Annotated in this window: 54 protein-coding genes and 2 pseudogenes (2 of these 56 only partly in view); 16 read left to right on the forward strand and 40 right to left on the reverse strand. The window is 48.8% G+C overall.

Annotated features, from left to right (window positions below; genetic code table 11):
* Positions 1 to 561, reverse strand: partial view of a hypothetical protein gene (locus KXJ80_RS00605; RefSeq protein WP_069455526.1) — the 5' portion only. 546 nt of this gene lie to the left of the window's left edge; the window shows 561 of its 1,107 coding nt (coding positions 1-561); the start codon lies at positions 559 to 561; the stop codon falls past the left edge of the window.
* A gap of 375 nt (positions 562 to 936) precedes the next feature.
* On the opposite strand from KXJ80_RS00605, the gene KXJ80_RS00610 reads away from it, so the two are divergent.
* A complete protein-coding gene (locus KXJ80_RS00610; RefSeq protein ID WP_218679014.1) occupies positions 937 to 1,167 on the forward strand; it encodes a hypothetical protein in 231 nt (76 codons plus the stop codon).
* 169 nt (positions 1,168 to 1,336) lie between these two features.
* On the opposite strand, the gene KXJ80_RS00615 is transcribed toward KXJ80_RS00610, so the two are convergent.
* Genes KXJ80_RS00615 through KXJ80_RS00630 form a run of 4 tightly spaced genes read right to left on the reverse strand, consistent with a single transcriptional unit; the run spans position 1,337 to position 6,283 of the window.
* Positions 1,337 to 3,937, reverse strand: a complete 2,601-nt coding sequence (locus KXJ80_RS00615; protein ID WP_259474335.1) for a TraC family protein — start codon at positions 3,935 to 3,937, stop codon at positions 1,337 to 1,339.
* Positions 3,934 to 4,704, reverse strand: a complete 771-nt coding sequence (locus KXJ80_RS00620) for a TraV family lipoprotein (RefSeq protein ID WP_259474336.1) — start codon at positions 4,702 to 4,704, stop codon at positions 3,934 to 3,936. Before KXJ80_RS00620 ends, KXJ80_RS00615 begins: the two co-directional genes overlap by 4 nt.
* On the reverse strand, positions 4,701 to 5,564 hold the full coding sequence (locus KXJ80_RS00625) for a hypothetical protein (protein ID WP_259474337.1): 864 nt from the start codon (positions 5,562 to 5,564) through the stop codon (positions 4,701 to 4,703). Before KXJ80_RS00625 ends, KXJ80_RS00620 begins: the two co-directional genes overlap by 4 nt.
* Positions 5,561 to 6,283: a thioredoxin fold domain-containing protein gene (locus KXJ80_RS00630; RefSeq protein WP_259474338.1), complete on the reverse strand. Its 723-nt coding sequence runs from the start codon at positions 6,281 to 6,283 to the stop codon at positions 5,561 to 5,563. The genes KXJ80_RS00625 and KXJ80_RS00630 overlap by 4 nt, the downstream gene beginning before the upstream one ends.
* Before the next feature lie 167 nt (positions 6,284 to 6,450).
* Here KXJ80_RS00630 and KXJ80_RS00635 point away from each other — a divergent pair, with 167 nt between their 5' ends.
* Positions 6,451 to 6,735: a hypothetical protein gene (locus KXJ80_RS00635; RefSeq protein ID WP_218679022.1), complete on the forward strand. Its 285-nt coding sequence runs from the start codon at positions 6,451 to 6,453 to the stop codon at positions 6,733 to 6,735.
* Between the two features lie 37 nt (positions 6,736 to 6,772).
* Here the strand turns inward: KXJ80_RS00635 and KXJ80_RS00640 are convergent, their stop codons facing one another.
* From KXJ80_RS00640 to mobI, 13 genes are all read right to left on the reverse strand, one after another.
* Positions 6,773 to 7,273 carry a hypothetical protein gene (locus KXJ80_RS00640; RefSeq protein WP_259474339.1) on the reverse strand — a complete coding sequence of 167 codons (501 nt, stop codon included), beginning with the start codon at positions 7,271 to 7,273 and terminating at the stop codon, positions 6,773 to 6,775.
* 1 nt (position 7,274) lies between these two features.
* Complete coding sequence (locus KXJ80_RS00645) at positions 7,275 to 8,603, reverse strand: TraB/VirB10 family protein (protein WP_218679025.1); 1,329 nt, start codon at positions 8,601 to 8,603, stop codon at positions 7,275 to 7,277.
* On the reverse strand, positions 8,603 to 9,703 hold the full coding sequence (locus KXJ80_RS00650; protein ID WP_218679026.1) for a type-F conjugative transfer system secretin TraK: 1,101 nt from the start codon (positions 9,701 to 9,703) through the stop codon (positions 8,603 to 8,605). The genes KXJ80_RS00645 and KXJ80_RS00650 overlap by 1 nt, the downstream gene beginning before the upstream one ends.
* The gene (locus KXJ80_RS00655; RefSeq protein WP_218679027.1) at positions 9,687 to 10,382 is read right to left on the reverse strand and encodes a TraE/TraK family type IV conjugative transfer system protein; all 696 of its coding nucleotides are present in this window, start codon (positions 10,380 to 10,382) and stop codon (positions 9,687 to 9,689) included. The genes KXJ80_RS00650 and KXJ80_RS00655 overlap by 17 nt, the downstream gene beginning before the upstream one ends.
* Complete coding sequence (traL, locus tag KXJ80_RS22450; protein ID WP_370686225.1) at positions 10,379 to 10,678, reverse strand: type IV conjugative transfer system protein TraL; 300 nt, start codon at positions 10,676 to 10,678, stop codon at positions 10,379 to 10,381. The genes KXJ80_RS00655 and traL overlap by 4 nt, the downstream gene beginning before the upstream one ends.
* 153 nt (positions 10,679 to 10,831) lie before the next feature.
* Positions 10,832 to 11,170, reverse strand: coding sequence for a hypothetical protein (locus tag KXJ80_RS00660; RefSeq protein WP_069455538.1), 339 nt, complete (start codon positions 11,168 to 11,170; stop codon positions 10,832 to 10,834).
* A gap of 141 nt (positions 11,171 to 11,311) precedes the next feature.
* Complete coding sequence (locus tag KXJ80_RS00665) at positions 11,312 to 12,301, reverse strand: S49 family peptidase (protein WP_259474340.1); 990 nt, start codon at positions 12,299 to 12,301, stop codon at positions 11,312 to 11,314.
* A gap of 13 nt (positions 12,302 to 12,314) precedes the next feature.
* A complete protein-coding gene (locus KXJ80_RS00670; protein ID WP_218679055.1) occupies positions 12,315 to 12,971 on the reverse strand; it encodes an IncC plasmid conjugative DNA transfer DtrJ family protein in 657 nt (218 codons plus the stop codon).
* A gap of 21 nt (positions 12,972 to 12,992) precedes the next feature.
* Positions 12,993 to 13,538, reverse strand: coding sequence for a hypothetical protein (locus KXJ80_RS00675; protein ID WP_218679056.1), 546 nt, complete (start codon positions 13,536 to 13,538; stop codon positions 12,993 to 12,995).
* 2 nt (positions 13,539 to 13,540) lie between these two features.
* Positions 13,541 to 15,442, reverse strand: a complete 1,902-nt coding sequence (gene traD, locus KXJ80_RS00680; RefSeq protein ID WP_218679057.1) for a conjugative transfer system coupling protein TraD — start codon at positions 15,440 to 15,442, stop codon at positions 13,541 to 13,543.
* Positions 15,435 to 17,897: a MobH family relaxase gene (mobH, locus tag KXJ80_RS00685; RefSeq protein WP_218679058.1), complete on the reverse strand. Its 2,463-nt coding sequence runs from the start codon at positions 17,895 to 17,897 to the stop codon at positions 15,435 to 15,437. The genes traD and mobH overlap by 8 nt, the downstream gene beginning before the upstream one ends.
* Positions 17,897 to 18,619, reverse strand: a complete 723-nt coding sequence (locus KXJ80_RS00690; protein WP_259474341.1) for a hypothetical protein — start codon at positions 18,617 to 18,619, stop codon at positions 17,897 to 17,899. The genes mobH and KXJ80_RS00690 overlap by 1 nt, the downstream gene beginning before the upstream one ends.
* A 10-nt stretch (positions 18,620 to 18,629) precedes the next feature.
* Positions 18,630 to 19,100 (reverse strand): conjugative transfer protein MobI(A/C), encoded by a 471-nt coding sequence (mobI, locus tag KXJ80_RS00695; RefSeq protein ID WP_259474342.1) that lies wholly within the window; start codon positions 19,098 to 19,100, stop codon positions 18,630 to 18,632.
* 1,076 nt (positions 19,101 to 20,176) lie between these two features.
* On the opposite strand from mobI, the gene KXJ80_RS00700 reads away from it, so the two are divergent.
* The 5 genes from KXJ80_RS00700 (at position 20,177) to KXJ80_RS00720 (ending at position 28,386) form a co-directional block, all read left to right on the forward strand.
* A complete protein-coding gene (locus KXJ80_RS00700; RefSeq protein ID WP_259474343.1) occupies positions 20,177 to 20,788 on the forward strand; it encodes a hypothetical protein in 612 nt (203 codons plus the stop codon).
* A gap of 23 nt (positions 20,789 to 20,811) precedes the next feature.
* Positions 20,812 to 21,519 carry a hypothetical protein gene (locus KXJ80_RS00705; RefSeq protein WP_259474344.1) on the forward strand — a complete coding sequence of 236 codons (708 nt, stop codon included), beginning with the start codon at positions 20,812 to 20,814 and terminating at the stop codon, positions 21,517 to 21,519.
* Between the two features lie 255 nt (positions 21,520 to 21,774).
* The gene (gene traF, locus KXJ80_RS00710; protein ID WP_259474345.1) at positions 21,775 to 22,764 is read left to right on the forward strand and encodes a conjugal transfer protein TraF; all 990 of its coding nucleotides are present in this window, start codon (positions 21,775 to 21,777) and stop codon (positions 22,762 to 22,764) included.
* A complete protein-coding gene (locus KXJ80_RS00715; protein WP_259474346.1) occupies positions 22,764 to 24,167 on the forward strand; it encodes a conjugal transfer protein TraH in 1,404 nt (467 codons plus the stop codon). The genes traF and KXJ80_RS00715 overlap by 1 nt, the downstream gene beginning before the upstream one ends.
* Positions 24,168 to 24,183: 16 nt before the next feature.
* Entirely contained in the window at positions 24,184 to 28,386 is a 4,203-nt protein-coding gene (locus KXJ80_RS00720; RefSeq protein WP_259474347.1) for a conjugal transfer protein TraG N-terminal domain-containing protein, read from the forward strand.
* Positions 28,387 to 28,428: 42 nt separating this feature from the next.
* Here the strand turns inward: KXJ80_RS00720 and KXJ80_RS00725 are convergent, their stop codons facing one another.
* The 6 genes from KXJ80_RS00725 to intI1 form a co-directional block, all read right to left on the reverse strand.
* Positions 28,429 to 29,016, reverse strand: coding sequence for a hypothetical protein (locus tag KXJ80_RS00725; RefSeq protein ID WP_069455550.1), 588 nt, complete (start codon positions 29,014 to 29,016; stop codon positions 28,429 to 28,431).
* 452 nt (positions 29,017 to 29,468) lie between these two features.
* Entirely contained in the window at positions 29,469 to 29,819 is a 351-nt protein-coding gene (locus KXJ80_RS00730; RefSeq protein WP_069455552.1) for a hypothetical protein, read from the reverse strand.
* A complete protein-coding gene (locus tag KXJ80_RS00735) occupies positions 29,816 to 30,754 on the reverse strand; it encodes a DNA replication terminus site-binding protein (RefSeq protein ID WP_080612321.1) in 939 nt (312 codons plus the stop codon). The genes KXJ80_RS00730 and KXJ80_RS00735 overlap by 4 nt, the downstream gene beginning before the upstream one ends.
* Before the next feature lie 236 nt (positions 30,755 to 30,990).
* A complete protein-coding gene (locus tag KXJ80_RS00740; protein WP_001138073.1) occupies positions 30,991 to 33,963 on the reverse strand; it encodes a Tn3 family transposase in 2,973 nt (990 codons plus the stop codon).
* A 2-nt stretch (positions 33,964 to 33,965) separates the two neighbouring features.
* Positions 33,966 to 34,523, reverse strand: coding sequence for a recombinase family protein (locus KXJ80_RS00745; protein WP_001162012.1), 558 nt, complete (start codon positions 34,521 to 34,523; stop codon positions 33,966 to 33,968).
* A gap of 296 nt (positions 34,524 to 34,819) precedes the next feature.
* Positions 34,820 to 35,833 (reverse strand): class 1 integron integrase IntI1, encoded by a 1,014-nt coding sequence (gene intI1, locus KXJ80_RS00750; RefSeq protein ID WP_000845048.1) that lies wholly within the window; start codon positions 35,831 to 35,833, stop codon positions 34,820 to 34,822.
* A 172-nt stretch (positions 35,834 to 36,005) separates the two neighbouring features.
* Here intI1 and KXJ80_RS00755 point away from each other — a divergent pair, with 172 nt between their 5' ends.
* The 7 genes from KXJ80_RS00755 to KXJ80_RS00790 all read left to right on the forward strand — a co-directional run bounded on the left by KXJ80_RS00755 (position 36,006) and on the right by KXJ80_RS00790 (position 41,286).
* A complete protein-coding gene (locus tag KXJ80_RS00755; protein ID WP_001749986.1) occupies positions 36,006 to 36,458 on the forward strand; it encodes an NAD(+)--rifampin ADP-ribosyltransferase Arr-3 in 453 nt (150 codons plus the stop codon).
* 132 nt (positions 36,459 to 36,590) lie between these two features.
* The gene (dfrA27, locus tag KXJ80_RS00760; RefSeq protein ID WP_001749985.1) at positions 36,591 to 37,064 is read left to right on the forward strand and encodes a trimethoprim-resistant dihydrofolate reductase DfrA27; all 474 of its coding nucleotides are present in this window, start codon (positions 36,591 to 36,593) and stop codon (positions 37,062 to 37,064) included.
* A 180-nt stretch (positions 37,065 to 37,244) separates the two neighbouring features.
* Positions 37,245 to 38,090, forward strand: a complete 846-nt coding sequence (locus KXJ80_RS00765) for an ANT(3'')-Ia family aminoglycoside nucleotidyltransferase AadA16 (protein ID WP_001749984.1) — start codon at positions 37,245 to 37,247, stop codon at positions 38,088 to 38,090.
* A 116-nt stretch (positions 38,091 to 38,206) separates the two neighbouring features.
* Positions 38,207 to 38,554, forward strand: a complete 348-nt coding sequence (locus KXJ80_RS00770) for a quaternary ammonium compound efflux SMR transporter QacE delta 1 (protein ID WP_000679427.1) — start codon at positions 38,207 to 38,209, stop codon at positions 38,552 to 38,554.
* The gene (sul1, locus tag KXJ80_RS00775) at positions 38,548 to 39,387 is read left to right on the forward strand and encodes a sulfonamide-resistant dihydropteroate synthase Sul1 (protein ID WP_000259031.1); all 840 of its coding nucleotides are present in this window, start codon (positions 38,548 to 38,550) and stop codon (positions 39,385 to 39,387) included. Before KXJ80_RS00770 ends, sul1 begins: the two co-directional genes overlap by 7 nt.
* Before the next feature lie 127 nt (positions 39,388 to 39,514).
* A complete protein-coding gene (locus KXJ80_RS00780; RefSeq protein WP_000376623.1) occupies positions 39,515 to 40,015 on the forward strand; it encodes a GNAT family N-acetyltransferase in 501 nt (166 codons plus the stop codon).
* 506 nt (positions 40,016 to 40,521) lie between these two features.
* Complete coding sequence (locus KXJ80_RS00790; RefSeq protein WP_001389365.1) at positions 40,522 to 41,286, forward strand: IS6-like element IS6100 family transposase; 765 nt, start codon at positions 40,522 to 40,524, stop codon at positions 41,284 to 41,286.
* A gap of 492 nt (positions 41,287 to 41,778) precedes the next feature.
* Here KXJ80_RS00790 and mphR(A) read toward each other — a convergent pair whose 3' ends face one another.
* The 12 genes and pseudogenes from mphR(A) to KXJ80_RS00850 all read right to left on the reverse strand — a co-directional run bounded on the left by mphR(A) (position 41,779) and on the right by KXJ80_RS00850 (position 50,878).
* A complete protein-coding gene (gene mphR(A) / locus KXJ80_RS00795; RefSeq protein WP_001137892.1) occupies positions 41,779 to 42,363 on the reverse strand; it encodes a macrolide-binding transcriptional repressor MphR(A) in 585 nt (194 codons plus the stop codon).
* Complete coding sequence (mrx(A), locus tag KXJ80_RS00800; protein ID WP_000004159.1) at positions 42,363 to 43,601, reverse strand: phosphorylated macrolide efflux MFS transporter Mrx(A); 1,239 nt, start codon at positions 43,599 to 43,601, stop codon at positions 42,363 to 42,365. Before mrx(A) ends, mphR(A) begins: the two co-directional genes overlap by 1 nt.
* Complete coding sequence (locus KXJ80_RS00805) at positions 43,598 to 44,503, reverse strand: Mph(A) family macrolide 2'-phosphotransferase (RefSeq protein ID WP_000219391.1); 906 nt, start codon at positions 44,501 to 44,503, stop codon at positions 43,598 to 43,600. The genes mrx(A) and KXJ80_RS00805 overlap by 4 nt, the downstream gene beginning before the upstream one ends.
* A 121-nt stretch (positions 44,504 to 44,624) precedes the next feature.
* Positions 44,625 to 45,329, reverse strand: coding sequence for an IS6-like element IS26 family transposase (locus tag KXJ80_RS00810; protein WP_001067855.1), 705 nt, complete (start codon positions 45,327 to 45,329; stop codon positions 44,625 to 44,627).
* A gap of 64 nt (positions 45,330 to 45,393) precedes the next feature.
* A pseudogene (locus KXJ80_RS00815) lies at positions 45,394 to 46,643 on the reverse strand (TnsB C-terminal domain-containing protein); the annotation flags it as partial.
* 134 nt (positions 46,644 to 46,777) lie between these two features.
* Positions 46,778 to 47,425, reverse strand: a pseudogene (locus tag KXJ80_RS00820) (EAL domain-containing protein); the annotation flags it as partial.
* On the reverse strand, positions 47,422 to 47,658 hold the full coding sequence (merE, locus tag KXJ80_RS00825) for a broad-spectrum mercury transporter MerE (protein WP_000993386.1): 237 nt from the start codon (positions 47,656 to 47,658) through the stop codon (positions 47,422 to 47,424). The pseudogene KXJ80_RS00820 and the gene merE, both read right to left, overlap by 4 nt.
* Entirely contained in the window at positions 47,655 to 48,017 is a 363-nt protein-coding gene (merD, locus tag KXJ80_RS00830; protein WP_001277456.1) for a mercury resistance co-regulator MerD, read from the reverse strand. The genes merE and merD overlap by 4 nt, the downstream gene beginning before the upstream one ends.
* A 17-nt stretch (positions 48,018 to 48,034) precedes the next feature.
* Positions 48,035 to 49,729 carry a mercury(II) reductase gene (merA, locus tag KXJ80_RS00835; RefSeq protein ID WP_000105636.1) on the reverse strand — a complete coding sequence of 565 codons (1,695 nt, stop codon included), beginning with the start codon at positions 49,727 to 49,729 and terminating at the stop codon, positions 48,035 to 48,037.
* A gap of 51 nt (positions 49,730 to 49,780) precedes the next feature.
* Positions 49,781 to 50,203, reverse strand: a complete 423-nt coding sequence (gene merC / locus KXJ80_RS00840; RefSeq protein ID WP_001447540.1) for an organomercurial transporter MerC — start codon at positions 50,201 to 50,203, stop codon at positions 49,781 to 49,783.
* A 35-nt stretch (positions 50,204 to 50,238) separates the two neighbouring features.
* Positions 50,239 to 50,514, reverse strand: coding sequence for a mercury resistance system periplasmic binding protein MerP (gene merP, locus KXJ80_RS00845; RefSeq protein WP_000732292.1), 276 nt, complete (start codon positions 50,512 to 50,514; stop codon positions 50,239 to 50,241).
* Between the two features lie 13 nt (positions 50,515 to 50,527).
* Positions 50,528 to 50,878, reverse strand: coding sequence for a mercuric transport protein MerT (locus KXJ80_RS00850; RefSeq protein ID WP_001294663.1), 351 nt, complete (start codon positions 50,876 to 50,878; stop codon positions 50,528 to 50,530).
* 71 nt (positions 50,879 to 50,949) lie between these two features.
* Between KXJ80_RS00850 and merR the strand changes: the two genes are divergently transcribed.
* Positions 50,950 to 51,384, forward strand: a complete 435-nt coding sequence (gene merR, locus KXJ80_RS00855; protein WP_000429836.1) for a mercury resistance transcriptional regulator MerR — start codon at positions 50,950 to 50,952, stop codon at positions 51,382 to 51,384.
* A 78-nt stretch (positions 51,385 to 51,462) separates the two neighbouring features.
* Complete coding sequence (locus tag KXJ80_RS00860; protein WP_000427623.1) at positions 51,463 to 52,467, forward strand: IS110-like element IS4321 family transposase; 1,005 nt, start codon at positions 51,463 to 51,465, stop codon at positions 52,465 to 52,467.
* Positions 52,468 to 52,992: 525 nt separating this feature from the next.
* On the opposite strand, the gene KXJ80_RS00865 is transcribed toward KXJ80_RS00860, so the two are convergent.
* The 4 genes from KXJ80_RS00865 to KXJ80_RS00880 form a co-directional block, all read right to left on the reverse strand.
* Positions 52,993 to 53,853, reverse strand: coding sequence for a broad-spectrum class A beta-lactamase TEM-1 (locus KXJ80_RS00865; RefSeq protein WP_000027057.1), 861 nt, complete (start codon positions 53,851 to 53,853; stop codon positions 52,993 to 52,995).
* A gap of 820 nt (positions 53,854 to 54,673) precedes the next feature.
* On the reverse strand, positions 54,674 to 56,044 hold the full coding sequence (locus KXJ80_RS00870) for an IS1182-like element ISCfr1 family transposase (RefSeq protein ID WP_000971921.1): 1,371 nt from the start codon (positions 56,042 to 56,044) through the stop codon (positions 54,674 to 54,676).
* A 114-nt stretch (positions 56,045 to 56,158) separates the two neighbouring features.
* Positions 56,159 to 57,295 (reverse strand): protein NO VEIN domain-containing protein, encoded by a 1,137-nt coding sequence (locus KXJ80_RS00875; protein ID WP_000080861.1) that lies wholly within the window; start codon positions 57,293 to 57,295, stop codon positions 56,159 to 56,161.
* A 50-nt stretch (positions 57,296 to 57,345) separates the two neighbouring features.
* Positions 57,346 to 57,486, reverse strand: partial view of a hypothetical protein gene (locus KXJ80_RS00880; RefSeq protein ID WP_000248278.1) — the 3' portion only. It continues 87 nt past the right edge of the window; only the last 141 of its 228 coding nucleotides appear in the window; its start codon lies off the right edge, out of view; its stop codon occupies positions 57,346 to 57,348.

Here is a 57,486-nt window from a genome sequence, read left to right on the forward strand (position 1 = left end):
TGAAATACGCAACAATCGATTACGGATTGTCACACGGTTCTTAGTTGTGGTGCTCAATCCAAGATGTCTAAGTAAATCAGGTACTTTAATATGAAAATATACGCCCCGGTTAAGCAATGGCCGGTCGAACTCAGTACTTGAGTTGAGTGTGTCGATATCCATATTCAGGAAGCCACAAACATCTCGTAGTGATATTTCGCATTGAGTCGAAGGAGATAACAATTGCGACCCGGTGGCAATAATCCCATCAAGAACATTTCGGTCATCAGTCAATGCGATAGAGCCATACAAGCTTACCCGCATCTCGTCATAATTGATTTCCGGGTTGTTTTTCCAGTATGGGTATTTGAAGGTTTGTTCAACTAGTGCTCGCTCGCCAAATAGTAACTCTTCGATTGTCCGGTCTTGATGGTTCAACAAATCTTCTTTTAACAATTTAGGTATTTGTTTACTCGGAATGAAAAAGGAACCATAAGTACGTGAACTCACATATGAGTCACCAGCTTCTTTTTCTAACGTTTCACTGGGAAAATAAAGTACCTCGCTTTCTTGGCCTTTCATGTCATGTCCTGCTGTTATGCTACTCACGATCAGTTTATGCAACTTCTGATCAAGATATGCTACTTTCAATCAAAAATATACTACTCATGATCAATAAATGGGGAGTAAATGCATAGTTCAGCCTTTCTATTCACCAATCTTGTGATATACAACTTCTGAACAATAATTGGGTAAATCAATGAATTTGCTAAAACTTAATTAGCTTACGGCAAAAATATCCTCATCTTTTTGTTGTCATTTCTTTATCGCGTCCTTCTAAATTAATACTACTCCTGATCAAACCCAAAATTTATATACTACTCCTGATCAAAAATTTTAGGAGCTATACCCATATATGCAACTTCCGATCAATTTTGGGAGTATTTGGGGGAATATATGCAACTTCTGATCAGTTTCTCTGTTCCATTGCTAGGCTATATGCAACTCCTGATCAGTTTCTCTGCTCCATTGCTAGGCTATATGCAACTCCTGATCAGTTTCTCTGCTCCATTGCTAGGCTATATGCAACTCCTGATCAGTTTCTCTGTTCCATTGCTAGGCTATATGCAACTCCTGATCAGTTTCTCTGTTCCATTGCTAGGCTATATGCAATTACTGATCAATTAGCTCATCGCAGCCGCAACTATTACATACAACTTATGATCAAAAATCTCAGAATCAGCCCCTACATATGCAACTCTCGATCAATTAATAGTGATACAACGACGATATATGCAACTTCGGATCACACCTATCTCAAACCCAGCTGATATAAACGCATTCATGTATTTCTCATTTAGACAACTCTCATTTTCTCAATAACCGATAATCTAGCGGCTTCTTTTACGCCATTGCCCTGTGCCCGGTATTTCTTCATTAACTCGCGGTCGTCGGCGTCGGTAGAGAAAATCATTAAGGTTTCAGGTTCGAGTTCTAAACGACAAATCTCACTCATCTGCTTGTGAAAGATCATGATTTCTGAATAAGCGCCTTTCTTTGTATGGACTGATTTCATTTGGTTGAACTGTGCGTCCGTCGCTGTGAATGACTTAGTATTCTTGATTTTGTCTACGGATGATGGATCTTGACCCAGGAACAATTTCCAATCCGTGTTCGCCAAAATTGCTTGTCCAACAGCATTATTTGTTGCGTCCAAAAGGTTCTGTGTAATGACCCCACCAGATGCCCTTACTTTACGGAACTTACGGAATGCTGCCTGTAAGAATTCCCCAACGAATTCAATAAGAGCTCCTTTGTCGCCGTCCTTATCGCCGGCCATCCATTGCCAAGCTTCCTCGAGCAAGAAGAGACTCTTGCGAGCAGTACCGCCTTGGAATATTTTGTGTTGGATTTGATTAATGATCCCCAAGATTACAACGAGCTGCAGATGCAAATCGCTCTGTAATTCTTCTAGCTCAACAACCACCAGCCGACCGTCAAAGTTAATAGCGGGGCGTTGGTCTGAAAACAGATGTCCATACACGCCACCTTCAGCGAAAATCTTTAACTGTTTACCTATTTGCCGCATGTAATCCTCTGGATGCTGCAAACAGCGCTCAACAAAAATAGTCACAGTGGATTTTTGACCTAGCTCATTCCACATATCCGTGAGCATTGTCATCATCTCGGCACGTTGTACTTCAGACACGCCAAGCTTCGGTGCAGCCATTGCCTTAAACATGGTTAAGATCATTGGGCCTTGCCCGTCATCACCTGTCCATTCGTGTATTGAGGGAAACGGATTAAGAGAGAATTTGAAATTGCTATCAAAAGATATAAATTGGCTATCAACGAACATTTCCGCGAGGTTCTGATATGAGCGACCGCTATCAAGAATGAACACCTGAGCACCGTCATCAAATTCCTCTATCTCATATCCCTTTTGATGCGGTAACCGGCGCAATGACCCGCCTGTTTTGACTCCAGAATTGAGATAGCAGTTTACGATGTAGTTCACCAACACTGATTTGCCAGAACCCGTTGCCGCACTCAGTAAGAAATTGTACCCACCGTCGGTTTTAAATAAATCCCAAAAGAAGATCTGCCCATTTCGGGTGGCTAACGGAACAATAGGGAGGTTTGTGTTGCCCTTCCAATTACTCATGTGGGGAGTTAGGAATACTAATGCTTCCGATGAATAAATTGAATGGCGTCTAAAGTTGGCGTATCCCTTGTCCATCATGCAAGGTATGTTTTGCAGAAACAGTGGCCCTGTCAGCACCGATTCTTTCGTAAACGTTATTCGTTTGCCATCAAAGTAGCGCTTCATTTTTGCAACGGAGCGTTCGCTTCTCTCTTCAGAGCCCGAAAATACGATGACATGAGTACCTGAGTTAACAACCTTAGCCGCGCGTTGGTCTATTTCTGTCCAAAGCTGGTCGTAATCTCTTTTCTGATCAGCAAGGCCATGGAACCATTCAAGGATTTTGCCTTTGGCTTGTCCAAGTAACCATTTTCGTCCCGTTCCTATATCACTCTTGGCTTTGCCTTGTTCTGGATAATGAATGAGGGTAGATATCATAAATGGATCACCGTGAGAAACGGAGCCTGTCTGCCAGTCACCCACTAAATCAAACATTTGCCCGTAGTAAATTTCATCTGGCAAAGAGGTTAAAGACATAATTTTTATGTGAGTTTGGTTATCTTCTTCAAAGATTATTTTCCCCTCACTATTCACATCCTTTGGCTTACCGGTCACGATCCCATTAGGCGTGAAGTGAATGATGTTGCCGTTTTCGATAATCTGCTCTGACATTGACTGGCTTGCATTAGGCTTCGCATTGATATTTCGCCAAAGCGCATTTTTGGATGAATTGAATAATGCTTGTAGACGCCATAACAAGTCTGACGGTTGTAACTTTCTAGGTCCAAAACCAACACCCTTTAAGCTTTCTTCTAAGTCAAGGATCAAAGCTCTAAAGCGTTTTTCTTCACGATCGTTTGCGAGTAATTCAGATGTAGGCACTCTAATCGTCACCCAAAACTCAAAATCTCTAAGGCGCCCACCGTTGTGCATGTCTTTGAATACTTTGTTTTCCAAATCTTGAGCCAATGACTCCGCCATCGATGTGGTCAGTTCATTGTCATTGCCCATCATTCGATTGCCGCGTGTTAGTTCATATTGGCTAATGAAATACCCTATGTCCGGCAAAGCAACCAATTGAGTTTGAATAGTAGTGTCTGTCGGGAAGTCCTTTTTATAAATGGCATCCCAAGTGTTTTTTAGCTCTTCATTGCAACCCGGAGTAGGCTGGCAGCAAAAGACCACGGCCATTCCGCCGCCTTCCATTATGAAATAATCGGTTTCATAACCTATAAAACCAAACATTTCGTCAATTTTGTCATAATTTGAAAGTTGGCGGATTTTATTGAAGTAACTAGAAAAAACACTCATCATTTAATTCCTTGTTTTTCTGTTACGCCTAAACTACTTGAGCCCTGTTTTGTGTGGGCCTGGCGTCGTTCTTCTTCTTGGGTAACCTGCTGGATTTGTAGTGGGACTATGCGGCCTGGGCGGTCATTGGCTTGCTCACCTACCAACCATTTCTTTGGTGCAACTTCGACATAAACGAAGCCCGGCATGTGAAGATCACCGTCTGAGTCTGTCCATGCAGCAACCAATATCCGCATTGTTTTAGGTTGTTGTATAACGGCTAATGGCTCTGGTGCTAATGCCATCGGGGATTGTCTTTGTACCATGAGTTGTCCATGTTCATCTTGGACGCCAGTAACCGCGCCGAACGTTCTATTAAGGGGCTCAGGGATTAATTCGGCTTCTGGCATTGTGTCATGGCGAAGATGCGATAAAGGCTCATAGACTTCGTTTGTTGCACGACCTTTATCTAATGAATCAGTTTGATTGGTTTCAGCATTTATATTTGGTTTAACAGGATTGTCAGAAAGGAAGTCATCATTTCCATCTGTCATAGCTGCGTTTGCTTCAACTTCTTTTTCTTCTACTGGTTTTTGAATTTTACCCATAGAGACATTGAGCCCCTCAAGGTTTGACCTGTCATTGGTTAGGTCATGTATTTGTCGAGCAGATGAACAAGCCGCGCCTTTTGAGTCGTTAGGACATGAAAATTCATCTTCTCCAACCTGTAATGAACAGCCAGAGCTTAGAATGCTTAACGCGAATGGAACTATGATGGCTAAATTTCTCATTGAAAGATTTCCTCAGCATTGGGTGTAGGCTGTGTTGTAGAATTGCTGGTAACTGTGGGTGGTTGTTTTTCCGTTACAGCGGGTTCTTTTGGTTTGTTTTCTAGCCATTCCTGTTGTTTTTCTGGAATACCAGCGTAACGACGCCCATCTGTACGGACGAAATAGGGTACTTTATTGATGTCCAAGTACATGGCCATGAGCATTGGGGTCATGACTTTTTTCAAGTCTTCTTCTGAACATTCTCGTTGTCCAACACCCTCAACACTCCCGGTAGTGAGCACTTGAATACTGTCCGTTGTTGAGTATCCACACCAAGCTTTCATCGCTGAATTGATAGAGGCTTTGTCGTGCGGCATGATGATTAAATCAAGATTGACTTTAAACGGGTCGAGGTTGCTTAAAAATTCTTGGGATTCTTTTGATGTCGGACTAACGAACACTCTGGCTTGTTTTGCTATGTTTGGGTTACCAAATGGGATGACCGCCATTTGATTCATAAGTGTGCCGTTAGCAAATGAATCTAACTTAAGTAGCCACGTATCATCTGCTTGTTTAGCCGTTTTTATGGGGGTCATGTTCCATAAGTCTTTAATTTCCCCATCAATAAGGAATCGACCATTGGAAGAGATAAACATTGGGGGCTTACCTTTGAGCTGTATAAGCATTACGTTTTTAATTGGCATCATTCGCACAACTTCAACATCGCCCAATTCGCTCATCATTTTTTTTACTTCGTCAGAAAAACTTGTCTCTACCGAGGTTTGAGAGTCTTTCATCTTGGCAGCTTCTTCGAGATCTAATGCCATTGTTATCGGGCTATTGATTGTCAAAGCTAAAGCTATTCCAGTGATCCATCTCATCCTGCATTCTCCAATGTTTGAAGTAATTGTTGGGGAGGTTGGTATCCGGGCAGCATTTCACCATTGGGTAAAATGATGGAAGGGGTGCCACTGATGCCTAAAGACTCCCCTAAGTGATACATCTTATCTACAGGATCAGTGCAGGCTTTGGCCACAACCTGGATGTCATTTTTGGATTTCGTCAATGCTTCTGCTTGGTTTTCTGAGCACCAGACATTTCTTAGGAGAGTGGCCATTTCTGATTTGACACCACCTCGAGGGAACGCCGCATAAGCGATGGTGATGCCCAGTTCATTGTATTGCTGTATTTCTGAATGGAACTTGCGACAATAGCCGCATGTTGGATCGGTAAAGACTGTCACACGATATTTTTCACTTTTAGCAGGGAATAAGATTAGATCACCTTGGAGTACCGCCATTTGCTCGTTAGCAAGTTCTCGCTGCCTAATCGCCGTCAAATTCATTAATCCATCTGAAAATTTGTGAAGTGAGCCCGAGAAAATGTATTTGCCATCGTTAGAAGCATAGAAAATCCCTTTTTCTGACTCAATTTGGTAAAAATCAGCAAGAGGGGAGTCTGTTACTTTGCTGACTTTAAACGGCAGCAGGTTTTCGAATTTTGCTTTTACCTCATCTTTGGCTACATTGGTCGCAAATGATGGTGCGGTTATGGCCATGCTTATCACGGTTGCCAGTATCTTAACGTTTGATATTTTCATTTCAGCCCCTCGTTAATTAAGTTGGGGCATTATCACTCATGAAAACTTCACGGTTTTTTGATTCAGGAACGATTTTCGTCGCTGAACCAAATTTTTGGGGCTTTTGTGTGTGAGAAAATCTCCTTCCATCGTAAAGACTCGATTATTATTCAGATAGAGAGGTGGTAATGAATAAAGGCGAAGAAATGGATGTAACAGTGGTAGAAGATCCGAGTCTAATATCGACCAATTCGTACCAAAAAGTGTTGCAGATTTACTTTGTTAATTTATCCGCTTTCAGACGCTTTGTTGGGGCCACGCGGACACAAAAAGAGCTTAAACATAAAATAAAGGAATACTTATCTAGATGTAATAATCTCTACGTACTAAATCGTTCTCCTATCCAGTTGCAAGTCGACAAGTTGGTTTTGCTCCAGTTGGCACTTACATTAAACGATGACTTAGCTGTGTAATAAAAAGGCCGGTGTTCATCTCGGCCTTATCTTCTGATTATTGTCCCGTTAAGCGTTCCAAAAGTTCGCGCTGTTGTTGTTCGCGCTGTTTGTACTGTTCTTCGTTAACAATTCTAGGGTTTTGGATATTCAATTGCTGAAGATGCGCCCTGAGATCGGCTATATCATTAATTTTCATATTATTACTTTGGCTTTTAAATAGAAGAGCATCTTCGTTGACTGCCACGATATTACTTTTCTCAAGTAAAATTTTGAGAATATCCATATACTCTAGCTGCGTTACAGTGTCGTATCCTGACATCGAAAAATGCCCCGCAAGATCTCTTGTGTTGATGACCTTTATCGTGGGCTGTTGCGCTATTTCACTTCTTAACTGAGCGATTTCATCATGCAGTGGTTTGATTTTGTAATCGACGATATTCAAAATAATGAAAATACCGCCAATCAACATGACGAAAAGAGCAACACTGTAAAAGTCTGATTGTTTTTCTGTTACTTTACGGCGTTCAGTGGTCGATTCTGGATCTGTGTTATTCATGCTATTTCCCAATTTTAAGTGCAATACCACGTTGAACGATAAAATCCACCTCACGACCACCCAACACTTCAACAACGGGCCATGAAGCATCAACCAGTTCTAAATAATATTTTGCTATCATATCAAATGAAGTGCTGGCACCATTTAGTGCCGCTGATTGGCCCATGCTTGCCCAGTCGGTTTTTTGGAAGATAGATTCATCCCCAGGATTGGTATTCAGCACATTGATCGATTGCGGCGCCGCGGCTTTAGATAACCCTGATAAGAATCCTGCAGCCATTGCATTACCCATTAACCCGCCAGATTTGGTCACTAACTTGCCATCTATTCCGTTCTTACCGTCTCTACCTACAGCATAAGCGGTCAACGGTACCTCAATAGCTTTGCTGTCCTCAGTGATACAAGACAATGTTTCTGCGCGTATGAAAGCTCTAGCCGTCGCAAGATCGCCAACCGCGGTCCCAATGACGAAACATTCTCGAATATCAAGCGTGTAGTTGTTGGGCATGAGAGCGTCATGCTTAACTCTGATTAAGATTGGCATAGGCATTTTGCTTTGTTGACCTCCCGATGTCGGGGCATCAACACCATTAAGCAACGTACCTGTGAGTATTGAACCCGCAGACAACCAAGAAGAAATCTCTTCCGCTTCTTTTTTACTACCTTTATCTACCACTGCTGCACTTTGGGCATTGTTGTTAACTGTCTGCGAGTTTTCTGTGACGGTGACTAACTTGACATCTTGCTCTTCGATATGACCTGTTTCCTTTACAGAGCGCACTTTTCCTTGGGTGACTGTACGTAAAATATTACCTTTGATAATTGGCTGTCTCGTTATTATTTGTGTTTGAGGCCGCTCAACTATTTGGGATACATTCCCTTTTTGATCATGACGGATTATGGTCCCATCTCCACCAGCTTGTGTACCAGCAGATTGCACATTCTTGTTGCTGGCCAATTCGTTTTTAAGTTGATCAATTAATGTTTTTTGCTGGTTAATTTCATTTCGGAACTTGAACAGCTCCAGTTCTATCTTTTTTTCACGATCTTTTAGTCTATTTTCCTGCGCGAATGCCGCCAATTCACGGTTTTGAGAGTCAGCGGCTAATTGATCGAACATCTCCTTTGTTTTTTTCTCTTCCATTTGAGAAACTTCTGCAACAGAGAATAGCTCGGTGCCGTTGTCTTTTTCATTGTTCACAACTGGCTTTTTGGTTTGGCTGAAAAACAAAGGCACTAAAAAATACAGTGCGCAAAGAACCACTGCCCATATCACTATTTGTCGCTTTTTGGGGTCTTGCCAAAACTCTTTAACAATTATCTTGGACATTATTCTCCTCCCGTTAAACCAAGTTCTTCAGCACTTATCTGCCTACGACGGTTGTTTTTCTCATTTTTTTCTATGTAAAGCTTGTCTCTTACGATATACACCTCAGTTGACTCTCCGGGCTGTAATATCGATTGGTCAATAAACGCCACGGCTAACGTATCTCGGCTTAGACATTGTTCTTCTTTGATTTGATAGGCGTAAGAAGTATGGTTATACATAACAACGACATCGATATATTCTCTTGAGCCTGCATAACGCTGTGCTGTCTTTTGCCTTATGGCCACAGAACATGGTTTTACTAATGTTGAAGGTACTTCTGTCGACTCGGTGAACCCGGATGGAATGCCGTTTTGAGCGATAGGCAACAACACCGACTTTAATCTTGTGATGTGAGAAGCTGTGTTTAGATGTTCTTCCTTAACACTGGATAATTCATCAATCTTCTTTAGGCGCTCTCTTTCACGCTCTCTTTCTGCGATTTGATTCTGCTGATCTGCGGTTAAATCAACATCCACATTGACCATGGCTGGCGGGTTATTGTCTGGCTGTAGCACCAACGATATAGCGGTTTCTGGCAAACCTTCTTCATACACCATTATCCCCACTGGAACCATTGAATTGGTTGTAATATAAATATAACCATTTGATGCCTCAATGATGGATTCTTCATCGGAAGTGCGAATTGCTACCATGGAAAAATTGGTCTTAATGCGGTTCATTAGTCCTGCTGCAACCGCCACAGCAATATTTTCTCCTGGTTTCAGATGGTAGTTTTGAACTGGCTTGTATTGCGCTTGCAATTGGTAAGCAAAACCTCCTTCTGTGCCAGATTGTATCGGACGTCCATATAAGTCTGTTTTGGCCCCTGTCTGTGACGATGGACTTTCATCTGGTACTGCCGATTTAAGAGAATCAAAAATGAATGATACAGGGCTAGAACTCTTATTTTCGACGCGTTCTGGAGGTAAGCGTTCATTAGATGTGTTGACGGGAAGAACAAACTCATTTACCGGGTCACTCTCTGGCACAGCTAAAACCGTGTGGCTAATCATTGCACAGAACAGTAAAGACAAATTTAAGCACTTATTTATTTGTTTCATTTGGAACTTCCTTAACTTGTGAACCTGATTCTATAAGCCCTTCTCGCATATCTGAGGTCAGCTCTGGGATAGTGTCTTCAGATGGTACGGTACGTTGACGGGTATTCGGTTTGCCCGGATATTGTTTGAAGTAAGAAATTTTTGGCATACCGCTTGCGACCCCAATTCTGAATTCATACGTCCATGTTTTAGTCATCGGGGCTTGCCCTGGCAGTGTTATTTCTCTTGAACCCCATATCCAAACAACATCTTGATATTCGTCGAAATAAATGTCTTCTATAACAAAGCGTTGCTTCAGTTTTCTGGCGTTAATAATCGATACTTGACGATCTATCTCTTCTTGGAATTGTTCGCGTAAATAAGGTGTCGAACTGGCAAGGAACCTCTCTTTCACAAAATTGATGTTTGTCTTGCTGATATTTCCGATCAATTCCGCAAATGCCGTTGCGTGTCCTTTTTTGAATGATGCATTGGCCCAATCCCCTTTAACTTCTATAACTTCGGTGATCGGTACATTAGGTAATACCACAGCCCCAGGCTCAAAGGTGGCGAACCTAATAGCAATAATTAGCAACGCAATGCTCAAAATCAGGTTACTAAGCAAGCTAACATTTCTTGTCGAAATTGCGTCGCCAATAGACTTTCGGATTTCTTCTGCATTACCCATCATTAATTTCATTTTATAAACTCTCTTTTAAGTGGATCAGGCACGGTGAAGCCTAGTTTCAGTGGCATGACTCCCCAATACCAAAGCACGTGTTCTACATAACCTCTCGGGTGATTTTCACTAAAGTAACTCGTGATTTTGAAATACATGATCGCGAAGATGGATGCCTCAAAAACGGCTCTGAATGTGTAACCTAGTGCGAGCGCAATCGCGATAGGTATGAATTGATCAAGAGTAAAGAACAAAACCAATAATGGTTTGTTTACTCGAAACGGAATTCGATAAGTGCTCATATCAAGTTGGCCCATGTGTTAGTAGGGGATTTGAAATGTATTTTGACATTCAATAAGAGGTAGGTTGTTTGATTCAGCGTTAATATTCGTCGCTGAAACAAAAAAGGCCGTTAGATATTGAATTATCTAACGGCCTTGCATCAGTTTGTGAACTTGATAGTGTCGATTCTAGATTGTTGCTGTCAGGAAGATGTTGATGATTGCAACGGACTGACTCAATAACATACCGCCGATAAAAGCGCCTACAGCCAAATAATAGTTCTGTTTTAAAACATTGAAAAGACTAGCGAAAAACGCTAATAGCGTAATAATTTTCCCTGGGACACCATCAGCCCAACCAGAAATTTCCGTCCAAATAGAAGTAAAGGCCGCACCACCAGAACCAGCTTGAGATTCAAATGATAGAAGCATAACAAGCGCAATGGCAATTATGAGGCCCAATAGCATCTTTTGCTTGTCGCCAGCACTTACTTTTTCAAACTTGGGTAACGCAATTGTGTTTTCCATGAATCAATCCTCAATGGTTTGTTTAAATAAATCCATAACTAATTTACTCTCTATTAAATGCAGTCATCTTCGTTTCAGATGCAATATTCGTTGTTCAAAAAAAATTTTAAGGTTTTCGATGTTTTTTTAGCTCATTAATGCTTAAAACTGGGACGAAAATGGATTTGATATGAAAGCCCCAAGGTTGAACGTGCTCTTTGAGTAGGTTTGGTATTTGCGTCCAAACAATGACTCTAAGGCCGCTTGGGTTTCAATGGGGTTACTGGTTATATCGACTAAACCAAATGCAACTGCGTCGCTGCCTGTCCATGCCAAACCTGACCACAAAATTTCAGTATCAACTTTCAGCTTATCTCCGCGTCCTAGCAGTACGTCATTCTTAAACTGTTCAAAGATTGGTTGTAGAATTTTGTCTTTGATGATCTGTTGTTGATTTGAATCGATGGCTTTCCAAGGGTTAAGCGCGTCTTTTAGCTCACCACTCGTGATAACGGTGTTTGTTATGCCTAATTTTCCCGCTAACTCAGACCAGTTAAGTGCATCCATCCTCACACCAATGGAGCCAACCAACGATGCTCGCTGTGCTATGATGACATCGGCGTTAATTACAGCCTGAATGCAGGCTGAGGCACATTGTTTAGTAATCACAGCGATAATCGGCTTTCTTTCTAGGTCACCAAATAACTTTCCGGTCTTTATCTCTTCAAACATCACTGAAGGATTTTCTATCGACTCGAGAATTGTCGCCCTAACGTCTTGCGATAACGGTGCTTTCCATTGTTTATATTTAACGATTACTTCATTAATTGTCTGTGAGTCGGTTGGCGCCCCCCCCGGGCTGTTAGCCTCGATGACGATAACCTTGGCCTTTTCATTTTTCATGGCCGCTAAAATGTGGTCTGTTATCTTTTTCCCGTTACCAGTATCTTCATCGCTACCTATTTCCCCGCTTATTTGAACAACAGCAATGTGTTCATCTTCATGCTCTATAAGGCTGATCAAATTGCTCACAATTCCTATAAAAATCACCCCGCCGAGAAGAATTAACTTCCCATAATTAGTGCGCTTATAGATGGTTAAATGTTGTTTTAACAGATTGACTAGCTCTGGCTGGGTATTTTGAGAAAGCATAATTTTCTAATTCCTATGCTACTTTCATATAGTTTTGGATAATATTCTTGAACGCTACGCCCGTCAGAATCAGCATCAACACCGGAAACCAAGGCGCTTTTTGTCCTAGAATATTGGGGATTAACATATAGCAAAATGTGAAAACGATGATGTACACAATCGAACGTGTCCATATACGTGAGCTCTTAATAGATATTTGCTTGGGCTCATACATACGGATTTTTCTGATCATATATCCGTCATAGATTAAGGCAAAAAAAAGCGGCACCATGACCCAAATCCAGTATTTCATCATCGTCATCCGATATACCATTTGGTAGCTCATAATGTGGATGTTGTTGACTACTCTCTGCAGAATAAAGTCACCCTTATACTTCTCCACTAACTCCTTAATTTTGAAGTTACCCTTCGGCAAGAGAGTATCCTCAACCATTTTTTGCAGACCACTATCGATGTACGATTGTCTGTATGACCTTTCTACTTGCAATGTGACTTCTAACCATCTGGATTCAGTCATTAATGCAGACAATGATTTTACTTCAACCTCCATTTCTCGCTGAAAAATGCTGCTTGGAACCATCGTTAAAATAATAAATAGACTCACAGTAAAAATAAGTAGCATGAGTGTGAGTAGCTTTGTTACACCATGGTCTTTAATGAGTTCTGACATCGTGTTTACCTCAATGAATCACTAAGTTAATGATTGGCTCAGTGAATAAACGGTCTGTTGATTAGGTAGGGGTAAACCAAGAAGGTTAAGATGCCTTCGATTGAATACGTGTCTTGCTAAAAGGAATGAAATCGCTTCATTTGAAATTTTTGATTGTTTTTCTATGAATTCAACTTTTAAGCAGTTGCAAGATTTAGTGCTCGTACCGTCAGAAAAACAATCACATTTCTTGGGTTTTTTAGCTTTGTTTACAGAGGTTTTGAAATCATTAAATGTCTGTGATACACAGTCCCAATACATAGATTCATCATTGCTAATATCCACCGACACTTTGTAATTGGCGACTTTATAAAGATCATGTAACACTGATTTTGCAAATTGGGTGCATTGTTCTTCATATCCATCATCTTCAGCTCGATCCCATGCTAACATTGCTTTAAGCAAAATTACGTCGATGATGGGAGTGTCATGTTTGATCAAGTATTTATTACCTCCAACCAAATCTTCTAGCCGTTTAACAATCTCGCTGATCCCTTCATTCGTTTGAGTTATCCGAGTGATATCCATTACTAACCTCTAATTATTTGCAGTTTGCATTTCAGCTTTTGGCCATTTGATAGTCGCGCTACATATTGCAACTTGGGTAAGTCACCGATTAACGATGTCGGAAACATATCCTCTCTGGTTTTGGTTATGTTCTCCTTATACCCGCCGCTGAATTCTGTTAAACCTTGCCCTGTAGCAGATTGAATTGAGTATTGAATCCCAACATCACTGATGTTTGTTTGACTAAATTGTTTAGCGACATACTCTTGCGTTATCGTATCGGTGACTTTCATGCTGAAAAAATTATTACATAACCCTAAGTAACGGTTAGCCGTTGCCTCGTCAGTCATATCGATAAGGTCAGGGATAGTTTGAGTAGATAGTACAAATTGGCATTTCGCGGCCCGGCCTTGAGCCAGGTTGTTGATCAGACTATCGTTCCCGGCAACAGCCGCATGTACTTCATCAACCAGAATAGATATTCGACGTTCTTGTCCAGAACCATAGTTATATCTGTCGCCTAAACATGACGAAATATCAGCTAGAAGTAACTTGGCTAGATGTCCTGCCGTACGTGGGTCGTTCATCGAGTTAAGTGCACAATAGATAATCCCCCCATCCATGATCACTCGTTTTATATCGATGACTTCAATATCATCCTCTCGATTTGGGGATAACAGCTTGTCCAAAGGGTTACTGCATAAAACTTTGAATAGGGGAAATACACTCGCAAGCATTTTTTGAGCATGTTCATGGTTGTGTGTCACAAACTGAATAACATCATCAACAGCAGCAACCTTTTCTTTACTCGGTATTTTTTGGTTGTAGTAGTTCAACATCCCTTGCAGTGGTGAATCGCCCATTCCCAACATCTGATCTAGTTTTTCCGCTTTCCAGTGCATCCCATACTTTTTTTCATAAAATTTGCTTAATACTTTTTCGAGTAATTCTGATTTACCCGTTCTCATGTAACGATAGATCTCAGTCAATTTTGGGCTTTCTGTGCAATAAATCATTCCATCAGTGACTTGTGAAATTGTTTGCCAGCCGAACTCGATGAATGAGTCTGTTGCGCCACTACCAGACTTTAATAAGCTTGCAATACGAGTAGGAATTTCTGAAGGTGTTGCAAAGTTTTTGAGAATGTCAATTGCACAAGATTCACTTGGTCGAGCAGGACAGAACTCATAAAATTTATGTTCAATACCTAATTTCTTTGCTTCGGCACGCAAACCTTCTTTTAGATTTTTATCGTCTTTGGGATCAATCACTACGATTGAATTTCCCATGTGCATAAAGCCAGTGCCTAGCATTCTCAATAATGTCGTTTTGCCTGAACCTACTACCCCGGATATAAAACTATGGCCAAAGAACGTTTCTTCATTAACGATTATGGGCTTATCTTCGCCTATGGCGTGTATCCAAGTTTTGCCACCCATGCTTCGAGTGTGTTTCTGGTATTTGTAAACCAAAGGCTTCAAAGCAAACGGCAACTCCAATTCCCGTAAATCTACCGACATATCGAGAATTTGATATGCGCGTTGTGCGTGTTGTGGGCCCCATTCAAAGCCGGTACCAATATACATTTCTCGTTTATCTTCATATTGGAAGTTTTCAACTTTGGAATTGAAATCCCACTTGTTGATGTAGCGCAACAACTCAATATCAATAAACTCTAATTTATTTATGAATAATTTAAGTTGTTGACGCATTTTCGGGTAAACGCTGATCAATTTATACAGACCAACACCCATTAACCCACCAGATATAATCGTTGGAATGTCTATGGCACTTGTGCTGAAATCACCTACTTTACTGACGATACCTGTCACCACGCCGGCCCCGACATACACATACGCAGCATTCAACTCATAAAGTGGTCTAAACAGGCTTTCGATGTAAGTAATATTGTTTCTGTTATTCATTGTTTTCCCTTAGTTTGCACTTCAATTCGTCAAGTTGAACCTCCGTCATTTTGGCGGTAATTACCCCTTCGTTAGAAATATTTGCTTTAACACCTTGAGCCCGGCAAAATTTGGTTAACTGGGATGTCGTCAATTCAGGGCATCCCTTTTGAAGTTCTGCGAGTAATTCGGGATATGGCATGTCCCACTCATCTTCTGCCCTTCGAACATTGTGAGGGTCTCCGTAATCATCTGCCGCGGTCGGTTCGTCTGTTTTCACCACTTCAGGAGATTTATCAGTCTTAGTGCTTTTATCTTCGATTATCTCTATTTGTGAATTGGGCTTTTCTTGGCCACTCGTAACATCTTTTTCATTGTTCAATTCCACCGAGTTAAATTGATTTCCATTTTCAATCTCTACCGTTGGAACTACAGTGCAAAAATGAATTCCAACCTCATCGCTGAGTAATATGTAAGTCACCTTTTTACCATCCTTCATTAAAACGGAAGCGTCCTTTTTCTGATCGTTTTTCTTGATTAGTTTCAGGTAATTAAGCGCGTTTAGCAGTTGGGGCAGGCTTTGATTGGTGTGTTGAATTAGAAAATCAGTGTCGACGCAAACGGATTCCCCTTCCATCCATAAATAATGTTGATTGGCCGATTGCATTAAGGCTAAAAGCGCAGCGTCTACAGGCTTTAACATGCGATTCTTTATGACCCAAGGGTATTCAGGGTTCAAAGCAGAAGGGCGGGAGTCCATATCACTAGTAGAAGTCTCGTTCTGAACTAAGGACTCTGTGGTTGTATCAGTTCCGGGACTCAATATTGCGGCATCGGGCGTTGCAGTGTCAGGTTTGGGACTTGATTTCTCCACTTCTGGAATTAGCCCCTCTGGTTTTGGGCTCGCTTTGGCCTTTGGTTTAGCCTTTGGTTTAGCCTTTTGCTTTGGTTGCACCGATTCTGGTTGCGCCGCGATAGTTGAGTTAGCCTTGTCATTTGCTTGTGGTAACTCATCATTGATATTCGTCGGATGCTGTTCTAACGGAATTTCGCTAGATGCCTTGACCAAGCCATGCGACGCGGACTGAAGCTGTTCTGAATTAGCCGTATTCGATTGCGATTCAGAAGGCATAACGAGTTTGTGACCTTCACGGTTATAAATCTGGTACACGTTAGATGATTTGGCAGTGTTATATCTAATGGCGCCAAGCACGTTACTTGGTATAGGATTATCACCAATAACAAAGTTTGGCCACTCGACCATAATCACTGAAACGGGTGAAACTTTGCTTAATGGTCCATTTTTAAATTCGGTAAACTGTTTAACATCTTCCTCAGTAAACTCGCCTAAATACAAGCTGGCATAAGTGCTTTTATCACTAACCATTGAAAGAATGCGTTTATCGAGCAAAATCGAAATCAGTGCCTTGGATGATGTCGGGAGCTTAATGCCGTAATCGATACACTTCTTGATGACTTCATTTATCGGTCTATCAGCTGCAATGAAAACTAACCCGTTGAATACAAATAAGTCGGCGCCTGGTTTGTTTACCACCCAGTTCAAGTACAATGACCTCATTGCATTGACTACGCCCATTGTGATGGATTTTTGGCGCGATGAGTCGTGAAGCCACACTCGCGCATAGTCTTCATACGTCGAGTCCGAGTCCGCCTTTCTGACAGCGTTAAACAGATAGCCTTTATATGAGTGATAATGTACTAACGTCTGTGTAATCATTGAGTACAGGTCATCATGCGAGCCTAGCAAGTAATTTTTAGCAGATTCGTTAAGTACCAGAGGAAGGAAGTGGACGGAATTAGTTTCATGATCTCTATTCAGTCGCTCTTTCTGATGAACTACAGTGTACTCAGTAATGTCGCAACGCTTTGCCCAATCAAATATTGATTCGTTAAGAGGCCTCCAGATGTCACCATTTGAACCGATTACTTGAACATTAGAAATAATTTTTCCTGAATCATGCAATAAGCCACACACCCACGCTGCAAATTCATATCGTGGTCGTCTGGCTTGGTCTTCATCAATTAATCCCATTTCGTCCAACATATAACTCATTGCATTCTGTAATGCCTTTATTGAGACATCTAAAGAGTGCTCTAGTAATCCACCGATGTACTGGTGATGATCCATTTCGGAAGCGGGGATTAAGTGACAGTACCCGATGTAAGAACGAATTGTACTTTCTACTAAATCAACAAAATTAAACTCGCAACCTTGGTGAATTAAACCAACGTCCCTTTCAATTTGCCTAATTTTTGAAATTTGTCTTTCAAGTAATAATTCAATATCTACAATAGGGATTGATGCCGCTTTTAGTGGATAATGCAAAACGGCATCTAATCTCTGTTCATCTTTGTGTGGACGTATTGATTGGTTAGCCCACAAATTATCAATACGTGATAATAACGAACTCAACATCATTTTAAATTTGTATGCACGTATTGATAATGTTGCCATCACTCTTCCTCTGTTAAACCATTATCATTAATTTCAGTAATAGGTGTTTCATTATCAATTTCCGCTTTTTTAATATGTACAACATTGTTGTTCTTTTCAATTAAATCAGGGTACAAAGTAAATACGCCTTTGTTTAATCCTTCAATGAAGAAAATAGGAGAGAATTGTCCACCGTCTCGTTTACCCGGCTTTGTTACTTTAAATATTTTTGAAGAAATATTATTAAGGATTAACAATGCTTGTGTGCGTGAGGCATGCTCAATTTCTTCATCCCACGGGCATGAGAGAGATATTGTTTCAATTTCATCCATTATAAAATCGATTTGAGAAACTAAATTGAGAATTTCTAAATGACTTTTATGAATGATATTAACAGGAATAGTCATATCAGGGGTTTTTATGTCTATAAAACTAATGCCTGGAACTATTTGCTCTTGAAGAGCTTCGAGTGAGGCCATCAGACTCTCAGTTTCCAGCTTAGCCGCAGAAATAATATCGTTTTCAAACCACTCTTTAATCATGTTGTGAGTGGTTTTATTTGCTGAACGACTTGTCATTTTGAATAGTTCGCCTAACCGATACATGGCATTATTAAGCGTGCCTCCTGATTGGCCGCGCATATAGAGGTATATTGATTCTGATTTAAGTTGCATTTCTGCAACACCTGTTTTTCTTCTTACTGATTCAACTACGTCTTCCTTGCGTTTTTGGATATTAGGCATTTTCTATTCCTCACATAAGTGTTGGGATAATTTTGTTTAGGTTGGTAATTTGATCGGCCAGCATTGCTAGTGCCTTACGAATTTTTTTAAATAATGGTTCGTATTTATCGAATAATACTTTTTCCCATGTGTTAGCGTGTTTGGACATGACAGACCAAGTAAAGCCTGTTCTGACATTGGGTTTAATTTGTATTCCAGAACGTGGATTCTGGAATTTCCTGTAAGGTGTTTGCTTCCAATCCCACCATTCGAGATATACTCGGTGCGTGTTCTTGAGCTTCTTAAGCCTCGGCGCAATTCTTCCCGTTCTCTGATAACCTTCCTGGCTAGGTTGCAATCCAGATGTCAAAATCTTTTTATTCTGCTCTTTCCACTCGTTCCAGTAACCATCTACAAGTAGCTGCGCTCTATCTACGAGTTCGTCATAAAGGCTCGAAATCTCAACCAACGTTTTTTTAACATTTTCTGACTCAATGGACATTTACATCATTTCCCCTTCAAATCTGTCGGATGAGAATGCCACAGAAAATGAAAGGTCAACTTCGTTTCAGATGCAATTTACGTCGCTGAAACAAATATCGAGGTGTTCTCATCGAACAATAGATCCGGAGGTATCTTTCTAAATAGAAGGTTCTGATTTGTTGTTTTTTCCTAGATAACTACCTGTTGGAAAAGCCTTGCATTTTCCAACTAAACATATCTTCATTATCTCATGATTGAATGCCGCCGCTGAGATTGCCGTTCTGAATTGGAGATTATTAGGCGGGACTGCCTTCTCAAATCTGCTTTCAGCGATTCCGTACACCTTCTATTAAATCGCTTCTGAACGCATCCATAACTGATTCAATAAATTACCGAAGTTGCACATCGTGTATGGAAGATGTGGGAGTAGGGAAGGATCTTTTAACCTTAATCTCGAGTGTCTTAAAGTATTCTATTGCAATATTGGAATGTTCTATGATTTTTGCTGCTTTATTTCCATGTTGGAAATGCTTTGCGTGAAAATGAGGGTTAACCCCATTTTTATCAATAGGTTGTGGGTATTGGTGTTAGCTTCAATTCGTACCTGTACCTCTTGGTGAAAAAGTCAAATACCATTCTTAATGTCAGTATTACTTCAATAAATTTGAGATGAAAAAAATATCGTTCAAATATAAATTTTCTATTTACAGATGCAAATTTAGTTGGTAGGGGTATTAAGGCGTATTTATGCTTCTGGCTAAGTATTTAATATTTGAGAAAGCTCATTTTTTCTAGTTTATCATCCTGTATGCCGTTATCTTCATTGCTATCAACGCAACGTTGATTGATAGTTGGAAAAAAAACAACTATTTATCGATTGTTTTCCAACTGTAAACAGCCTGCTTCATCATTCTATAAAAACATGCTAAATCAGAGTGTTAGGTTGTGAATCTGTTCTCGGCTCATGAGTTTTATTAACTTTTTAGTGTGATCAATTCCTATTTTTTTAACAAGTATTTCTATATGGCATTGATTACACAAGCAGGCGTGTGTAAACTTGTTGAACAGAGTAAATGACAACTACATAATTAATCTATGGCTAACAGAACAGACTTTTATAAATCATTGTTCTTTTCTCAACAGATATATTTGATTGCGCTGCATGAGTTTGCGAATCTTCATCCAAATGTCTGTTGTGACTTATTTGATATGAAAAGTTCCCACGTTTCAGTCATGGTTAGCCATAGTGATGATGACTGGGCGGATTTTGTTGCAGGTTTAAAAAGCTGGATATTGATGCCAAGAAAAGATATTACGAACACTTGTCTTTTCAATTATTGGTTGAACAATATACATGCCGAAAAATCTATAGCTAATCAAATAAACTCACGAATTGCATTGGGCAAAAGAATAACTCATAGCATTGATGGGTTAGAAGCAATATCGAGGTGTCAGTCATCGATAATGATGAATATTTGCATGTGTGCCGAGTTTGACCCTTTATTTGCCAAAGGGCTTTTGTTTTTGAATGATTCAACGATAAACACTATTCAAAATAGATTCCCTATTTCGAATAAATTGCACTTTAATGACCCTCTATTGCCATTGTTTGTTCTCAATAGAAATCTAGATTTTACAAAACTTTTGAATCTTGGTGCGATAGGGTATGCGAACGTAGAGCAATCTCTATTTTCTATGGTTTCATAAATTTTAACTTTTGAGGGATTATCATGAGGCAACCAACGGATGTGTCGCTTGTTCAAAACTATTCATTAGCAAGGCGTCTACATGAATTAGGTCTAATGCCAACCATTATATCTAAATACGTACCTGGCACAGCTTCTTTAGTTAGAACGTTTAATGATGCAAATCCGGATGTTTCATTCTCGAGAGGTTATTCGAAGACTTGGGCAAGATCTAATCGTGGTTTCAAATTGTCGAATATCCTTTTTAGAATGTATGGTTTGGTTTCAGGAGATCCAACCTTAAAAAAGGGTATCAATATTTGTTATTTAGCGTCTGCATGGGAAGTTGCTGTTTTTCAATATCCTGAATTATTGGATGATAAGATTTGCGACATTTCTAGATTTGCCTATATGCTTCAAAAGGTAGCGTCTAACGAGTATTTGGTTTACACGTGCTGCTCTAGCAATTGTAATAATAAGTTTGTTATCCACGAAAATTGTGAACGAACACATTGTTGGGCTTGTGAAGAAAACAAATTATTGAAAAGCAAAAAGGCTCGTGATTCTTTAGAACTAGCAGATTCAAATGCTTCAAGACGATTCCGTCACTTCTCTGAATCTAAACATAAAGACGTTTACTCTGATACGGAAATGGTTTCTGACTTATTTCTTTTATTGTGCAAGCCAAAGCAAGACGAATATAATTCCGCAGATAGTTTAAGTGAACCAATAAGGTTAGTTTCTTCTAGATAAACAAAACAAGCTACTTCGGTAGCTTGTTTTGTTTACATCATTTTTATACCAAAATTTTCTCTTGTTACCTTTGTTGTGTGCAAATCTCCAACCTCCTTTGGTTTTGTGCTGCCTCTGTCATCTATCCTGAGTTCTTGGTTTCGTCAGTTTCTACAAAATAGTTCAGATTTTTATTTCAGCGACGTAAATCGCGCCTGAAACGAAGCTGCTCTCTGCTTTCGATTGGTACTATGGTCACAATTGAGGGGGGGATGTATGTTTATCAAATCAGCATTAAAAGCAACTTTACTTATATTTTTGTTTGGCTGTCAGACGGTAGTTTTGGCGGTTGACGACTTTTATAACCAATCTCAAAAAGGTTGGTTCTGGCATGAGCCAACACCCGAACCTGAAATTGAACCGGAGGTTAAACCCGATGAAAGTCCGGCCGCAACTTCAACGCAAACGGAAGAACGGATGGTTGACATCGATGCAGAATGGTTGAAGAAAAATTTACCACAACTACAAGCCAATGCCATCAACAATCCTACCACAGAAAATCTAGGTGCATTTTATGCTGCTCAACGCTTAATGCTCGATATCAGTTCAAAATTTGCCACCAATACCAGCGAATTTTTTCGCAAAGAGGCCAGTTGGTTGTCTGAAGATCATCGCCGTCCGACTGAAGCGTTTATGTTGTCCAGATTTAAAAATGATGTTCAGAAAGCACAAGAGCCAGTGATTGAGAAAATATCCACTCAAGCAGGTCTTTGGTTTTTTTATTCGAGTGCCTGCCCTTACTGTGTCAAACAACTTCCACTTATTAACTTCCTTGCTACTCGATATCAATTGAACGTTCTTTACGTGTCTTTAGATGGCGGCACTATTCCTGGCATTCCGGAAGATAAGATCGTGATTGATGTTGACGGACGTGCTTCGAGCCAATTTAACGTTACGGTGACCCCTACAACGTTTCTCGTGTCGAATGATGCGACCAAATTCGAGTTGTTGAGTAATGGCGTTTCATCATTGCCAAAAATACAAAATGCACTGGTTGATGTTGCACATAAATACAATTGGATCACGGATGCTGAATTTCAATCAGTGCAAGCAGTTAGAGGGACGAATGTGTTGGCAAATGGACTGCTGCAGGTCAAAGAAAGCGAATTATCTAATCCAGCATTTCTCTATGATGTGCTTCAGAGTCGAGTGGATTTAACTAACTCCCCCATTGGGACACCTTTAAGAATCGGAGCTCCAAACTAATGAAACTATCTAAATTAAGTTTGTTTCTATCATTAACGGTGTTCAGTTGTGTCGCAGATCCAATGCAGGACATATTTAATGATATGTATTCGACTACAGCACCGAGTGCTTCCCAACATGGAAACGGGCGTTATGGGGTAAACCTCGGGGGATTTACTTATCGCCCGAAGCTAAGTGATGGTGCTCCAATTGTCAGTGCGCGATTACCAAACGCTAGCCTTGGACCTTGTGGTGAAATTGATATATTTGCAGGAAGCTTCAGTCTTATTTCCGGCGACGAACTTGCTCAATTAAGTCGAGGGATTATGCAGGGGGCGGCAACTTACGCCTTTAATCTTGCATTACAATCAATCTCACCTATGGCAGCTGGAGTTGTCGAGGAGTTAAGAACCCTCATTAATGGCGCCAATCAGTTCAATATTGATGGTTGTAAAAAAGGTGCTGAATGGGCGGCTAATGCTCTCGCCTCTGACACCCCATCAGCTCCGTCAACTGAAATGGGGTTTGTCGCAAAAAAATTGCAATCTATCAATATGTCACTGGGTTTTGCGGCAGATATGAACGATGCAACGTATGGCGCAGAGTCTCAAAAATCGGCATCGGCCTTGGCTTCTCAAGTTGGCAAAAAAATTAATAATAACTCGCTATTAAAGCCGTTATCTGAAAATCAACCCAATGGAGAACTATTTAGATCCTTTAGCAGTGTGAAGGATAACGAACTGATATTGACCATACTTGGCGCTGTATTGACCTCGACTGACCTTTCTAATTGCAGCACACCTATCACTGATGAAGGTACTTGTATTACCCGTGTTCCGGGAAAGGGAGCGCCATTTTTCATTGATCTATTTTACGATGCTGACGACATTGATTCCGATGTTGAAGATGTTGATCTTAAATATTACAAATGTGCCGATGTGGACTGTATCAATGTTGTTAATGCCACTATTACAACGAAACGGATATTGCCTATGATCAGAAAATCCATCTTCGATATTTGGCAAAAAACGTACAAAACCCCCACGGTTAAATATACCGATACTGAAGCAAAGATCATGTACTGGTTCGGAAACGATATGTATCTAATGATGCAAGTGTTTGGGCCACACGATGAGTTTGGTAGAAGTTATGCTCGTTATAAAGCTCTAGAAGCCACATTGGTCATTATGGATTACATGGCCAATGATCTTGTCTCTCAAGTTAGAACATCTCTCGTTACCTCAAAGAATCAGCAAACAGGTGAGCAATTGTATCCGGTTGGCTTAAACCAAGCACAAGACGATTTACTGTGGTTTAAGGAGGCTTATACCGTAAGCCGAAATACTGACATACAAAAACGAGTGTTTGAAGATCGTGCAAGATTAGACGCGGCATTGACGGTCACACTGAGTACCAAGAAATAATTAGGAGTCGATCAGCATGTGGGAAATTTATTCTGTTGGTAATCCGACGTTCCTTATTGAAGTCTTTAACGGATTAGCTCGCCTATGGTCAACTGGCGATATCTACTTATTACTATCCATCGCATTAGTGATTGGTTTACTGTGGAATTCTCTTCAATGGGCTACCAACCAAGAGAAAATGCCTTTTCCAGCTAAAGGTTTTATTCTATCAATTATCTTTGTTGTCGGCTTACTAGGTCCTCAGTCGCTTGTCGATGTACGAGTTACATCAAAACGCGATTATTCGTTTCAAGAAATCAATAACGTACCCCTATTACCTGCCGTGGGTGGTTGGATTATCACAAATACAGGCACAGCAATTGCCGATATTATGGCTCAAGCATTTTCCATTGTCGGGATTGATTCTTGGGAGGCTTTGAGCCCTATTCAGCATTTTGTCGGCCTTTCAGCAGTTAATTTTGCCGACGTTTGCACGCCCAATCCTTTGGATAACAATATAAATGTTTGTAAATCATTTAATGTCTATCTTGATGAGTGTTATGTTGTCGCGAACATGGTTTCCCCTGGAGCTACTAACCCAATAGAACCGGTACTAAGTGCAAAACCAGCTGATATTATGGGGTTACTGAAAGTTACCAATCCAAACCTTAATACCACGAGTTATCTTGTGCCTGGGAACCCGCAGGGGGAGAAGATTAGTTGTGAGTTGGCTTGGAGCAAACTGGATAGCCAAATGAAGTCAGGGCAGTATAGGGCTAACTTGGAAAAGTCCTTATCAGCTCAAGGTTCAAGTCTGGCTAAAGTCAGCCAATTTTTAAATCAATATAGTATGCAAGGGGTTATCCCTTCTGCAGAATCATCTTTTGATCTCGCGAATGCTGCGTTTATCAGTAGTGTTTTTAATAACTATTTCCCCAGCACCCCGTATGGCCAACAAGTGTCACACGCCATGTTTGATACGATAAGACAACGCCAATTAGCAAATGCATCAAAAAAGGAGTATTGGATGGAAAATGCGGAAGTGATGCAGTCGTTTTTTGAAGCCTTAACGGTCTTTATAACGCCATTTCTTGGATTGGTTTTGGCTATTTCAGGTCAAGGACTTCTAGCCGTAGGGCAATATTTTGCTGCATGGATGTTTGTCCAAATGTGGTCAATCATGATTGTCTTGGTCAACTTGTTCACCGCTTTGGCGATGACTAATCGTTTCAATGACGCCGTTGCTGCAGGCAAAAGTCAATTTAGTTTAACGGCGATCGACAGCCAATTTGCCACAGCTAACAGTTATATCGGTATCTCCGGTATGCTTTACACTTTCATACCTGCAATTTGTGTATTTGTGCTCTATCGAGGAGTTCATGCAATGCAGGGCATGGCTAAACAGGCAATGGCCGATCCTTCTATTGATTCTAAACGCCTGTCTCCTGATACCGGCACGTCAATACACAACGGAAATGCTCAATTCGGTAATCAAACATCTCAGTATGAAACTAACACTGGGCGCCATTTAAACGGTGATTCGATGATTTCTAGTTCCGCGGGGAAATTCTCAGTGGGTGAATCAATCGGTTCAAGCGTTTCATCTGGTGCGAGCAGCCTCCGAAGTCAGGCGGCAACTTTAGCTCAAAATGCACAACAATCTTTGGACTCAATTTTCAACGAATCGAAAGGGGGAAATTTTTCTAAAAACACCGGCGAAAGCCAGTCGTTTCAAGCATCTACTGTTTCTGAGTGGGCTTCAGCTGCCGCAAATGCTATAAGCAAGGCTACTGGGATGTCATTTTCTGAAGCGCAGCAACTTGTAGCGTCAGGTGCAGTAAGTGCCGATGCAAAAGGGGGATTGTCTTTAAGCGCAGGTTTTGGAGGGAAAGGAACAGGCGCAAGTATGGCTGCGAAAGTTGGTGCAAGCTTTAGTGCAGACTTAAAAGCAACAGCCCAAGCGAATGCTAATTCGTCGGAAGAAGCTAAACAATCGTACAATAAAAACCTCCAAGAGTTAGTATCGAACAAAGATGCCATTAACCAAAATTTATCCAAGATTACAACTGCTTCTGATGTCGCATCTTTCTCTGATACCGCAGCAGTCCAAGAAGCAGCAAAACAAAGTGCTGCCTATACTCGGCAATCACAGGCGCTTGAGCAACAAGGCCTCATGTTGACTCAGATGGCTACGAATTCTGGTCAAGTCTCCACATCTAGAGATATTGATTTTGCAGGACTTAGTGCCTCATTAAATAAACAAGATATCGGATCATTTCTTTCTAAAAAGAACCCTGAACTTTGGGAGAAAATTAAGGATATGCAAGTGGATGGCATGTCTGGCGATAAATGGTTGGATGAGAAAACAGTGTCCTTTGCTCAGGAACGAGAGTCAAAGAGTGTGAATGCCATTGGTGAAGGTCGTGCACTTGCTCTTCAGGAACTGATGAAAGAGAACGACAAGATCAACATGCTGGAAGGTGGCAGAGGAATAGACATTGGCAAGGAAAAGGCCGATGCCGAGATGAACCGTGACATTTTTCAATCTATGGCGGCTAATGGAGTAGTTAATACTACTGCCGCAGGCGATCTCTATCAAAATAAAGTCAACTCACTCGATGCTATGGGTAACACATCATCTTACTTAGACCAAAGTAAGGCACCTTTAGAACAAGTTGCGCCAAAACTGCCAACTACCGATGAATTTAGGAATGCTTATGGGTCTCGTGAACAGGGCTCTCAAGTTATGGTTAACAGGGCTCTTCATGAAACGTTAAATGGACCTGCTAATGTTGCTAACGCGGCCGAAGATAACAAGGCGCAATTCAAGAATCAAGGTGAACAGTTAACCGGCGGAGTTGTTGGTGTTGGTTCTGCTCCAGAAAATTTTGATAATAGAATTGTTAAGTTGGATAGAACCCATAGCGCGACAGCACAACTCTTCAATACCATCGGTGATATTCCGGCGACATTAGGAGAAATGACTAAGCCCGAAGGTGACAGAGCGATGAATAATTTAATCACTCAGCTCGCTTCAAGTGAGGAAGGTGCTAAGTGGATTGGGGAGAATGTTAAGGGAGATACTGCTAATGGCATGAATCTATTATCTGACTTCAAAGGCGATCCAACTGAAAAATTCAATAGAGGGGTTCAGGTTCCCGGCGATGAAGGGCGTCAGTACCAATCCTTACTTCAATCGTTAGATAATCCCCAGTTAATGCTAGGACTTTTAGGAGAAGATGGAAAAGGTACTCCTTTGGCGAAACAAAATTTCAAAGAGGAAGAATTAGCTAAGTTGAGCGAACTCTATAGTTGGTATCAAAGCTATAAGCAAGACAATAATGGCGGCGAAAAAGCTATTAATGAAGTGATTAAGCAGGGGAGGGCCGAAACGTCTTCCGGCAATCCAATTTTGAATGCTTTATCTAATGATGGGATTGTAAATTCGTTCAATTCTGACAATGCAACTAACTCTCTAAATGATAAAACCAAAACTGCTGATGTGTTAAAGAAGGTACTAAATGGGGAGAATGTTAGCGATATTATCAAAGACGAAAAGGTATTTGCGATGCAATATGCTGACGGTCGGTCGATGAATCTGACTAAGGCAGACCACGATAGTAACGCAATTAATTTAGCAGATATTAAAGAATTGGCTGCGATAATTAAACCGTCATTAAGCGACGATAAGCAACAACTGCTAGAAAATGCAGTTTCTCAATTCGAGCAGGAAATCCCTTCTATTGATGACAAGTTACAGAATAACGCGTCTCAGGATAAAGATAACATCCAGTCTGCAAGGCTTGCAGGCACTAGAGTTGCCTCTGATGAGTCGTTTACGAGTAATGTTCAAAAAGCATATAACGCCCTTATTGAAGCTAATATGACCCCTAAGCATGTTCGATATGATGCAAGTCCTACCAAGAGTTTTGATGATGTTGCTTCCCATGTTGAATCGGCTAAAGATGTAACACAGTTAGCCACAATGTATGAAAATTCTAAGCCTTTCATAAGTCATGATAGCCAAGGTAAAATTGAAGCTGATTTGAACAAACTCAGTGAACAGTTCGGTGGTTCAAGCATCTATCCCGTTTCTGCGAGCCCTGGTGGATCAGCAGCGAAAATCGACACTACACAGCCACCAGCGACGAGCACAATCTCTGTGAGTAATAATGGTAGTAATAACGACCATGCTCCAGTAGCCATGGGTTTGACTAATGCGAATGTTGGAGGGAGATAGTATGCAAAAATGTAACAAGTGAATAAGGCGACAATTAAACTCTTATTCACTTGTTTCTTCGACAAACAAGTAATGCCAAAAGCTTTTGGTTACCGCAGGCGTAATACTTTGAAAATCCGTCTTGTAATGTCCATGTAAATCAAAAGGCACATTATCAGGGCGATCATTATCTCTACACCATTGGCGCCAATCAGTTTGAGTTCTCAATCCGAGTTTTCGAGTAAAAGATAACAAATCTTTAAAATTCAGGTATTTATCATGAGCTAAGAATTGCGCCCAATTACTAAAACCGTCCACTTTAGAAATGTGTAAAGGACCATTGATTAAATTAGTGGAAACAGCAAGCCGCCACTCTTCTTTTGTTCGAATGTTTAATGAAACAGCAATCTGTTGGATTTCCTCAATGTTGAAATCTACATCTGGACTATTATCCATTCCAGTAAAATTGCACCACCCTTTCCATTCGGTTTTATAGTAAATGCTTGGCTGGTAGGGGAGGATGTTTTGGAATTCAGTCGAAGAAGCACGAAAGCGCAAATATTCTTTTGCTGTAAATATCTTAAATTCCCGAACAAGCTCTTTAGCTTGATCAAATGATAGTTTTTCTTGATTCTTTTTATGAGGAACCATTGGGATAGACCTTTATGATTAATGCTCCTGGCCTTTTTGTTAAATGAAAAATTACCCATCAGTAGCAATTTTTAATTGTAACAGACTTTACCTATCGATAGTCAAACCCAAATCTACTTCACCAGCCATCAATTTAAAGGTTCCTTTATTGAACTGTGATGGTAGCCACTGAACTACAGTGTTAACATCCATTTTGAATGTGTGTTTAAATATAGGAATAGTGAATAGGCTGCGAGTTATAATAACAGTATCATCTTTACAGTCGATGTCTATCTTGTACCAACAAAACAAAATAGGGATGCTTGAAATGCAAATCCAGCTAAGTGGTATGCCGTAGTCATATAATGATGTATTCGTTACATAAACTAAACATATAAAAAGAAAAGGAAAAGATAGGGTCAGAACACTAATCCTAAACAAGCTAAATTTTGCAAATGCGTAATAACTTTGTCTCATTCCTTACCTTCGTTGAACCGATAATAATGATCCAGACCAACATAAGCTGGTTTCATTCCATTGTTAAAGGTGACGAGTATTTTACCAATAGTATCATTTTTAGGTATTTGAAATCTTGAATTAAAAACGAGCGTATTAGTAGGCATAGCCTCCATCTGTTTGCGGTACAAGTTATCAATGTACAGCTGTTGTTTTGTCGGCTTGGGTTTTGGGTATGTATTTTCAAAATAGCTTTTCATTTGATGAGAAAGCTGAAGTGAACTGTCATTAACCTTTAGGCCAGCAGGTAACCCTAGCGGTGATTGGAAAACCACTAACGTTGCACTTGCGATGATCCAATTAATCATGATGAACTCCTAGGTTGTTTGTAAGGTACGGCGTACCAGTATTTTCTAGCGTTAATCAAAGGGTATGGTATTTCTTTAAAATTGACATTACCTCGTTTATAGTCAGATAAAGGGTTTACCTTGCTAGGCGGTTCGCCAAAAAGGATCATGGGCAAGGAGGCATTTGTCGATGATATTTTTTTGTTCGCAGTGGCACCAACTTGCCTGGTCCATAGGTCGATAAATGGCTGGACTCGGGTTTGTCTTATTTCGACAATGTTATGATCTACTGGTACATGAGAAAGCTGCTCTATTTCTTTTTCGATGAAAGCCAGCTTGTCATCACGGTTGCTGAGTGCGTATTCAAAAACCTGATTATTTTTCGCGTTTTCAAGACTTAACTTCGCCTCATCGAGAGGTACTATTCGTTGAATTGTTTTGTGCTGCCAATAAAAATTGACTGTGTTCACAGCAAGATTTGTGTAACGAATGTGTCTTGTTGCAGACAATAAAACCACGTTCTCTATGTTTTTATGCAGGTTTTCGTGTGCGTTTTGGCGCTTTTTAAAATCCTGCTTTACGGAATCGTGAAACTCGTCTTTTCGCTTATTTATCTCATTAATATAGCTGACAACCTCAGCCTGACTTGCTGTTGGCAACACAACAAACCCAGGGAATCGATGTGCAAGATAAGTGCTGTATTTTAACGCGTCAATTTTGAGTGTAGAGAAGGCTTTGAGTAGGAGTTCCTTCCCCTGTTCATCGAGCGTATGTCTCTGAAGGATAGGAATAATCTCTGGCTCTGTATGGGTATCATCTAATAGTATTCTCGGCAATTCGAATAGCTGTAAATCAATGGCGCAATCACTTAACAACTCCGAAAATTCATCGAGCATAGATTGTAACTGTAAAAAGTTACTCTTCATGATTGAATTATTGTGAGCGCGATTTCTCATTGACACTACCGCATACTGACCCTTTAACAATTAACTTATAGTACACCTTGCTGATTTATTCGTCAAATTTTTACTCATGTTCAATTTTTATACTAATTCATTGCTATACAGTAGCTTTCCAATCAATTTTCTCTCATTTTTTCCTTTATCTGTCGTATTTCGTCGCTGAGTTCGACTTAAGCGCAACAAAAACTCTTTATGATGGGGTCGTCTCAGAAAACGGAAAATAAAGCACGCTAAGCCGGTGGCAGCGGTCGCAATGGCCTAAACTTCCCCGCACCGACCTTGGCGCTGCTGCGCCATAGGTAATCGCCGGTCAGGTTGATGTGCTCCCACCCCAGCGGCGACAGATATTGCAACAATGTGTCGTCCAGCGCCGTGCCGTTGCCACGCAAAGCACTGGTGGCACGCTCCAGATATACCGTGTTCCACAACACGATGGCCGCCGTCACCAGATTGAGGCCGCTGGCCCGGTAGCGCTGCTGCTCAAAACTGCGGTCGCGGATTTCACCCAATCGGTAGAAGAAGACCGCCCTGGCCAGCGCGTTGCGCGCCTCGCCCTTATTCAGCCCCGCATGGACGCGGCGGCGCAGCTCCACGCTTTGCAGCCAATCCAAAATGAACAGCGTGCGCTCGATGCGCCCCAGCTCGCGCAACGCCACGGCCAAGCCGTTCTGGCGCGGGTAGCTGCCGAGTTTGCGCAGCATCAGCGAAGCCGTTACCGTGCCTTGCTTGATGGAGGTGGCCAGCCGCAGAATTTCATCCCAATGGGCGCGTATTTGCTTGATGTTCAGCCTGTCGCTGCTAATCATCGGCTTGAGCGCGTCATAGGCGGCATCGCCCTTGGGGATGAATAGCTTGGTTTCGCCCAAGTCACGGATACGCGGCGCGAAGCGAAATCCCAGCAAATGCATCAAGCCAAACACGTGATCGGTGAAGCCTGCCGTGTCGGTGTAGTGTTCCTCGATGCGCAAGTCCGACTCGTGGTACAGCAGGCCATCAAGCACGTAAGTTGAATCACGAATGCCCACGTTGACCACCTTGGCACTGAAGGGCGCGTACTGGTCGGAGATATGGGTGTAGAAAGTCCGTCCTGGACTGCTTCCATACTTCGGGTTGATATGACCAGTGCTTTCTGCTTTGCTGCCGGTTCTGAAGTTCTGGCCGTCCGACGATGACGTGGTGCCGTCACCCCAGTTGCCGGCGAAGGGTTGCCGAAACTGCGCATTCACCAGCTCGGCCAGCGCCGTCGAATAGGTTTCATCGCGGATGTGCCAGGCTTGCAGCCAAGACAGCTTGGCGTAGGTGGTGCCAGGGCAGGACTCGGCCATTTTGGTCAGACCCAGGTTGATCGCGTCGGCCAGGATCGTCGTCAACAGCAAGGTTTTGTCCTTGGCCGTGTCGCTGGTCTTCAGGTGTGTGAAGTGGCGGGTGAAGCCCGTCCATTCATCGACCTCCATCAGCAACTCGGTGATTTTGAGGTGCGGCAGCAGCATAGCTGTCTGGTCGATCATGGCTTGCGCGGCGTCTGGTACTGCCGCGTCCAGCGGCGTGATCTTCAGGCCTGACGCGGTGGTGATGATGGCATCCGGTAAGTCGTTGGCCGCAGCCATGCGGTTGACTGTGGCGAGTTGCGCCTCCAACAATTCCAACCGGTCATGCAGGTATTGGTCGCAGTCGGTGGCCACTGCCAGCGGCAATTCGCTGGCCAGCTTCAAAGTGGCGAACTTCTCGACCGGCACCAGGTATTCGTCGAAGTCCTTGAACTGGCGAGAACCCTGCACCCAGACATCACCGGAGCGCAGCGCGTTCTTCAGCTCCGACAGGGCGCATAACTCGTAGTAACGCCGGTCGATGCCGTCGTCGGTCAGAACCAGCTTTGCCCAGCGCGGCTTGATGAATGCGGTTGGCGCATCGGCGGGCACCTTGCGCGCGCTGTCGCTGTTCATGCCGCGCAGCATGTCGATGGCATCGAGCACACCCTTGGCGGCGGGCGCAGCCCGCAATTTGAGCACGCCCAGGAACTGCGGCGCGTAGCGGCGTAGCGTGGCATAGCTTTCACCGATGTGGTGCAGGAAATCAAAGTCGGCAGGCCGCGCCAATGTTTGCGCTTCGGTGACGCTGGCGGCGAAGGTGTCCCAGGGCATAACGGCCTCGATGGCGGCGAACGGATCGCTGCCGCTTTGCTTGGCCTCAATCAACGCTTGACCGATGCGCCCATACATCCGCACCTTGTCGTTGATCGCCTTGCCGGAAGCCTGGAACTGCTGCTGATGCTTGTTCTTGGCCGCGTTGAACAGCTTGCCGATGATGCGATCGTGAAGGTCGATGATTTCATCGGTGACGGTGGCCATGCCTTCGATGGCCAGCGCTACCAGCGTGGCATAGCGTCGTTGCACCTCGAACTTTGCCAGATCAGCAGGCGTCATCTGGCCACCTTCACGAGCGATTTTGAGCAGGCGGTTCTGGTGAACCTGCCGCTCGATGCCTGCGGGCAGATCAAGTGCTTGCCAGGATTTCAGGCGCTCAATATGTTCGAGCATGTGGCGAGAGTTCGGTTTGGCAGGCGACTGGCGCAGCCATGCCAGCCACGTCACTTTACTGCCGTCCTTGCGCTTGAGAAGTTCGTCCAGGCGCTGACGGTGGGGTGATAACAAAGAATCGGTCAGCGCCGCGTAAATGCGTCGGTTGGCACGGGTGATGGCCTCGGCGCTTGCGCGCTCGATGGCATTCATGGCGGGCAGGATAATGCTCTGCCGCCGCAGATTCTCGACAAGTGCGCTCGCCAGCACGATGCCTTTGTCGGTCTGCAAGGCCAGCTCGGTCAATGTATGCACGGCTTGCCGATAGTGGCTCATGGTGAAGGGCTTGAACCCAAAAACCGTTTGCAGCTCGACCAAGTGCTCCCGCCGTGTCTGTTCGCGCTGGCCGTACTCGCTCCAACTTTCCACTGGCATCTTGAGTTGCGCGGCCACCATGCGCAACAGGGGCGGAAACGGAGGCTCATCGACGCCCAAAAAGGTGCCAGGGAATCGCAAGTAGCAAAGCTGCACAGCGAAGCCCAATCGATTCGCGGCGCCGCGACGCTGACGGATCACCGACAGGTCGGTTTCGTTGAACGTGTAGTGCCGTATCAGTTCGTCTTTGGCATCTGGCAGTGCCAGCAGGCTTTCGCGCTCGGTGGCGGACAGGATTGAGCGGCGTGGCATGGTCAGTCTTCCCGCAGGTACTGGTACAAGGTTTCGCGGCTGATGCCGAAGTCACGGGCCACCAAGGTTTTTTGGTCGCCTGCCGCAACTCGCCGTTTCAACTCGGCAATTTGTTCGCTGTTCAGCGATTTCTTTCGTCCCCGGTAGGCACCGCGCTGCTTGGCCAGCACGATTCCCTCGCGCTGACGTTCGCGGATCAGGGCGCGCTCGAACTCAGCGAAGGCTCCCATGACCGACAGCATCAGATTGGCCATCGGTGAGTCCTCGCCGGTGAACTTCAGCCCTTCTTTGACGAACTCCATGCGCACGCCCCGTTGTGTCAGCCCTTGGACGATGCGGCGCAGGTCATCAAGGTTGCGTGCCAGCCTGTCCATGCTATGCACCACCACGGTGTCGCCCTCGCGGACGAAGGCCAGCAGCCTTTCCAGCTCGGGACGCTGGGTGTCCTTGCCAGAAGCCTTGTCGGTGAACACCCGCGCCACCTGAACACCCTCCAATTGCCGTTCCGGGTTCTGGTCGAAGCTGCTGACGCGGACATAGCCGATGCGTTGACCTTGCAAGATGCCTCCAAAGGCAAAAGTGTCAGGATGAAATCTATTACCTTTGACGGAATATGTCAATCAATAGGAAATTTAACTCTATTCTGACATCGTTTGTCGTTTTCAGAAGACGGCTGCACTGAACGTCAGAAGCCGACTGCACTATAGCAGCGGAGGGGTTGGATCCATCAGGCAACGACGGGCTGCTGCCGGCCATCAGCGGACGCAGGGAGGACTTTCCGCAACCGGCCGTTCGATGCGGCACCGATGGCCTTCGCGCAGGGGTAGTGAATCCGCCAGGATTGACTTGCGCTGCCCTACCTCTCACTAGTGAGGGGCGGCAGCGCATCAAGCGGTGAGCGCACTCCGGCACCGCCAACTTTCAGCACATGCGTGTAAATCATCGTCGTAGAGACGTCGGAATGGCCGAGCAGATCCTGCACGGTTCGAATGTCGTAACCGCTGCGGAGCAAGGCCGTCGCGAACGAGTGGCGGAGGGTGTGCGGTGTGGCGGGCTTCGTGATGCCTGCTTGTTCTACGGCACGTTTGAAGGCGCGCTGAAAGGTCTGGTCATACATGTGATGGCGACGCACGACACCGCTCCGTGGATCGGTCGAATGCGTGTGCTGCGCAAAAACCCAGAACCACGGCCAGGAATGCCCGGCGCGCGGATACTTCCGCTCAAGGGCGTCGGGAAGCGCAACGCCGCTGCGGCCCTCGGCCTGGTCCTTCAGCCACCATGCCCGTGCACGCGACAGCTGCTCGCGCAGGCTGGGTGCCAAGCTCTCGGGTAACATCAAGGCCCGATCCTTGGAGCCCTTGCCCTCCCGCACGATGATCGTGCCGTGATCGAAATCCAGATCCTTGACCCGCAGTTGCAAACCCTCACTGATCCGCATGCCCGTTCCATACAGAAGCTGGGCGAACAAACGATGCTCGCCTTCCAGAAAACCGAGGATGCGAACCACTTCATCCGGGGTCAGCACCACCGGCAAGCGCCGCGACGGCCGAGGTCTTCCGATCTCCTGAAGCCAGGGCAGATCCGTGCACAGCACCTTGCCGTAGAAGAACAGCAAGGCCGCCAATGCCTGACGATGCGTGGAGACCGAAACCTTGCGCTCGTTCGCCAGCCAGGACAGAAATGCCTCGACTTCGCTGCTGCCCAAGGTTGCCGGGTGACGCACACCGTGGAAACGGATGAAGGCACGAACCCAGTGGACATAAGCCTGTTCGGTTCGTAAACTGTAATGCAAGTAGCGTATGCGCTCACGCAACTGGTCCAGAACCTTGACCGAACGCAGCGGTGGTAACGGCGCAGTGGCGGTTTTCATGGCTTGTTATGACTGTTTTTTTGTACAGTCTATGCCTCGGGCATCCAAGCAGCAAGCGCGTTACGCCGTGGGTCGATGTTTGATGTTATGGAGCAGCAACGATGTTACGCAGCAGGGCAGTCGCCCTAAAACAAAGTTATGCAGCCAAATCCCAACAATTAAGGGTCTTAAAATGGTAAAAGATTGGATTCCCATCTCTCATGATAATTACAAGCAGGTGCAAGGACCGTTCTATCATGGAACCAAAGCCAATTTGGCGATTGGTGACTTGCTAACCACAGGGTTCATCTCTCATTTCGAGGACGGTCGTATTCTTAAGCACATCTACTTTTCAGCCTTGATGGAGCCAGCAGTTTGGGGAGCTGAACTTGCTATGTCACTGTCTGGCCTCGAGGGTCGCGGCTACATATACATAGTTGAGCCAACAGGACCGTTCGAAGACGATCCGAATCTTACGAACAAAAGATTTCCCGGTAATCCAACACAGTCCTATAGAACCTGCGAACCCTTGAGAATTGTTGGCGTTGTTGAAGACTGGGAGGGGCATCCTGTTGAATTAATAAGGGGAATGTTGGATTCGTTGGAGGACTTAAAGCGCCGTGGTTTACACGTCATTGAAGACTAGTCCTTTGCATAACAAAGCCATCAAACCGGACGCCAGAGATTCCGCGCCTGTTGCGCATGGCTTCGCCATTTTATGCGCAATAGGCGCGCCACCCTGTCGCCGTTTATGGCGGCGTTAACCCAAAGGAGTATCGTGAAAATATCACTAATGGCTGCAAAAGCAAGAAATGGGGTTATTGGCTGCGGCTCGGATATCCCGTGGAACGCTAAAGGTGAGCAGCTGCTTTTTAAAGCAATAACTTACAATCAATGGCTCTTAGTCGGCCGTAAAACATTTGAGGCAATGGGGGCTCTCCCAAATAGAAAGTATGCAGTTGTCAGCCGCTCAGGATCGGTAGCTACTAACGATGATGTGGTTGTGTTTCCATCTATAGAAGCAGCAATGAGGGAGCTAAAGACTCTTACGAACCATGTTGTTGTTTCTGGTGGTGGAGAGATCTACAAGAGTCTGATCGCCCATGCCGACACGCTACATATCTCGACAATAGATTCCGAGCCAGAGGGCAATGTTTTCTTTCCGGAAATCCCCAAAGAGTTCAATGTGGTGTTCGAGCAGGAATTTCATTCAAATATAAATTATCGCTATCAAATCTGGCAAAGGGGTTAACCATCCAAGCCATCGGACACATTTTGCTTCGCTGCGCTCAAAACGCAAAATGTGCCGCTGCTTAGCGGCGTTAGATGCACTAAGCACATAATTGCTCACAGCCAAACTATCAGGTCAAGTCTGCTTTTATTATTTTTAAGCGTGCATAATAAGCCCTACACAAATTGGGAGTTAGACATCATGAGCAACGCAGTGCCCGCCGAGATTTCGGTACAGCTATCACAGGCACTCAACGTCATCGAGCATCATCTGGGATCGACGTTGCTGGCCGTGCATTTGTACGGCTCTGCACTCGACGGTGGCCTGAAGCCATGCAGTGATATTGATTTGCTGGTTACTGTGACTGCACAGCTCGATGAGACTGTGCGGCAGGCTCTGTTCGTAGATTTCCTGGAAGTTTCCGCTTCTCCCGGCCAAAGTGAAGCTCTCCGTGCCTTGGAAGTTACCATCGTCGTGTACGGCGATGTTGTTCCTTGGCGTTATCCAGCCAGACGGGAACTGCAATTCGGGGAGTGGCAGCGCAAGGACATTCTTGCGGGCATCTTCGAGCCCGCGACAACCGATGTTGATCTGGCTATTCTGCTAACTAAAGCAAGGCAACACAGCCTTGCCTTGGCAGGTTCGGCCGCGGAAGATTTCTTCAACTCAGTCCCGGAAAGCGATCTATTCAAAGCACTGGCCGACACCTTGAAACTATGGAACTCACAACCGGATTGGGCAGGCGACGAGCGGAATGTAGTGCTTACTTTGTCTCGCATTTGGTACAGCGCAGCAACCGGCAAGATCGCGCCGAAGGATGTAGCTGCCAACTGGGTAATGGAACGCCTGCCCGTCCAACATCAGCCCGTGCTGCTTGAAGCCCAGCAGGCTTACCTTGGACAAGGGATGGATTGCTTGGCCTCACGCGCTGATCAGTTGACTGCGTTCATTTACTTTGTGAAGCACGAAGCCGCCAGTCTGCTCGGCTCCACGCCAATGATGTCTAACAGTTCATTCAAGCCGACGCCGCTTCGCGGCGCAGCTTAATTCAGGCGTTAGATGCACTAAGCACATAATTGCTCACAGCCAAACTATCAGGTCAAGTCTGCTTTTATTATTTTTAAGCGTGCATAATAAGCCCTACACAAATTGGGAGATATATCATGAAAGGCTGGCTTTTTCTTGTTATCGCAATAGTTGGCGAAGTAATCGCAACATCCGCATTAAAATCTAGCGAGGGCTTTACTAAGCTTGCCCCTTCCGCCGTTGTCATAATCGGTTATGGCATCGCATTTTATTTTCTTTCTCTGGTTCTGAAATCCATCCCTGTCGGTGTTGCTTATGCAGTCTGGTCGGGACTCGGCGTCGTCATAATTACAGCCATTGCCTGGTTGCTTCATGGGCAAAAGCTTGATGCGTGGGGCTTTGTAGGTATGGGGCTCATAATTGCTGCCTTTTTGCTCGCCCGATCCCCATCGTGGAAGTCGCTGCGGAGGCCGACGCCATGGTGACGGTGTTCGGCATTCTGAATCTCACCGAGGACTCCTTCTTCGATGAGAGCCGGCGGCTAGACCCCGCCGGCGCTGTCACCGCGGCGATCGAAATGCTGCGAGTCGGATCAGACGTCGTGGATGTCGGACCGGCCGCCAGCCATCCGGACGCGAGGCCTGTATCGCCGGCCGATGAGATCAGACGTATTGCGCCGCTCTTAGACGCCCTGTCCGATCAGATGCACCGTGTTTCAATCGACAGCTTCCAACCGGAAACCCAGCGCTATGCGCTCAAGCGCGGCGTGGGCTACCTGAACGATATCCAAGGATTTCCTGACCCTGCGCTCTATCCCGATATTGCTGAGGCGGACTGCAGGCTGGTGGTTATGCACTCAGCGCAGCGGGATGGCATCGCCACCCGCACCGGTCACCTTCGACCCGAAGACGCGCTCGACGAGATTGTGCGGTTCTTCGAGGCGCGGGTTTCCGCCTTGCGACGGAGCGGGGTCGCTGCCGACCGGCTCATCCTCGATCCGGGGATGGGATTTTTCTTGAGCCCCGCACCGGAAACATCGCTGCACGTGCTGTCGAACCTTCAAAAGCTGAAGTCGGCGTTGGGGCTTCCGCTATTGGTCTCGGTGTCGCGGAAATCCTTCTTGGGCGCCACCGTTGGCCTTCCTGTAAAGGATCTGGGTCCAGCGAGCCTTGCGGCGGAACTTCACGCGATCGGCAATGGCGCTGACTACGTCCGCACCCACGCGCCTGGAGATCTGCGAAGCGCAATCACCTTCTCGGAAACCCTCGCGAAATTTCGCAGTCGCGACGCCAGAGACCGAGGGTTAGATCATGCCTAGCATTCACCTTCCGGCCGCCCGCTAGCGGACCCTGGTCAGGTTCCGCGAAGGTGGGCGCAGACATGCTGGGCTCGTCAGGATCAAACTGCACTATGAGGCGGCGGTTCATACCGCGCCAGGGGAGCGAATGGACAGCGAGGAGCCTCCGAACGTTCGGGTCGCCTGCTCGGGTGATATCGACGAGGTTGTGCGGCTGATGCACGACGCTGCGGCGTGGATGTCCGCCAAGGGAACGCCCGCCTGGGACGTCGCGCGGATCGACCGGACATTCGCGGAGACCTTCGTCCTGAGATCCGAGCTCCTAGTCGCGAGTTGCAGCGACGGCATCGTCGGCTGTTGCACCTTGTCGGCCGAGGATCCCGAGTTCTGGCCCGACGCCCTCAAGGGGGAGGCCGCATATCTGCACAAGCTCGCGGTGCGACGGACACATGCGGGCCGGGGTGTCAGCTCCGCGCTGATCGAGGCTTGCCGCCATGCCGCGCGAACGCAGGGGTGCGCCAAGCTGCGGCTCGACTGCCACCCGAACCTGCGTGGCCTATACGAGCGGCTCGGATTCACCCACGTCGACACTTTCAATCCCGGCTGGGATCCAACCTTCATCGCAGAACGCCTAGAACTCGAAATCTAACGTCCGTTCGGGCATCGAGGTCCATGTCGGGGTGGGACGGGCCCGTGGCTTCAAGATCACTTGCAGTCCGACCGCGATGTCTTGGTTGCGCGAGAGGTTGTCGATATCCTCCACTTCCATCATCAACCCTGGATAATGCCGCCGCCGTCATCGCCGCCGACGCCCGTGCCGGGCTTTTCGGGCCTGTCAGGCTTGCTCGGCCTTCAGCCTGCCTGGGCGAGATCTCCGGCGGACGGATTAACGGCGGAGCTTCGCCGCCTTTCGTGCGTGTGAAGGCCGAAGATAGTTCTCTCAAAAACATCCGTTTATGAGAGATACCAAATGTCATTTTCAGAAGACGACTGCACCAGTTGATTGGGCGTAATGGCTGTTGTGCAGCCAGCTCCTGACAGTTCAATATCAGAAGTGATCTGCACCAATCTCGACTATGCTCAATACTCGTGTGGGCTCTGTTGCAAAAATCGTGAAGCTTGAGCATGCTTGGCGGAGATTGGACGGACGGAACGATGACGGATTTCAAGTGGCGCCATTTCCAGGGTGATGTGATCCTGTGGGCGGTGCGCTGGTATTGTCGCTATCCGATCAGCTATCGCGACCTTGAGGAAATGCTGGCGGAACGCGGCATTTCGGTCGACCATACGACGATCTATCGCTGGGTCCAGTGCTACGCCCCGGAGATGGAGAAGCGGCTGCGCTGGTTCTGGCGGCGTGGCTTTGATCCGAGCTGGCGCCTGGATGAAACCTACGTCAAGGTGCGGGGCAAGTGGACCTACCTGTACCGGGCAGTCGACAAGCGGGGCGACACGATCGATTTCTACCTGTCGCCGACCCGCAGCGCCAAGGCAGCGAAGCGGTTCCTGGGCAAGGCCCTGCGAGGCCTGAAGCACTGGGAAAAGCCTGCCACGCTCAATACCGACAAAGCGCCGAGCTATGGTGCAGCGATCACCGAATTGAAGCGCGAAGGAAAGCTGGACCGGGAGACGGCCCACCGGCAGGTGAAGTATCTCAATAACGTGATCGAGGCCGATCACGGAAAGCTCAAGATACTGATCAAGCCGGTGCGCGGTTTCAAATCGATCCCCACGGCCTATGCCACGATCAAGGGATTCGAAGTCATGCGAGCCCTGCGCAAAGGACAGGCTCGCCCCTGGTGCCTGCAGCCCGGCATCAGGGGCGAGGTGCGCCTTGTGGAGAGAGCTTTTGGCATTGGGCCCTCGGCGCTGACGGAGGCCATGGGCATGCTCAACCACCATTTCGCAGCAGCCGCCTGATCGGCGCAGAGCGACAGCCTACCTCTGACTGCCGCCAATCTTTGCAACAGAGCCCGCCGTGCTAGTCTGCTCGGTGATGGTGGAGTGAAGCCAACCCGCAATCGGGTTATGAATCTGCATCGCGATTCGCAATCAGCTGTCTCTTGAGCATGTCGAACTCCTGCGATGTTATCTCGCCGTGCTCGTGCTGCTACACCAACTTGTCCAACTCATCCGCCACACCGCTCCCCACCACCTGCGATGGCCAGGTTGTTTGCTGGGCGCATTGGCGGAGTATCGTCTCGACCCGGGACACCCACACCGGCACAACCTTACGGGAGTGATTCACTGTCAAAGAATCGGCCCGGTGCTCTGACGCAAGTATCGGGATGGTCACCATTTGTAAGCCGTAGACCTGAGTGGTGATCAAGACTTCGATACCACCGACCGTACCGGTACTAATCGACGACGGTCGTGTTCGTCGCCTGCCGCAGGGACTCTGCACACCTCCGTTTACGCATGTGCCTGGAGGAGTTGGAAATCGTCGTGTTCGGGAAACATTAAACACAGGATGGCAGCGATCTGAGCCAGCACATGATCAGCTAGCTCACCATCCGGATCGACGGCCCACTGCATCGTCGCGCCAGCGATGACCGAGTGCAGGAGCAACTCAGCTGCCGCAGGAGCACCTGGGGGCAGTCGCTTGCGGATCCCCTCCACCACCGCGCGGTTCCGCTGGATCGCAAGCGTGCGTAGCTCCGGCACCTGGAGCTCGTACCAGGAGATGAGATAGTTCACCGAGAAGTCGTTGCGAGTGTTCATGCTCCGAACGAGCACCTGCAAAAATTCCCAGAGCCCTTGCGGCCCTGCGCCTATCGGTATCGCATTCAGGTAATGCCGCACCTGCTCGACGCCGCGCTCCATCATCCTCACCAGCAGCGTATCGCGGTTGGTGAAGCGCTGGATTAACGCTGCGCGGGAGAGCCCCACCTCCTTTGCTACTCCGCTGAGCGTGAACTCTATGGGACCGCAACGCTTCAGCACTACGGTGGCGGCCTCGAGTACCTCGTCATCGGACTTGAGCTTGGGGCGGGGCATCAGTGTTCACCTTCTGTATGGGTTGGGGCGGAGGCTGTGGCTGCCGCCGCCATTGTAGCAAATTGAAGACGGAGCGAGAGTAGAGCCACGAGCCCCGCAAACACGGCCGATACAACGAGGCCAGGGAGCGGACCAGCAAGGTCGACAAACGCGCCGGCCGCAAGCATAACCATGGGCGAGGCTGACAGCATCACCGCCGAGACCGTGCCGAGTACCCGGCCGAGAAGTTCTGGCGGCGTGCGGTTGTAGATGGCAGCGTTGAGAATGGGAGAGACTGAGCCGGTCAGCAGTCCCACGAGCGCGCCCAACAACATCAGCACCGGCACGCCTGGCAACTGTGAAAGCAGAAGCGAGCCCACCGCAGAGCCACAAAATGCCACCGCCAGCCAGTTCTGCGCTGATATCCGGGCGCCGACCGACGCATGAATGGCAATGCCAAGGAGACCACCAGCCCCCATCATTGAGGAGAACAGCCCGAGCTCTGCTACTTGGCGTCCTGCATCTACAAACAGCGCAGGCATGATGACGCTGCCGTTGGCGCCAACGATGCCCACGAAGATCATCACTATACCAAAGAGAGGGCGCAGCAGGGGTTCGCTCCAGAGAAAAGCGACGCCGGCGCGCATGGAGAGAGTCGCCGTCGTGGTCATCGTCCGAGCGGCACGCGCGGGAAGCACCCACGCGCCGAGCAGACCTGCAAGGACGGAGCAGAACGCCGTCAGCCCGAGCGTTGGCGCAGCGCCAAGCAGGCCGATTGCGGCCCCCCCAAGGGCCGGGCCACCTAGAATCGCGACGTTCCCGATCACCGCTTTCAGTGACGAGACGCGCTCAACGGAGAGCCCGGCGACGTGGCCGAGTTTGGGCAGCTCACTGTCCTGCGCGGCCATACCGGGTGCGTCGAACGCGGCACCGAGCACCACGCAAGCGATCAGCCCAGTGTTCGAGAGGGCGCCAACGGCATCGAGCAGTGGGATGCTCGCCATGGCCACGCCGCCCACCACACCCGAGATCAATGCGACGGGCGCGCGCCCGAACCGATCGACGAGGCCACCACCAACCCACGCGCCGATGATGGTCGCGATGACGCTGCTAGCGGCCGTGGCGCCCGCCCAGGCCGCGCTCTTTGTATGAGACAGGACGAACCATGGAAGCGCGAGGGCCGCCACCGCGTTGCCGATCCGGAAGAGAAAGGTCGCCGCGAACAGCGTCGCGAGCGGGCTATATCGACGTTCGCTCATTCCGCTGCGGCGAGCTGCGCCTTCGCCGCAGCGAGGTACTCTTCGTTACCCGAGTCGAGGGCGAAGAGTGCGTAGGTGACCGCCCCGAACGCAAGGCGCTCCGCGATGTGGTGGGCGAGCCGCGGCCACACCCGGCCACCGGCCGCTTCATACGTGAGGAGGAGCTTCGCGAGCCCCTCTTCACCAAAGACCATAAGGTGCGCGGCCATGTCGATGGCAGGGTCATCAACGCGGGCCTCGCTCCAGTCGATCATCCCGCTGACGCGCTCCGTGTTGTCGATGAGCACATGGCCCACGTAGAGATCGCCATGCACCACCACGGAGAAATCTGGCCACGACGAATCGTCGTCGAGCCAGCGCTGCCACCGGTGGAGGCGCTTGTCGTTCACCACGAACTCGCGTCGGACGCGGTCAACGTCGTCGGCCACCTTCTGACGGGCCTGCGTCGGTGTACGGATGAGCATCCCCGCATCCACGGCGGCGGAAATGGGGACGGCATGCAGGGCGGCGAGCGCGGTCGCGAAGCTCTCCGCGAAGACCTCCGAGTCCTGCGGCACGACCCAGTCGGGCGTGGACGAACCAGGCTGGATGACCATCGCAGTCGAGTCTTCGAGCATGGGATAGGCAACGAGCTCGGCGTTGGCCACGCGCCAGTCCGGCACCGCGAACGGCAGGCGATTCTTGAGCATTGCCAGCACCCGCGCCTCTGGTTCGACCTTCGCGCTTACCTCGGCTCGGCGCGGGATGCGCAGCACCCACCGACGTCCATCGTCGACGGTGGCGATCACGATCCTATAGTCGAGCCCAAGCTCATTGACAGTCAGCGGGCCATGGAGCTTGAGCCCATGTCGGGCTGCAAGTGCGTACAGTTGGGAGGTATCGGCGGTCGTGACTACGGTCATGATTCACTCCTGAGGGCTTGACGGGTTTAGCCACCTAAATGTAACAGTCACGTCGGTTATATTCAATCCGGCACTGTTGCAAAGTTAGCGATGAGGCAGCCTTTTGTCTTATTCAAAGGCCTTACATTTCAAAAACTCTGCTTACCAGGCGCATTTCGCCCAGGGGATCACCATAATAAAATGCTGAGGCCTGGCCTTTGCGTAGTGCACGCATCACCTCAATACCTTTGATGGTGGCGTAAGCCGTCTTCATGGATTTAAATCCCAGCGTGGCGCCGATTATCCGTTTCAGTTTGCCATGATCGCATTCAATCACGTTGTTCCGGTACTTAATCTGTCGGTGTTCAACGTCAGACGGGCACCGGCCTTCGCGTTTGAGCAGAGCAAGCGCGCGACCATAGGCGGGCGCTTTATCCGTGTTGATGAATCGCGGGATCTGCCACTTCTTCACGTTGTTGAGGATTTTACCCAGAAACCGGTATGCAGCTTTGCTGTTACGACGGGAGGAGAGATAAAAATCGACAGTGCGGCCCCGGCTGTCGACGGCCCGGTACAGATACGCCCAGCGGCCATTGACCTTCACGTAGGTTTCATCCATGTGCCACGGGCAAAGATCGGAAGGGTTACGCCAGTACCAGCGCAGCCGTTTTTCCATTTCAGGCGCATAACGCTGAACCCAGCGGTAAATCGTGGAGTGATCGACATTCACTCCGCGTTCAGCCAGCATCTCCTGCAGCTCACGGTAACTGATGCCGTATTTGCAGTACCAGCGTACGGCCCACAGAATGATGTCACGCTGAAAATGCCGGCCTTTGAATGGGTTCATGTGCAGCTCCATCAGCAAAAGGGGATGATAAGTTTATCACCACCGACTATTTGCAACAGTGCCCATCGGCGTAGTAGTGGATGTGGTCGATGACAAAGCCGGTGCGGGTCAGCGTGCGCCGGAGGATCGGCAGAAAATCGACCAGGAACGAAGTAGCGCGTGTGACGACGGCCGGTACGCCGACACGCGCCACGGCCTCGGCCCAGCGCGCGGCCGGCGGTTGGAGCAGGCCGTTGTGCACCGAACCGTGGTAGGTGCCGACCGCCAATGTGAGCCAGCGCTCTAGCTCGCGCAGCGTCAGGGCGGCCTTGTTTTCGGAATCGTAGTCGCCGCGCTGGTCAGGGTTGGAGAAGGTCGTTCCCGGCAGTTCGTCGTGAATCATCTGCATCGCCGTGCCGATGATCCGTTCCACGATGCCGCCATAGTGCGGCTGTCCCAGCGGGCGATAGTCCAGCCGGATGCCATGCTGCTCGCAACCCCGGCGCAGGGCCTCGCTCTTGAACTCGGCCGCGTTGTCTAGGTAGAGCAGCAAGGGCTTGCCGCTCATCTGCCAATCCATTTCCACGTTCAGTCCTTCCAGCCAAGGGCGCTTGTCGCAGGCGACATGCACGAGGCACAGGCCAACCGAAACGGCAGACGGCGCTTCCAGCGTGACGACCATGCCGAGCACGCAGCGGGTGAACACGTCGATGGCGAGGGTCAGGTACGGGCGGCCAATAGGTTGCCGGTCGCGGTCATCGACCACGATCAGGTCGATGACCGTATGGTCTATCTGCACCTGCTCCAGCGGCGCGGTCACGGCAGGAGGCTCGCCGCCACACCTTGTAGGTCACGAGCGGCATCCTGGCCTTCCCGCCGGCGGATGACCTTGCGCGGGTCAAGGCTAGCGATCCGTAAGGCCACGGTATTGCGCGCCGGCACTCGCAGTTTTTGAGCCTTGCACACCTGAGTGACTTCGCGGTGAAAGGCCGCTAGGCTGCGCTTCTGCTTGGTCAGGAACCGCTTTTGCAGTAGCTCGTGGATGACGCGCTCGACCGGTTCCGGCAAGCGCCCCTTACCTTTACCTCCACCGGACTGGCCGGGCACCAGATCCGTCACGAGGCCGCTGCCTTGCCGGGCACGCCGGATCAGAACGTATACCTGGCGCCGAGACAAGCCCAGCGCCTGAGCCGCCATATCGGCCGCTTCGTGCCCGACCGTCTCCGACTGCGCCAACGGACTGATGATCTCCGCACGACGGCGCGCACGCTCCCAAGCCTCATCAGGCAGAGTGGCCACGCCTTGTTCTGGAATCCGTGGGGTGTCCGTCGCCATGCTCACCTCGCTTTGGTGCACACGAGTATTGAGCATAGTCGAGATTGGTGCAGATCACTTCTGATATTGAACTGTCAGGAGCTGGCTGCACAACAGCCATTACGCCCAATCAACTGGTGCAGTCGTCTTCTGAAAATGACATCCATGCCCAGCCCGTGCGCGAGCTGGATCACCGCCCGCACGATAGTTTGGTCACGGGCATCATCCGGGAGCCTGGCGACAAAGGATTGGTCGATTTTCAATGTGGTGATGGGGCAGCATTTCAGATGTTGCAGGCAGGAATAGCCGGTGCCGAAGTCGTCGGCGGCGAAGCGCACGCCGATGGCGCGCAAGGCGTCGAAACTGGCGAACAGGGCTGGATTGCCGAATGCGACCGATTCGGTCAGTTCGATCTCCAGAAGCTCGGCGGGCAGGGCCATATCGGCCAGCACCCGCTTTACCTCGTCGTCGAACGTTGGCCCAACCTGGCTGGCGGACACATTGATGGCAAGACGGAACGGTTGCCATGCCGGTCCTTGCCACTTGTGCATCTGGCGACAGGCCTCGCCCAGCACCCACGCGCCTATTTCCGGCATCAGGCCGAACGACTCGGCCAGCGGCAGGAACTGGCCGGGCGGCAACAGGCCAAGCCTCGGATGCCGCCAGCGCATCAACGCTTCCGCGCCAGCGATCCGGTGATCGCGCAGATCGACCAGCGGCTGGTAATGCAGGTCAAGCTGTCCGCGCGCCGCCGCCTGCGCCAACTCGGCCGCCGTCCATCCGGCGGGCTGCGAACTCGTCATGATCCGCCCCGGAAGGCGCGCAGCAGCCGCGTTACGGCCAGAACGAACAAGCCGGTCAGCGCGAGCGCGGCAACACCCCAATGCTCGCCAAGGAAGGCACCGGCGGTCGTCCCGGCCAGCACGGCGGCGAGAATCGGCAGATGGCAGGGGCAGGTCAACACGGCCAGCGCACCCCACAGGTAGCCGGAAACGGGTTGGCGCGTCTCGGGCGGCAGTTTGTCAGGGGCGTTCACGGCAATGCCTCCTCGTGCGCCCGCTCGGCTGGCATGGAGGCCAGTTGCGCGTCCAGATGGGCCAACGCCGCGCGCCGCCGCTCGACCAACTGGCGCAGCACGGCAAGCTGCGCTGCGGCTTGTGCGCCGTCCGCTGCGTCGAGCGCACGGCACAGCCGCGCCAGGGCATCCAGGCCGATACCCGCCTCGAAGGCCGCGCGCACGAAGCACAGCCGTTGCAAGGCCGCATCGTCGAACACGCCGTAGCCGCCCGTGGTGCAGGCCACCGGCCGTAACAAGCCGCGCACCAGGTAGTCGCGCACGATATGTACGCTCACCCCAGCGTTATGGGCCAGTTGCGATACCGTGTAGGCGCTCATCGCACACCTCCTTGTCCTCACCCGGCGCAGCAGGAAAGCTGCTTCACATCCTTGTTGAAGGTCTGCGCCGCGAGCTTCAACCCTTCGACCATCGTCAGGTAGGGGAACAACTGGTCGGCCAGTTCCTGCACCGTCATCCGGTTGCGAATCGCCAGTGCGGCCGTCTGGATCAGTTCGCCCGCTTCCGGGGCCACTGCCTGCACGCCGATCAGTCGTCCGCTGCCTTCTTCAACCACCAGTTTGATGAAGCCGCGCGTGTCGAAGTTGGCGAGCGCGCGCGGCACGTTGTCCAGCGTTAGCGTGCGACTATCAGTTTTGATGCCGTCATGGTGCGCTTCCGCCTCGCTGTAGCCTACGGTCGCCACTTGCGGGTCGGTGAACACCACGGCCGGCATCGCGGTCAGGTTCAGGGCCGCGTCACCGCCGGTCATGTTGATCGCGGCGCGAGTGCCGGCCGCTGCCGCCACATAGACGAACTGCGGCTGGTCGGTGCAGTCGCCTGCGGCGTAGATGTGTTCCACGCTTGTACGCATGCCGGGGTCGATGACGATAGCGCCTTGCGGGGTGAGCGTGACGCCCGTCGCATCCAGTGCCAGCTTGCGTGTGTTGGGCGCGCGGCCGGTGGCGACCAGCAGCTTGTCGGCGCGCAGTTCGCCGTGCGCCGTGGTGAGCACGAATTCGCCGTCCCCTTCACCATTGATATACGCGACCTGGCTGGCCTGGGTGTGTTCCCTCACCTCGATGCCCTCCATGCGGAATGCGGCCGTGACGGCTTCGCCTATAGCTGGGTCTTCGCGGAAGAACAGCGTGCTGCGAGCCAGGATCGTCACCTTCGCTCCGAGTCGGGCGAACGCCTGCGCCAGCTCCAGCGCCACCACTGATGAGCCAATCACGGCCAGGCGCTTAGGAATCGTCTCGCTGACCAGCGCTTCAGTGGAAGTCCAGTACGGAGTGTCTTTCAGGCCGGGAATCGGCGGCACGGCCGGGCTCGCGCCGGTGGCGATCAGGCAGCGGTCGAATGCCACCACGCGCTCGCCGCCGTCGTTGAGTTGCACGATCAGGTTGCGATTGTCCTTAAAGCGGGCGGAGCCGTGCAGCACAGTGATCGCCGGATTGCCCTCCAAGATGCCTTCGTACTTGGCGTGGCGCAGTTCATCGACGCGGGCCTGCTGCTGGGCCAGCAGCGCCGTGCGCTGGATGGTCGGCGTGGTAGCGGCGATGCCGCCATCGAACGGGCTTTCCCGGCGCAGATGGGCGATATGGGCGGCGCGGATCATGATCTTGGACGGCACACAACCGACATTGACGCAGGTGCCGCCGATGGTGCCGCGCTCGATCAGCGTGACACGTGCGCCTTGCTCGACGGCCTTCAGCGCCGCTGCCATCGCGGCCCCGCCGCTGCCGATGACGGCGATATGCAATGCGCCGCTGCTACCCGTCTTGTCGTTTCTGCCCAGCAGATCGCGCATCTTGTCGAGCAATCCGCCCGGCGTCGAAACTGAGGGGGCATCGGCCAGCGTGGCCCGATAACCGAGTCCAGCTACAGCGGCCGTCAGCGCGTCGGGTGACGTGCCGACCTCAATGGCGAGCTTGGCGCTGCCCTTGGCGTAGGAGACATCCGCTGATTGCACGCCGGGCACTTTCTCCAGGGCGTCCTTGACATGCACTGCGCACGAGTCGCAAGTCATGCCGGTGATTTTGAGAGTGCTCATACCATCGTTCCTTATTCGTGTGGGCCGCCGTGTCGCACGGTCAGCCGTCTTTCACAAGCGCTTGGCGGGGAGTTCGCAGCCGTCCAGTCCGCAACGGCGATGCGCCGGCGACACGAAGTCCCAGATCGACACCCCAATCATCAAGGCCAGGCCGACGTACATCAGGTTCGCCGTCCACCAGTTGCCGAGCAGCCAGACCGTGGCCGCAAACACGATGGCCGGGCCGATCATGCCGAGCAGACTGCGCAGCCATTGCCGATGACTGAACCAACCCAGCGCGTTCGCCAGGAAGGCCAGCGCGGCAAACAGCGGCAGCAGGCGGCTGATGAACAGTCCCTCGTACTGGCTCAAGAAGCCCAGCCCGATGGCCGCGCCGAAGCTGGCGAGGGCTGGAAAGCAGGCGGCGCAGCCCATCGCGGAAACGACGCTGCCGAGCGCGCCGGTTTTATCGGCAATGCGTGTCATCAGTCCCATGAAGCGGCTCTCGCTGTTGTCGTTGGCTTGCTGGCTCACTGCTTGACGCTGGACGGATAGCCGGCGTCTGCGGTGGCCTTGGTCAGCTTCTGTACGCTGGCCTTGGTGTCGTCAAAAGTGACGACGGCCTCGCGCTTCTCGAAGCCCACATCGACCTTGCTCACGCCTTCGACCTTGGAGAGCGCTTTCTTGACTGTGATCGGGCAGGCGGCGCAAGTCATGCCGGGAACCGCTAGCGTGACGGTCTGGGTAGCGGCCCACACCGGGGCAACAGCGGCGGCGAGGGCAAGGGAGGCAAACAGTTTCTTCATGATGAACTCCTGGTTAATAGAAAAATGGAACGACATAGGGAAATCCAAGCGCGACCAGGACCAGCACGGCCACGATCCAGAAAATCAGCTTGTAGGTGGCGCGCACCTGCGGAATCGCGCAGACCTCACCTGGCTTGCATGCCTGCACGGGCCGGTAAATCCGCTTCCAGGCGAAGAACAGCGCCACTAGCGCCGCGCCGATGAACAACGGTCGATAGGGTTCCAGCACCGTCAGGTTGCCGATCCAAGCACCGGAGAAGCCCAGGGCGACCAGTACTAGCGGCCCCAGGCAGCAGGTCGATGCAAGAATGGCGGCCAGCCCGCCGGCGAAGAGCGCACCGCGCCCGTTTTGTGGTTCAGACATACGTTGGCCCTTTTGAATTTGGATTGGATAGCGTAACCTTACTTCCGTACTCATGTACGGAGTCAAGCGATATGGAAAATAATTTGGAAAACCTGACCATTGGCGTTTTTGCCAAGGCGGCCGGGGTCAACGTGGAGACAATCCGCTTCTATCAGCGCAAGGGCCTGTTGCGGGAACCGGACAAGCCTTACGGCAGCATCCGCCGCTATGGGGAGGCGGACGTGGTTCGGGTGAAATTCGTGAAATCGGCACAGCGGCTGGGGTTCAGTCTGGACGAGATTGCCGAGCTGTTGCGGCTCGACGATGGCACCCACTGCGAGGAGGCCAGCAGCCTGGCCGAACACAAGCTCAAGGACGTGCGCGAGAAGATGGCCGACTTGGCGCGCATGGAAACCGTGCTGTCTGAACTCGTGTGCGCCTGCCATGCACGAAAGGGGAATGTTTCCTGCCCGTTGATCGCGTCACTACAGGGCGAAGCAGGCCTGGCAAGGTCAGCTATGCCTTAGCGTGCTTTATTTAATGAGATGGTCACTCCCTCCTTCCCGGTACTATGCTGAGGACAGGCTTTCATTCGGAGAACTATCATGGAAAACATTGCGCTCATTGGTATCGATCTGGGTAAAAACTCTTTCCATATTCATTGCCAGGATCGTCGCGGGAAGGCTGTTTACCGTAAAAAATTTACCCGGCCAAAGTTGATCGAATTTTTGGCGACATGCCCCGCTACAACCATCGCAATGGAAGCCTGTGGCGGTTCTCACTTTATGGCACGCAAGTTGGAAGAGTTGGGGCATTCCCCAAAGCTGATATCACCACAATTTGTCCGCCCGTTCGTTAAAAGCAATAAAAACGACTTTGTCGACGCCGAAGCTATTTGTGAAGCTGCATCGCGTCCGTCTATGCGTTTTGTGCAGCCCAGAACGGAATCTCAGCAGGCAATGCGGGCTCTGCATCGTGTCCGTGAATCCCTGGTTCAGGATAAGGTAAAAACAACCAATCAAATGCATGCTTTTCTGCTGGAATTTGGCATTAGCGTTCCCCGAGGAGCTGCCGTTATTAGCCGACTGAGTACCATTCTTGAGGATAATAGTTTGCCTCTTTACCTCAGCCAGTTATTGCTGAAATTACAACAGCATTATCACTATCTTGTTGAGCAGATTAAAGATTTGGAATCCCAGTTGAAACGAAAGTTGGACGAAGATGAGGTTGGACAGCGCTTGCTGAGCATTCCCTGCGTCGGAACACTGACAGCGAGTACTATTTCAACTGAGATTGGCGACGGGAAGCAGTACGCCAGCAGCCGTGACTTTGCGGCGGCAACAGGGCTTGTACCTCGGCAGTACAGCACGGGAGGTAGGACGACATTGCTGGGAATTAGTAAGCGAGGTAATAAAAAGATCCGAACTTTGTTGGTTCAATGTGCCAGGGTATTCATACAAAAACTGGAACACCAGTCTGGCAAATTGGCCGATTGGGTCAGGGATTTACTGTGCCGGAAAAGCAACTTTGTCGTCACTTGTGCTCTGGCAAACAAGCTGGCCAGAATAGCCTGGGCCCTAACGGCACGACAGCAAACTTATGTAGCATAACGGCAGAAATACACCGGTTTAAAGAATTACTGATCTGGTTTTGCGAATACTGATATTGATGATACTAACGGCCCACCGGCCTGTTGAGGAACCTGTAAAACGGAAAGGCTCATTGAAGCCGTATATTTTCTGGAGGTTCATCAGGCGCGGAACTCATCAAGGCGCGGGAATAAAATCCCATTCAGACGCCGGATAGATTCAAGCAAGCCAACTTGTCGTCAAAATCGGTGTTGCAAAAACGGGAGTGACCATAGATTCCGTTTTCTGAGGTGCCCCCTAATAGTGTTCTTCCATTTCGGTAAAAATCCCTACCATGGATTCCCACTCGTCCGGGGGGTAATGACTCCAACTTATTGATAGTGTTTTATGTTCAGATAAGGGGTCTGACGCTCAGTGGAACGAAAACTCACGTTAAGGGATTTTGGTCATGAGATTATCAAAAAGGATCTTCACCTAGATCCTTTTAAATTAAAAATGAAGTTTTAAATCAATCTAAAGTATATATGAGTAAACTTGGTCTGACAGTTACCAATGCTTAATCAGTGAGGCACCTATCTCAGCGATCTGTCTATTTCGTTCATCCATAGTTGCCTGACTCCCCGTCGTGTAGATAACTACGATACGGGAGGGCTTACCATCTGGCCCCAGTGCTGCAATGATACCGCGAGACCCACGCTCACCGGCTCCAGATTTATCAGCAATAAACCAGCCAGCCGGAAGGGCCGAGCGCAGAAGTGGTCCTGCAACTTTATCCGCCTCCATCCAGTCTATTAATTGTTGCCGGGAAGCTAGAGTAAGTAGTTCGCCAGTTAATAGTTTGCGCAACGTTGTTGCCATTGCTGCAGGCATCGTGGTGTCACGCTCGTCGTTTGGTATGGCTTCATTCAGCTCCGGTTCCCAACGATCAAGGCGAGTTACATGATCCCCCATGTTGTGCAAAAAAGCGGTTAGCTCCTTCGGTCCTCCGATCGTTGTCAGAAGTAAGTTGGCAGCAGTGTTATCACTCATGGTTATGGCAGCACTGCATAATTCTCTTACTGTCATGCCATCCGTAAGATGCTTTTCTGTGACTGGTGAGTACTCAACCAAGTCATTCTGAGAATAGTGTATGCGGCGACCGAGTTGCTCTTGCCCGGCGTCAACACGGGATAATACCGCACCACATAGCAGAACTTTAAAAGTGCTCATCATTGGAAAACGTTCTTCGGGGCGAAAACTCTCAAGGATCTTACCGCTGTTGAGATCCAGTTCGATGTAACCCACTCGTGCACCCAACTGATCTTCAGCATCTTTTACTTTCACCAGCGTTTCTGGGTGAGCAAAAACAGGAAGGCAAAATGCCGCAAAAAAGGGAATAAGGGCGACACGAAAATGTTGAATACTCATACTCTTCCTTTTTCAATATTATTGAAGCATTTACCAGGGTTATTGTCTCATGAGCGGATACATATTTGAATGTATTTAGAAAAATAAACAAATAGGGGTTCCGCGCACATTTCCCCGAAAAGTGCCACCTGACGTCTAAGAAACCATTATTATCATGACATTAACCTATAAAAATAGGCGTATCACGAGGCCTGTGGGAGGAAAATAAAGTGTCATCCTAACTACAGGACCCTGCAACGTAGCAATTCCTGCAAAAATCCATTTAAAACAATGACTTATTTCAATTCTGCCATCTGCAAGCGTTTTGTGGGGATGGAGGCCGGAATCATTAAAGTATCATCCTAATTTTCGCTCAACCTTGGAAAATGCTGAGAATCGTAAAAATAAAGTTTCATCCTTTCCGCTACTAGTTCAAGGCTTTCTTCCGGCCGCCGGCAACAACGCTGCTTGGCTGAGGCGATCCACTTGCGCTACCGCTCACTGATCAGATCGAACTTGAACTCGACGAGCAGCCAACCATCAGGCCGAGCGTGATCGCCAAAAAAAACGGATCATGCGAAATCCTTCGTTGAGTTTGGCGCGGGTTTTAGCAAATCAGCTGGCCCGCGATCCGGTTGAGAGTGATCCGAAGCGGTCCTTGACGACCGGCACAAATCGGCCGATTCTGTTGAAAAAGTAGCTTTAGCGGCAGCCTGCCGATCAGGTGTGCCTGCTGTCGAAGTGGCTGCAAGCCACTTCAAGTTGCCTTCCGGCGTTTCACTGAGCGTCCTTGCTCAGGTTTAAGGGTTAATTTGAGGGTTTCTGCTCGTAGCAGGCATACCTATCCCGTCAGCGGTGGCCCTTGAGGCAAAAGCTTGGCCATGCGGCGCAGGTTCTGCACCATCGCAGCCAAGGTGAATTCGTCAGTGGCACCCGTTAGGCCACGCAGTCGTAAACGGTCGAGTTTCATGATCCGTTTGAGGTGGGCGAAAAGCATCTCCACCTTCTTTCGTTCGCAGCGAGAGACGAGGTACTCCGGTGTCTTGGCGATGCGTCGAGCCACGTCGCGGGCAGCCTCATGGATGCTGCGGACGATCTTCCGATTCGGCGTGTTGGGGCAGCATTTCGCTTTCAACGGGCAGGTGGCGCAGTCGGTTTGGCTGGAGCGGTAAATGACGGTTTTGGCCTTAGTTACCCGCGACCTTTGCTGGGTGAAGGCGCGCCATTCACTGCGTAGCGGTTTGCCGGCTGGGCAGCGATATTCATTGGCGTCCTGACTCCAGTGAAAGTCGTTACTGGAGAGGCTGTCGTCCTTGCGCTCGGTCTTGTCCCACACCGGCACATGCGGTTCGATGTCCTTTTCTTCGACCATCCAGGCCAGCATCGGGGCGGTGCCATAAGCGGTATCGCCGATAAGGCGTTCCGGTGTGAGATCGAACTGCGCCTCGACACGCTCGACCATCGTCCTAGTCGAATCGACTTCGGCGGTACGGTGCGCCGGGGTAGCTTCCACGTCCATGATCACACCGTGCTCAGTGTCGATCAGGTAATTCGTGGAGTAGGCAAAAAAGGCCGGGCCACCTGGCGCTGCTGTCCAACGGGACTGAGGATCAGTGAGCGAAATTTTCTTGGGAAGAGCCTCAGCCAGCGCCTCTTCATCAAGGGCTTCGAGGTACTCGCGCACTGCGCGGCTGCTGAGCTTTGGATCGTTCCAATCGACCTCATCTCCCGCCACCCCACGTTGCCGGCTGGCATCCGCCTTAATGATGCTGGCGTCGACGGCGAAACCTTCACCCTTGACTAGGCCGGCTGCCATGCAGCGCCGCAGCACCTCATTGAATAACCAGCGGAATAGATCGCTGTCACGAAAACGCCCATGGCGATTCTTCGAGAAGGTCGAGTGATTGGGGACTTCGTCTTCCAGACCCAACCGGCAGAACCAGCGATAGGCCAGGTTCAGGTGCACCTCTTCGCACAATCGCCGCTCGGAACGAATGCCATAGCAGTAGCCGACGACCAGCATGCGCACCATCAACTCCGGGTCAATCGAGGGACGCCCGATGGGGCTATAGAAATCTGCCAGGTAGGCACGTAGATCACTGAGATCCAAGCACTGGTCGATGCTGCGCAGGAGATGTTGGGCCGGGACGTGATCTTCCAGATTGAACGAGTAGAACAGGCGCTGCTGTCCTCCCGGTAACTGTCCCATCATGCTGTTCGCCCCCACGCTCGCTGACAAAGCAATTTTGCCAACGGCATGGGGAGGCCGCTACTTTTTCAACAGAATCGGCCGCACACAGCCATTCGGCTCAACAGAACCCTGCCTTTACCCCACCAAACTCCGGAAACTCGCCCGGTAGTCCGTCGGCTTGAGATGCACATGTTGGCTGAGGTCGCCGGGTAGCGTGAACAGGCGCGGACCGTCCCGAAACTGGAACACGCGATACAGATGGAATTGATCGCCCGCCTCCTTGGAGAATTCGAGTTCGTTGTGGCTGACCAAGAAAGACGAGCCTACCCCGCCATTGGTGGTTTTCACCTCGATGAAGCGCTCATGGGCGTCCTCTTCGAACGACAGGATGTCGAACCCCGCACCGTCTCCCTGGGTGTCGGACACCCAATCCAGCCGCTGAAAAAGCTCTGGGTGGCCGAGCTCGGTCAGGCGTTGCTGTTCGTAGCCAATCACCCACTGCTCCCCTGCCCGGCCCAGCTTGCGGTTGGCTTCATCGCGAGCGGCATAATCGAACTTTCGCGGTAGGCGTTGCCGTAGAGATGCCGGGGTACGCACAAGCACTTCACGGGCGGGTGGTTCTACCAAAGCCGCTCGGTAGGTTTTGTCACCCGGAAGTTTTACCTCCTCCAGGGCATCGACAAGAGCGCCGACCGTCTGCTGATGTTCCAGAACGTAGGCGTGTACGGATTTACGCAGCAGCAGTTGGCTGTTGCCGCGTGGCTTGTAGCCGTTGATATAGGGCAGGCCCAGGGCATCGAGTACGGCGCTAATGTTCTGGTGCTTGAGCTCGACTGAAGACTTGCTGCGACCGTTCAGCAGTTGGCGCAGTGCCTGGTTGTGCTCGGACTTGTGGTACGGCTCCCCAGCCGCCTCGGCACGCAGCATGTCGAAATAGTCTTCGACCGTGGCCAGGACCTCTTCTTCGGACCAGTCTTCGCCGATGCGAATGATGCGAAACCCGAGCCGCGTCAGCGCCGGAACGACGGTCGTCTCGCCACCGGAGAAGCTGTCAGCAGTGAGCGGGCCCTGCTCGGGAAATTGCTTGCCGAAGGCCACACCGGCGATGGCCTTGGAATCGCAATCGGTGCCGGTCTTCGGATCACGTACCAGGAAGTCGCGGGACTTGCCGTAGCCGTGGCGCGCCAGGAATTTCGTGCGGCCCAGTTGCACGAACTCATCGATGGCAGCCTGCACGGCGGCGGGGCTTCGAAGCTGGGAGAGTTGAGACACAGGGTCCTTCCTTACTGTCATGGTGTGCCGGGAACCGCCGAGCCACGAGATTATGAGTAGCCCCTGAACAGAAACGTCACGATAAAAGCCGTGAACGCCACCAGGCCCATTAAATCCCTTGCGTATTTGCAGCCCGTGCTGTCCAAACCTGTACCAGGTCCGATCAACACGCTCCAACCATTGAGGTACGA

This window comes from Shewanella xiamenensis (assembly GCF_024971755.1).
Lineage (GTDB): Bacteria > Pseudomonadota > Gammaproteobacteria > Enterobacterales > Shewanellaceae > Shewanella > Shewanella xiamenensis.

Excerpts from the sequence above, each read along its gene's own strand:
- KXJ80_RS00655 (WP_218679027.1), bottom strand. The coding sequence starts at position 10,382 with ATGAAATTAATGATGGGTAATGCAGAAGAAATCCGAAAGTCTATTGGC.
- traL (WP_370686225.1), bottom strand. The coding sequence starts at position 10,678 with ATGGGCCAACTTGATATGAGCACTTATCGAATTCCGTTTCGAGTAAAC.
- merC (WP_001447540.1), bottom strand. The coding sequence starts at position 50,203 with ATGGGACTGATGACACGCATTGCCGATAAAACCGGCGCGCTCGGCAGC.
- KXJ80_RS00610 (WP_218679014.1), top strand. The coding sequence starts at position 937 with ATGCAACTTCTGATCAGTTTCTCTGTTCCATTGCTAGGCTATATGCAA.
- KXJ80_RS00735 (WP_080612321.1), bottom strand. The coding sequence starts at position 30,754 with ATGAGAAATCGCGCTCACAATAATTCAATCATGAAGAGTAACTTTTTA.
- KXJ80_RS00790 (WP_001389365.1), top strand. The coding sequence starts at position 40,522 with ATGACGGATTTCAAGTGGCGCCATTTCCAGGGTGATGTGATCCTGTGG.
- mobH (WP_218679058.1), bottom strand. The coding sequence starts at position 17,897 with ATGGCAACATTATCAATACGTGCATACAAATTTAAAATGATGTTGAGT.
- KXJ80_RS00670 (WP_218679055.1), bottom strand. The coding sequence starts at position 12,971 with ATGTCAGAACTCATTAAAGACCATGGTGTAACAAAGCTACTCACACTC.
- KXJ80_RS00635 (WP_218679022.1), top strand. The coding sequence starts at position 6,451 with ATGAATAAAGGCGAAGAAATGGATGTAACAGTGGTAGAAGATCCGAGT.
- KXJ80_RS00805 (WP_000219391.1), bottom strand. The coding sequence starts at position 44,503 with ATGACCGTAGTCACGACCGCCGATACCTCCCAACTGTACGCACTTGCA.
- KXJ80_RS00860 (WP_000427623.1), top strand. The coding sequence starts at position 51,463 with ATGGAAAACATTGCGCTCATTGGTATCGATCTGGGTAAAAACTCTTTC.
- KXJ80_RS00865 (WP_000027057.1), bottom strand. The coding sequence starts at position 53,853 with ATGAGTATTCAACATTTTCGTGTCGCCCTTATTCCCTTTTTTGCGGCA.
- KXJ80_RS00690 (WP_259474341.1), bottom strand. The coding sequence starts at position 18,619 with ATGCCTAATATCCAAAAACGCAAGGAAGACGTAGTTGAATCAGTAAGA.
- sul1 (WP_000259031.1), top strand. The coding sequence starts at position 38,548 with ATGGTGACGGTGTTCGGCATTCTGAATCTCACCGAGGACTCCTTCTTC.
- KXJ80_RS00650 (WP_218679026.1), bottom strand. The coding sequence starts at position 9,703 with ATGAAACAAATAAATAAGTGCTTAAATTTGTCTTTACTGTTCTGTGCA.
- KXJ80_RS00765 (WP_001749984.1), top strand. The coding sequence starts at position 37,245 with ATGAGCAACGCAGTGCCCGCCGAGATTTCGGTACAGCTATCACAGGCA.
- traD (WP_218679057.1), bottom strand. The coding sequence starts at position 15,442 with ATGAATAACAGAAACAATATTACTTACATCGAAAGCCTGTTTAGACCA.
- intI1 (WP_000845048.1), bottom strand. The coding sequence starts at position 35,833 with ATGAAAACCGCCACTGCGCCGTTACCACCGCTGCGTTCGGTCAAGGTT.
- KXJ80_RS00640 (WP_259474339.1), bottom strand. The coding sequence starts at position 7,273 with ATGAATAACACAGATCCAGAATCGACCACTGAACGCCGTAAAGTAACA.
- KXJ80_RS00755 (WP_001749986.1), top strand. The coding sequence starts at position 36,006 with ATGGTAAAAGATTGGATTCCCATCTCTCATGATAATTACAAGCAGGTG.
- merR (WP_000429836.1), top strand. The coding sequence starts at position 50,950 with ATGGAAAATAATTTGGAAAACCTGACCATTGGCGTTTTTGCCAAGGCG.
- KXJ80_RS00725 (WP_069455550.1), bottom strand. The coding sequence starts at position 29,016 with ATGGTTCCTCATAAAAAGAATCAAGAAAAACTATCATTTGATCAAGCT.
- KXJ80_RS00660 (WP_069455538.1), bottom strand. The coding sequence starts at position 11,170 with ATGGAAAACACAATTGCGTTACCCAAGTTTGAAAAAGTAAGTGCTGGC.
- KXJ80_RS00730 (WP_069455552.1), bottom strand. The coding sequence starts at position 29,819 with ATGATTAATTGGATCATCGCAAGTGCAACGTTAGTGGTTTTCCAATCA.
- KXJ80_RS00665 (WP_259474340.1), bottom strand. The coding sequence starts at position 12,301 with ATGCTTTCTCAAAATACCCAGCCAGAGCTAGTCAATCTGTTAAAACAA.
- merP (WP_000732292.1), bottom strand. The coding sequence starts at position 50,514 with ATGAAGAAACTGTTTGCCTCCCTTGCCCTCGCCGCCGCTGTTGCCCCG.
- KXJ80_RS00870 (WP_000971921.1), bottom strand. The coding sequence starts at position 56,044 with ATGATGGGACAGTTACCGGGAGGACAGCAGCGCCTGTTCTACTCGTTC.
- KXJ80_RS00850 (WP_001294663.1), bottom strand. The coding sequence starts at position 50,878 with ATGTCTGAACCACAAAACGGGCGCGGTGCGCTCTTCGCCGGCGGGCTG.
- KXJ80_RS00770 (WP_000679427.1), top strand. The coding sequence starts at position 38,207 with ATGAAAGGCTGGCTTTTTCTTGTTATCGCAATAGTTGGCGAAGTAATC.
- KXJ80_RS00700 (WP_259474343.1), top strand. The coding sequence starts at position 20,177 with ATGGCTAACAGAACAGACTTTTATAAATCATTGTTCTTTTCTCAACAG.
- KXJ80_RS00715 (WP_259474346.1), top strand. The coding sequence starts at position 22,764 with ATGAAACTATCTAAATTAAGTTTGTTTCTATCATTAACGGTGTTCAGT.
- KXJ80_RS00675 (WP_218679056.1), bottom strand. The coding sequence starts at position 13,538 with ATGGATATCACTCGGATAACTCAAACGAATGAAGGGATCAGCGAGATT.
- KXJ80_RS00810 (WP_001067855.1), bottom strand. The coding sequence starts at position 45,329 with ATGAACCCATTCAAAGGCCGGCATTTTCAGCGTGACATCATTCTGTGG.
- KXJ80_RS00645 (WP_218679025.1), bottom strand. The coding sequence starts at position 8,603 with ATGTCCAAGATAATTGTTAAAGAGTTTTGGCAAGACCCCAAAAAGCGA.
- KXJ80_RS00620 (WP_259474336.1), bottom strand. The coding sequence starts at position 4,704 with ATGAGAAATTTAGCCATCATAGTTCCATTCGCGTTAAGCATTCTAAGC.
- traF (WP_259474345.1), top strand. The coding sequence starts at position 21,775 with ATGTTTATCAAATCAGCATTAAAAGCAACTTTACTTATATTTTTGTTT.
- KXJ80_RS00630 (WP_259474338.1), bottom strand. The coding sequence starts at position 6,283 with ATGAAAATATCAAACGTTAAGATACTGGCAACCGTGATAAGCATGGCC.
- KXJ80_RS00705 (WP_259474344.1), top strand. The coding sequence starts at position 20,812 with ATGAGGCAACCAACGGATGTGTCGCTTGTTCAAAACTATTCATTAGCA.
- KXJ80_RS00740 (WP_001138073.1), bottom strand. The coding sequence starts at position 33,963 with ATGCCACGCCGCTCAATCCTGTCCGCCACCGAGCGCGAAAGCCTGCTG.
- KXJ80_RS00625 (WP_259474337.1), bottom strand. The coding sequence starts at position 5,564 with ATGAGATGGATCACTGGAATAGCTTTAGCTTTGACAATCAATAGCCCG.
- KXJ80_RS00615 (WP_259474335.1), bottom strand. The coding sequence starts at position 3,937 with ATGATGAGTGTTTTTTCTAGTTACTTCAATAAAATCCGCCAACTTTCA.
- merD (WP_001277456.1), bottom strand. The coding sequence starts at position 48,017 with ATGAGCGCCTACACGGTATCGCAACTGGCCCATAACGCTGGGGTGAGC.
- KXJ80_RS00720 (WP_259474347.1), top strand. The coding sequence starts at position 24,184 with ATGTGGGAAATTTATTCTGTTGGTAATCCGACGTTCCTTATTGAAGTC.
- KXJ80_RS00780 (WP_000376623.1), top strand. The coding sequence starts at position 39,515 with ATGGACAGCGAGGAGCCTCCGAACGTTCGGGTCGCCTGCTCGGGTGAT.
- merA (WP_000105636.1), bottom strand. The coding sequence starts at position 49,729 with ATGAGCACTCTCAAAATCACCGGCATGACTTGCGACTCGTGCGCAGTG.
- mobI (WP_259474342.1), bottom strand. The coding sequence starts at position 19,100 with ATGTCCATTGAGTCAGAAAATGTTAAAAAAACGTTGGTTGAGATTTCG.